Source organism: Bartonella sp. HY761 (assembly GCF_026743145.1).
In the GTDB taxonomy this organism is placed as follows: Bacteria; Pseudomonadota; Alphaproteobacteria; order Rhizobiales; family Rhizobiaceae; genus HY038.
Window position 1 is genome coordinate 57,672 of record NZ_CP104888.1, and the last position, 57,671, is coordinate 115,342.

Annotated in this window: 44 protein-coding genes and 1 pseudogene (1 of these 45 only partly in view); 23 read left to right on the forward strand and 22 right to left on the reverse strand. The window is 39.4% G+C overall.

Annotated features, from left to right (window positions below):
• From N6A79_RS14825 to N6A79_RS14845, 5 genes are all read right to left on the reverse strand, one after another.
• On the reverse strand, positions 1-1,008 hold the 5' portion of the coding sequence (locus tag N6A79_RS14825) for a cytochrome c biogenesis protein DipZ (protein WP_263499911.1). The gene continues 888 nt to the left of window position 1, outside the view; 1,008 of the gene's 1,896 nt are visible here — the first part of the coding sequence; the start codon lies at positions 1,006-1,008; the stop codon falls past the left edge of the window.
• Between the two features lie 103 nt (positions 1,009-1,111).
• Positions 1,112-1,609, reverse strand: a complete 498-nt coding sequence (msrB, locus tag N6A79_RS14830; RefSeq protein ID WP_263499912.1) for a peptide-methionine (R)-S-oxide reductase MsrB — start codon at positions 1,607-1,609, stop codon at positions 1,112-1,114.
• A 478-nt stretch (positions 1,610-2,087) separates the two neighbouring features.
• On the reverse strand, positions 2,088-3,473 hold the full coding sequence (locus tag N6A79_RS14835; RefSeq protein WP_263499913.1) for an amino acid permease: 1,386 nt from the start codon (positions 3,471-3,473) through the stop codon (positions 2,088-2,090).
• Between the two features lie 512 nt (positions 3,474-3,985).
• Positions 3,986-4,822, reverse strand: coding sequence for an anti-sigma factor family protein (locus N6A79_RS14840; RefSeq protein WP_263499914.1), 837 nt, complete (start codon positions 4,820-4,822; stop codon positions 3,986-3,988).
• The gene (locus N6A79_RS14845; protein WP_263499915.1) at positions 4,819-5,361 is read right to left on the reverse strand and encodes an RNA polymerase sigma factor; all 543 of its coding nucleotides are present in this window, start codon (positions 5,359-5,361) and stop codon (positions 4,819-4,821) included. Before N6A79_RS14845 ends, N6A79_RS14840 begins: the two co-directional genes overlap by 4 nt.
• A gap of 792 nt (positions 5,362-6,153) precedes the next feature.
• On the opposite strand from N6A79_RS14845, the gene N6A79_RS14850 reads away from it, so the two are divergent.
• Positions 6,154-6,357: a hypothetical protein gene (locus tag N6A79_RS14850; protein ID WP_268547675.1), complete on the forward strand. Its 204-nt coding sequence runs from the start codon at positions 6,154-6,156 to the stop codon at positions 6,355-6,357.
• A 283-nt stretch (positions 6,358-6,640) separates the two neighbouring features.
• Here N6A79_RS14850 and N6A79_RS14855 read toward each other — a convergent pair whose 3' ends face one another.
• The 4 genes from N6A79_RS14855 to N6A79_RS14870 are packed head-to-tail and all read right to left on the reverse strand — an operon-like array spanning position 6,641 to position 8,611.
• Positions 6,641-6,988 carry a barstar family protein gene (locus N6A79_RS14855; RefSeq protein ID WP_263499916.1) on the reverse strand — a complete coding sequence of 116 codons (348 nt, stop codon included), beginning with the start codon at positions 6,986-6,988 and terminating at the stop codon, positions 6,641-6,643.
• Positions 6,985-7,362: a hypothetical protein gene (locus N6A79_RS14860; protein ID WP_263499917.1), complete on the reverse strand. Its 378-nt coding sequence runs from the start codon at positions 7,360-7,362 to the stop codon at positions 6,985-6,987. The genes N6A79_RS14855 and N6A79_RS14860 overlap by 4 nt, the downstream gene beginning before the upstream one ends.
• A 51-nt stretch (positions 7,363-7,413) precedes the next feature.
• Positions 7,414-7,863 (reverse strand): DUF7919 family protein, encoded by a 450-nt coding sequence (locus N6A79_RS14865; RefSeq protein ID WP_263499918.1) that lies wholly within the window; start codon positions 7,861-7,863, stop codon positions 7,414-7,416.
• A 34-nt stretch (positions 7,864-7,897) separates the two neighbouring features.
• Positions 7,898-8,611, reverse strand: coding sequence for a hypothetical protein (locus N6A79_RS14870; protein ID WP_263499919.1), 714 nt, complete (start codon positions 8,609-8,611; stop codon positions 7,898-7,900).
• Between the two features lie 469 nt (positions 8,612-9,080).
• Here N6A79_RS14870 and N6A79_RS14875 point away from each other — a divergent pair, with 469 nt between their 5' ends.
• Positions 9,081-9,803 (forward strand): GntR family transcriptional regulator, encoded by a 723-nt coding sequence (locus tag N6A79_RS14875; protein ID WP_263499920.1) that lies wholly within the window; start codon positions 9,081-9,083, stop codon positions 9,801-9,803.
• A gap of 112 nt (positions 9,804-9,915) precedes the next feature.
• Here N6A79_RS14875 and N6A79_RS15930 read toward each other — a convergent pair.
• Positions 9,916-10,098, reverse strand: a pseudogene (locus tag N6A79_RS15930) (hypothetical protein); the annotation flags it as partial.
• Positions 10,099-10,264: 166 nt separating this feature from the next.
• The gene (locus tag N6A79_RS14880; RefSeq protein WP_263499921.1) at positions 10,265-10,762 is read right to left on the reverse strand and encodes a hypothetical protein; all 498 of its coding nucleotides are present in this window, start codon (positions 10,760-10,762) and stop codon (positions 10,265-10,267) included.
• A gap of 556 nt (positions 10,763-11,318) precedes the next feature.
• Here N6A79_RS14880 and N6A79_RS14885 point away from each other — a divergent pair.
• The 3 genes from N6A79_RS14885 to N6A79_RS14895 all read left to right on the forward strand — a co-directional run bounded on the left by N6A79_RS14885 (position 11,319) and on the right by N6A79_RS14895 (position 14,666).
• Complete coding sequence (locus N6A79_RS14885) at positions 11,319-12,629, forward strand: MFS transporter (RefSeq protein WP_182419939.1); 1,311 nt, start codon at positions 11,319-11,321, stop codon at positions 12,627-12,629.
• A 364-nt stretch (positions 12,630-12,993) separates the two neighbouring features.
• The gene (locus tag N6A79_RS14890; protein WP_182419940.1) at positions 12,994-13,875 is read left to right on the forward strand and encodes an ABC transporter permease; all 882 of its coding nucleotides are present in this window, start codon (positions 12,994-12,996) and stop codon (positions 13,873-13,875) included.
• Complete coding sequence (locus N6A79_RS14895; RefSeq protein ID WP_263499922.1) at positions 13,872-14,666, forward strand: ABC transporter ATP-binding protein; 795 nt, start codon at positions 13,872-13,874, stop codon at positions 14,664-14,666. Before N6A79_RS14890 ends, N6A79_RS14895 begins: the two co-directional genes overlap by 4 nt.
• 35 nt (positions 14,667-14,701) lie before the next feature.
• Here the strand turns inward: N6A79_RS14895 and N6A79_RS14900 are convergent, their stop codons facing one another.
• Positions 14,702-16,081 (reverse strand): MFS transporter, encoded by a 1,380-nt coding sequence (locus tag N6A79_RS14900; RefSeq protein ID WP_263499923.1) that lies wholly within the window; start codon positions 16,079-16,081, stop codon positions 14,702-14,704.
• A gap of 365 nt (positions 16,082-16,446) precedes the next feature.
• Complete coding sequence (locus N6A79_RS14905) at positions 16,447-16,863, reverse strand: hypothetical protein (RefSeq protein ID WP_268547676.1); 417 nt, start codon at positions 16,861-16,863, stop codon at positions 16,447-16,449.
• 145 nt (positions 16,864-17,008) lie between these two features.
• On the opposite strand from N6A79_RS14905, the gene N6A79_RS14910 reads away from it, so the two are divergent.
• Positions 17,009-18,379, forward strand: coding sequence for a HEPN domain-containing protein (locus tag N6A79_RS14910; RefSeq protein WP_263499925.1), 1,371 nt, complete (start codon positions 17,009-17,011; stop codon positions 18,377-18,379).
• A 54-nt stretch (positions 18,380-18,433) separates the two neighbouring features.
• Here N6A79_RS14910 and hutU read toward each other — a convergent pair whose 3' ends face one another.
• From hutU to hutI, 4 genes are all read right to left on the reverse strand, one after another.
• Positions 18,434-20,110 (reverse strand): urocanate hydratase, encoded by a 1,677-nt coding sequence (gene hutU / locus N6A79_RS14915; protein WP_263499926.1) that lies wholly within the window; start codon positions 20,108-20,110, stop codon positions 18,434-18,436.
• Between the two features lie 89 nt (positions 20,111-20,199).
• Complete coding sequence (gene hutG / locus N6A79_RS14920; RefSeq protein ID WP_263499927.1) at positions 20,200-20,982, reverse strand: N-formylglutamate deformylase; 783 nt, start codon at positions 20,980-20,982, stop codon at positions 20,200-20,202.
• 5 nt (positions 20,983-20,987) lie between these two features.
• Complete coding sequence (hutH, locus tag N6A79_RS14925) at positions 20,988-22,523, reverse strand: histidine ammonia-lyase (protein WP_263499928.1); 1,536 nt, start codon at positions 22,521-22,523, stop codon at positions 20,988-20,990.
• A 60-nt stretch (positions 22,524-22,583) separates the two neighbouring features.
• On the reverse strand, positions 22,584-23,786 hold the full coding sequence (gene hutI / locus N6A79_RS14930; protein WP_263499946.1) for an imidazolonepropionase: 1,203 nt from the start codon (positions 23,784-23,786) through the stop codon (positions 22,584-22,586).
• A gap of 315 nt (positions 23,787-24,101) precedes the next feature.
• Between hutI and N6A79_RS14935 the strand changes: the two genes are divergently transcribed.
• The 4 genes from N6A79_RS14935 (at position 24,102) to N6A79_RS14950 (ending at position 33,080) form a co-directional block, all read left to right on the forward strand.
• Positions 24,102-25,454: a formimidoylglutamate deiminase gene (locus N6A79_RS14935; protein WP_268547679.1), complete on the forward strand. Its 1,353-nt coding sequence runs from the start codon at positions 24,102-24,104 to the stop codon at positions 25,452-25,454.
• 147 nt (positions 25,455-25,601) lie between these two features.
• The gene (locus tag N6A79_RS14940; RefSeq protein WP_263499930.1) at positions 25,602-27,878 is read left to right on the forward strand and encodes an ATP-dependent endonuclease; all 2,277 of its coding nucleotides are present in this window, start codon (positions 25,602-25,604) and stop codon (positions 27,876-27,878) included.
• Positions 27,860-29,944: a UvrD-helicase domain-containing protein gene (locus tag N6A79_RS14945; RefSeq protein ID WP_263499931.1), complete on the forward strand. Its 2,085-nt coding sequence runs from the start codon at positions 27,860-27,862 to the stop codon at positions 29,942-29,944. The genes N6A79_RS14940 and N6A79_RS14945 overlap by 19 nt, the downstream gene beginning before the upstream one ends.
• A 238-nt stretch (positions 29,945-30,182) precedes the next feature.
• Positions 30,183-33,080, forward strand: coding sequence for an autotransporter family protein (locus tag N6A79_RS14950; RefSeq protein ID WP_263499932.1), 2,898 nt, complete (start codon positions 30,183-30,185; stop codon positions 33,078-33,080).
• Positions 33,081-33,468: 388 nt separating this feature from the next.
• Here the strand turns inward: N6A79_RS14950 and N6A79_RS14955 are convergent, their stop codons facing one another.
• A complete protein-coding gene (locus N6A79_RS14955) occupies positions 33,469-34,056 on the reverse strand; it encodes a biotin transporter BioY (RefSeq protein WP_263499933.1) in 588 nt (195 codons plus the stop codon).
• Positions 34,057-34,461: 405 nt separating this feature from the next.
• Between N6A79_RS14955 and N6A79_RS14960 the strand changes: the two genes are divergently transcribed.
• The 5 genes from N6A79_RS14960 to N6A79_RS14980 are packed head-to-tail and all read left to right on the forward strand — an operon-like array spanning position 34,462 to position 38,832.
• Positions 34,462-35,583: an acyl-CoA dehydrogenase family protein gene (locus N6A79_RS14960; protein ID WP_263499934.1), complete on the forward strand. Its 1,122-nt coding sequence runs from the start codon at positions 34,462-34,464 to the stop codon at positions 35,581-35,583.
• A gap of 29 nt (positions 35,584-35,612) precedes the next feature.
• Positions 35,613-36,461, forward strand: coding sequence for an ABC transporter ATP-binding protein (locus N6A79_RS14965; RefSeq protein ID WP_268547682.1), 849 nt, complete (start codon positions 35,613-35,615; stop codon positions 36,459-36,461).
• A gap of 47 nt (positions 36,462-36,508) precedes the next feature.
• Positions 36,509-37,705, forward strand: a complete 1,197-nt coding sequence (locus N6A79_RS14970; RefSeq protein ID WP_263499936.1) for an ABC transporter substrate-binding protein — start codon at positions 36,509-36,511, stop codon at positions 37,703-37,705.
• Positions 37,706-38,506 carry an ABC transporter permease gene (locus N6A79_RS14975; protein WP_263499937.1) on the forward strand — a complete coding sequence of 267 codons (801 nt, stop codon included), beginning with the start codon at positions 37,706-37,708 and terminating at the stop codon, positions 38,504-38,506.
• Positions 38,506-38,832, forward strand: coding sequence for a hypothetical protein (locus tag N6A79_RS14980; RefSeq protein WP_263499938.1), 327 nt, complete (start codon positions 38,506-38,508; stop codon positions 38,830-38,832). Before N6A79_RS14975 ends, N6A79_RS14980 begins: the two co-directional genes overlap by 1 nt.
• 79 nt (positions 38,833-38,911) lie before the next feature.
• On the opposite strand, the gene N6A79_RS14985 is transcribed toward N6A79_RS14980, so the two are convergent.
• Positions 38,912-39,319 (reverse strand): Imm7 family immunity protein, encoded by a 408-nt coding sequence (locus N6A79_RS14985; protein WP_268547683.1) that lies wholly within the window; start codon positions 39,317-39,319, stop codon positions 38,912-38,914.
• Positions 39,320-39,518: 199 nt separating this feature from the next.
• On the opposite strand from N6A79_RS14985, the gene N6A79_RS14990 reads away from it, so the two are divergent.
• Together N6A79_RS14990 and N6A79_RS14995 are read left to right on the forward strand one after the other, a co-directional pair.
• A complete protein-coding gene (locus N6A79_RS14990) occupies positions 39,519-39,722 on the forward strand; it encodes a DUF4926 domain-containing protein (RefSeq protein WP_263499940.1) in 204 nt (67 codons plus the stop codon).
• A 573-nt stretch (positions 39,723-40,295) separates the two neighbouring features.
• Positions 40,296-41,621 (forward strand): MFS transporter, encoded by a 1,326-nt coding sequence (locus N6A79_RS14995; protein ID WP_263499941.1) that lies wholly within the window; start codon positions 40,296-40,298, stop codon positions 41,619-41,621.
• A gap of 798 nt (positions 41,622-42,419) precedes the next feature.
• Here the strand turns inward: N6A79_RS14995 and N6A79_RS15000 are convergent.
• Complete coding sequence (locus N6A79_RS15000; protein WP_263499943.1) at positions 42,420-43,331, reverse strand: tetratricopeptide repeat protein; 912 nt, start codon at positions 43,329-43,331, stop codon at positions 42,420-42,422.
• 25 nt (positions 43,332-43,356) lie between these two features.
• The gene (locus N6A79_RS15005) at positions 43,357-43,695 is read right to left on the reverse strand and encodes a hypothetical protein (protein ID WP_268547630.1); all 339 of its coding nucleotides are present in this window, start codon (positions 43,693-43,695) and stop codon (positions 43,357-43,359) included.
• Between the two features lie 552 nt (positions 43,696-44,247).
• Between N6A79_RS15005 and N6A79_RS15010 the strand changes: the two genes are divergently transcribed.
• Together N6A79_RS15010 and N6A79_RS15015 are read left to right on the forward strand one after the other, a co-directional pair.
• Positions 44,248-44,673, forward strand: coding sequence for a hypothetical protein (locus N6A79_RS15010; RefSeq protein WP_263499794.1), 426 nt, complete (start codon positions 44,248-44,250; stop codon positions 44,671-44,673).
• Between the two features lie 9 nt (positions 44,674-44,682).
• Positions 44,683-45,201: a hypothetical protein gene (locus N6A79_RS15015; protein ID WP_263499795.1), complete on the forward strand. Its 519-nt coding sequence runs from the start codon at positions 44,683-44,685 to the stop codon at positions 45,199-45,201.
• A gap of 89 nt (positions 45,202-45,290) precedes the next feature.
• Here the strand turns inward: N6A79_RS15015 and N6A79_RS15020 are convergent, their stop codons facing one another.
• Positions 45,291-45,575 (reverse strand): hypothetical protein, encoded by a 285-nt coding sequence (locus N6A79_RS15020; protein WP_263499796.1) that lies wholly within the window; start codon positions 45,573-45,575, stop codon positions 45,291-45,293.
• 212 nt (positions 45,576-45,787) lie between these two features.
• On the opposite strand from N6A79_RS15020, the gene N6A79_RS15025 reads away from it, so the two are divergent.
• From N6A79_RS15025 to N6A79_RS15040, 4 genes are all read left to right on the forward strand, one after another.
• Positions 45,788-51,628, forward strand: a complete 5,841-nt coding sequence (locus N6A79_RS15025) for an alpha-2-macroglobulin (RefSeq protein ID WP_263499797.1) — start codon at positions 45,788-45,790, stop codon at positions 51,626-51,628.
• Between the two features lie 93 nt (positions 51,629-51,721).
• Entirely contained in the window at positions 51,722-54,055 is a 2,334-nt protein-coding gene (gene pbpC / locus N6A79_RS15030; RefSeq protein ID WP_263499798.1) for a penicillin-binding protein 1C, read from the forward strand.
• A 205-nt stretch (positions 54,056-54,260) separates the two neighbouring features.
• Positions 54,261-55,934, forward strand: coding sequence for an SEL1-like repeat protein (locus N6A79_RS15035; RefSeq protein WP_263499799.1), 1,674 nt, complete (start codon positions 54,261-54,263; stop codon positions 55,932-55,934).
• Positions 55,935-56,195: 261 nt separating this feature from the next.
• Complete coding sequence (locus N6A79_RS15040; RefSeq protein WP_263499800.1) at positions 56,196-57,404, forward strand: aldose 1-epimerase family protein; 1,209 nt, start codon at positions 56,196-56,198, stop codon at positions 57,402-57,404.
• Positions 57,405-57,671 lie beyond the last annotated feature (267 nt).

A 57,671-nucleotide genomic window follows, 5' to 3' on the forward strand; every position in this document is an offset into this window, starting at 1 on the left:
TTTAAGGCTAGCAAGGTCAAGCGGCGGTGAATTTAGCCACTCGGTAGCGCCGGTAAAATCGGGGGCTGCGCCTTCAATCGGTAATTGCGGCGTGGCACTTTGCTCACGATTGCCACTCATCATCATGGAATTATTGCCGGCCATCATTGCATTGCTGCCCGACATTGCATTGTTACCAGCATTATCTACTGCGCCATTTGCGCTCATCATTGCCGGATTTGCCGCCATCATGGCATTGCTAGCACCATCATTATTGGGCGCATTATTATCGGGGGTTTTATTATTGTTGGCAAAACGTGACATCAAATTTTGCTCAAGCGCATTGGTGCTAGCGGTTGACACTTGGGTTAAATAGCCAGTATCAAGGCCGCTAGCAATTGCTCCCACGGCCAATAATACCACAATGCCAAGGCCGCGCCGCGCCCAATCGGTAACGCCAAATGAACGTTTTAATAAGCTAACCAAACGGCCACCCACTAATAAAATAACTGCAAGCGATGTAATTGCCCCTAAAGCATAGGCAAGCAGCAAAATAGACGTATTGGCATTGGGGCCATTAATCGCCGCACCGGTAAGGATAAGCCCAAGTATAGGGCCCGCACAAGGCGCCCATAAAAGCCCAGTTGCCACACCCAAAAGCGCGGAGCCCCAAATATTACCTTTTTTTGCATTATTGTCTACATCATTGGAAAGGCGGTTGCCAAGCGCCACAAAGGGCGCGGCAAATTTAGTTGCAAGGCTTGGAAAAAGCAGCGTTATCGCAAAAAGGGCTAACAGGATGAGTGCAAATAAACGCCCATATTGATTGGCTGCAACTACCCAGCCACCCGCAACTGCCGCGAGTGATGCAACAATTGCAAAGCTTATTGCCATGCCAAGTAACATTGGCAAGCCAGAGCGCATGAAAGGCTGACCGGTGCGCGTAAATACGAAGGGCAAAACCGGCAATATGCATGGGCTGATGACGGTTAAAACGCCGCCAAGATAGGCAATTACAAATATCAGCATATTTATCTCAATTCTATAAGTTAAAACAGTTATGATTGCATCCCTGTTTATGTCGCGTGTAGGCTTTCAACAAAATTGCAAAACCAATCGCGTATTAATTAGATCATATTGCTTTAAAGGTCATAGCATCGCCATTCATGCAATAGCGCAAACCGGTCGGCTTTGGCCCATCATTAAAAACATGGCCTAAATGGCCACCACATTGCGCGCAATGTACTTCAACGCGCACCATGCCATAAGATGTGTCTTGTGTTTCACCAACCGCATTTTTAAGTGGCGCCCAAAAGCTTGGCCAACCAGTACCACTATCAAATTTGGTGCTTGACGCAAAAAGATCACTTGCACATCCTGCACAAGCAAAAGTGCCACGGCGGTGCTCGTCATTTAATGGGCTAGAATAAGGACGCTCAGTGCCGTGTTGCCGTAATATTTGATATTGGCGATCATTAAGACGTTTTTTCCACTCATCATCACTCAATGACACGGGGAAGGCGGCGGCACCTTGTGATGCCGCATTGGCCGAACGATTTACTTGCCATGCAAGACCAAGTGTCCCTGCACCAATAGCCCCGCTTAATAAAAAACCACGTCGGTTGATCATAGACTTTTCCTTTTAATAGGGCTTTTCCTAAATGTTTAGGATTGCCTATAATTAATTTGGCTGTTTCATATGATAGTAAGACTATTGACGCACGGTTTTATTCCCCATTAAAAAAATTTAATGGTCATTGGCGTTATTTTGGCAATTGATGGTATTTTAAAAATAAAAAGTGAGCTTTAATAAATATTTTGGATACAATTAGACCCGCAGAAACAATTTTTTAAAATTTGAAGCGGAGAATTTTAGATATTATTTGCTTATCGCTGAAGCGAGAAGCGAAGGGTGAGGGTAGCTTTTTGATAAAATTATCAGCATATTTTGTGATTGAGTTTAATTTTAAATACTGGTTTGAGGCCCACTTTATAGAAAGTGGTTAAATTATAAAGCGGCACGTTTTAAAGTGATACCTTAAAATTTTAAATAAAATCCCGATCTGACAATTTCAGATCGGGATTTTTTATTTTTTAAAAGCTATCCATTAATCTTCTTTTTTAAGGACAAAACGTCCATCCTTATCAAGATATTTAATTGCCAAATAGCAAATGGTAAGCCAAGCAAGCCAGATAAGACCGACCCAAAGCGCAGCCCTAGTACTTTCCACCACGCCTAATAAGACAATGATAAATACCATGAATAAGATGGCGACAACTGGACCAATTGGCCAGAAAGGAATTGGATATTTAAGCGCAGCAGCTTCTTCCTTGGTCATTTTCATACGCATGAAGAATTGTGATAAAAGGATCATTAACCAGACAAAAACCGTTGCAAAAGTTGCCATAGCCGCAATTAAAAAGAACAAATCATCATGGAAGAAATAATTAAGAACAACACCGGCAATTAACACAATAAACATCACGCCAATTGATAGTACTGGCACACCATTTGGTGCAACATGGCGCAAATGTTTTAGCGCGTGGCCTTCTTCGGCAAGGCCATGCATCATACGACCTGCTCCATAAAGATCGCTATTAATCGCTGAAATTGCAGCAGTTACCACAACAATATTCAATATATTAGCTGCATAGCTTACGCCTAGGCTTTCAAAAATTAATGTAAATGGACTGCCGCCTAAACCAATTTGATCCCAAGGATAAATTGACATTAATACGGCCAAAGTCATAACATAGAAAAGCAAAATGCGAAATGGAATAGCATTAATGGCTTTTGGAATATTCTTATCAGCATCTTGTGCTTCTGCTGCGGTAAGGCCAATAATTTCAATTCCACCAAAAGCAAAAACCACAACGCTAAATGCTGCTAAAAAGCCAAACCAACCATTTGGAAACCAACCGCCATGAGACCAAAGATTATGAATACCTGTTGGTTGTCCACTTGTGGTTGAAAAACCAAAAAGAATAATTGCAATACCACCAATAATCATTGCAACAATAGCTGCAACTTTAATAAATGAAAGCCAAAACTCTAGCTCACCAAATAATTTAACTGAGGTAAGATTTAAACCGCAAATAATCAAAGTGACGCCAAGTGTCCAAAGCCAAGGTGACACATCAGGGTACCAAAAAGCCATATAGGTAGCAAAAGCGGTAATATCAGCAAGGCATACAAGCGCCATTTCAAAAATATAAGTCCAACCGGTAACAAAGCCTGCCCAAGGGGAAATATAATTGGCTGCATAGCGGCCAAAAGAACCAGGTTGCGGTTTGCGCATAACCATTTCGCCAAGGGCGCGCATAACCATAAAAGCAATAAGACCTGAAATAATATAAGCAAATAAAACACTAGGGCCGGCAAGGTTAATGGCTTTTGCCGATCCGTAAAACAACCCCGTACCAATTGCCGAGCCTAGGGCAATGAAAAGTATGTGGCGCCGTGACAGGCCTTTTTTTAAACCATGATCGCTCATCTCGTCCTCCTCCTTGATAAATCAATAAACATGAATGGGAAATGAGCCGTGTGACTCAAGACTTCCGCATATCTTGCCGCCTTTGCCCTTAGCTTTTTAATCAAATTTATTTAAAACGCTAGTGCGCTTGTGTATTTATCCGTTGACGGTTTGACGCAGTCTTTAAACCCTAGTCATTATTGATACAAGATCAACAAAATAATGAAACAATCCCTCAATCAAGTTGAACATGTCTTATAACAAGGATTACAGTTTGTTACGCCTTATCAAGATATATATTCAGTCTCCCTTGCGTTTAATGTATATACATAATTAAAAAGGCGCAAGTTTTTTACGATTTCGTTTTAAAATAAATTTAAAAGCAATAATGCGCGCTTCAAAAATTGTGGCAAAAATGAGAATAATTTTTTAAAATCAATGACTAATCATAGCTTGCCTAATGTGGAAAACTTAAAAAGGGCGATAGCGTCTCGCTATAGGCCTATATAAATATTGCTAAGAATAAGGTTAAATTAAATATTTTGACGAATTTGTCGGCGCACCTCATTAGCCAAGGGGTGCAATATTTGCGGATTTAATTCACTAACCACGCTATAACCAAGCCCTGCATCAGCCCACATGAAGCCATGAATATTATCCATGCTAACTGCCTCCATATTGCCAACTTTTTCGCGCGGCATCGGCCGGGTTAAAATGGCTAAGCGATTACCATTTTTATTGCTATACATAAACAAAACCGCAGCACCTTGCACAGTTGGCACCATTTGCCCACCAATAAAATCATAACCAGTGCCAGTTAAATCGGGAATATTAAAAGGATGGCCGGTTGTATTGCTAACAAGGCTGATAAGCTCTTGCTTTTGTGCTGCATTTATGGTGCCAAAAGTGGTTTTTTCGGGGGCAAAAATATTATAGCTCACGGCGGCCATGCGGCTTAAATTTGGAAGATCACTTTTATTGGCCATCTCCATACCACGCATGGTCCAACCAGAAAGAGAGCCTATAGCAATAAAAAATGTTGCCGCCGCAATTTTAGACCAATATCCGCTCCAATCGGGTAATTTCCACCAAGTGGATTTTATTTTTTTTACGCCTTTATGATTATACTTTGCTCTTTCTTCAATAAGCGTGCGCAAATTAAGAGCGCATGGGATTGGCTCATCAATAATTGGGGCAAGGGCTTGGCGCAGCGCTGCCGCTTCTTGGCAAAAATGGGCAATATTATCAGCCATGTCGCTGTGTTTAGCCAAATAGTCAGTAACTTCGGCTTGCCGCACGCTATCAAGGCGGTTGTCAATAAAGGCTTGCAGATCATCTTCAGTGATTGGAGTTGTGGGGCGATCTGTCATTTTATTCTCCGCAAATGGCTGTTCGCATCATCTTTTATGCTGTTTTGAAGAGTGCTTTTGGGAGCGGTTAATATTTTATGCAATTGAATGCGCGCCCGTGATAAGCGCGACATTACCGTGCCAAGTGGAATTTGCTGCATTTGCGCCACTTCACTATAAGAAAAGCCTTCAACCGCCACTAATAATAAAAGTGTTTTATGTTCAGCGGTTAGTTGGTCAATCGCTGCCATAACATCCTTATAATAAAGATCATTTTCTTGGGCTGCCGCATAACTTGCACTATTTGCTTCATCTAATTCGATTAGATGGGGCTGGTTTTGCACGCGCTGTAACCGCGTGATGGCAAGATTATGCAAAATAGTAAATAACCAAGCGCGTGCACTTTTATCACTTTGGCGTTGGTGCCAGCGGTCTATTGCGCGTTCAAGACAATCTTGCACCAAATCATCTGCGCTTTCCTTATTACGCATTAAAGCGCGGGCATATCGGCGCATCGCGGGAATATGCGGTTCGATTATGCCTATCATGTCTTCATTCATTACTGCAGCCTTACTATAATGCCCCAACGATGATCATCATATCGAATGCATTGATTTAATTAGCCTCGTTAAAGGGTTAGACATTTTTTTGGTAATTTTATTCCCTAAGGCGGTATTTTTTGTAAATTATTGTTGTATTGAAAATGTGGAATGTATTTTTTAAAATAGCCTATATATAGTATTAAATATCCTAAATATTTGTATTGAATGATATATTTTTTAATAAAATTACCATGATCGATATTTTATTAAAAATCTAGCTATTGTTTGATGTTAAAACTAAAATTTAAGTGGTATTTTTTATAATGGAATAGGCATTACAGCGCGTAAAAATGAAGCTGTGAAATGTTATAAATTAGCCGCTGATTAGGGCTATATAGCTGCGCAAAATACTTCATAGTTTTCAAGGCGTGGATGCTTGATGGCATTGATTATTTAATTCTGCTTTGCATCTATGCGCTTTGTCTTTTGCCTTGTCGCGCTTTTGCCGGCGCGTATTGTCAATCGCTAATTCATTTTGCTAGCCCCTTGGTTTCGTTAATAAATAGGCGTAAAAAAATTGATTTGTCTTACATTTTTTATTTCACGTTAAGGCAAATTGGCAAATAAGGATATTATAAATGTATAAAAAAACCTGATAACCCTTGGCCAATATATTTAAGTGATGAGCGTTATTGCTATATTAATTCACCAGATGGTAAAACTAAACAATGGATTATTTTTTATGCTCGATCTTGTACTCATGATGATATTGAATGGAAGATTAGAAATGATATATTTGAACATTCGGATTTGCAACTTCAAATAGAAAAAATTGGTCGCCCATTACGAGATGACCTTTATTGGATATATACAGTGATGGCTTTTGTGGTGTGGAATAAAGACTATGATGACTATGACGTTATGATTGACGAAGCACCAGAAACAGAACCATTTTTCGTAAGAGACTATTTTGATGATTATCATGAAATGTTGGATTTCAAAAAAAACATATAAGCTTGAATTAGAGGATTTTGGTTTTCATGGTAATAAAAACTTTCCACGTGATGCACATTTTAGAGATTCATGCCATGTTAATTACATATAATAATATTGTATAATGAAAGTCGTTGTATTTAGGCTTGGTTAATTCTAACTTGAACGATTGAGGGAAATCTATCCGAGCCACAAAAAAGGTTCAAATTTGCAATCGACAAAAATTCTACGATTAAAAAAAGTTCCATAAGATATCTTATGTGATTGCCTTATTGTAAAGTGAAACGATTATTCAATCTCATAATTAAAGATTGCGAATAGGTAAAATTGGACGAAGGCAATAGCGCCCCTGAAGCCCAATATTTGTTAAACGCTGATTAATGCCAGTAATTAGGTCGAGCAGATGTAGGATAATATTTTTGTTTTCAGTATAGAAAACAAATTCCAAAATCGTTTCGCTATCGCAATTATTGGTTACTTGGCAAAGGCTTTGTTCACCATAATAAATAGATGACAGACAGTCTAACACTGCATTGCCGTTATTACCAAAGCCACTAAAAAAGCCAAAGGCGTTATTAAGTGCTGTATAAAGCTTTTGCGCTGTATCGACATCGCGTAAATCAAGCTCAATAACAAGGTTTTGCGCGCTCATTTCTTTAACTTTGCACTTTGTTTGATTGCACCATTCATCGCATAGACAATATCACCCATGTCCCGCTCTACCCTTGCCGGCGCACCAATAAGCCCTATTGCACCGCGCGAAAAATGTTGTATTTTTTCACGCATTTTCACAAAAAAGCGGTCGGTAATAATAAATAAATTATCATCAATCATTAAAAAATCACACTTAAAATCAACAAATATTAACACATCGCCAAGATCAAAGCAGTGCCATTTTTCTTCATCAATAGTTTCAATAAAATATTTTTCTAAGCAATAAAAATTATCCCAAGGTCGTCCGATGAAGCCAAATGGAAATATTGGCGTAACATGTTGACCAATAAGCTTAGTAAAATTGGTGGGCATTTACGCGGTCCTTGCAAATATTAGGGAATAATTGGTCAATCAATGACCGATTTATGCCCCATAAATTGATTCAGCATCGAAAGCTGTACTGCTATTTAGTTTTAATACAGCTTCAATAAAATCGGTTGGCGGTAAATAATCATGGCAATCAACCAAATGATGAATGGTACCATAGGTGAAATAAAAGCACCTATCATCTTTGGCTGATGGAATGATTAATTCCAAATGGTTAAGTAACATCTCGTTAAAATAGTAAAGCTCGATCCATGGTGGATCAACAAGGCGTGGACAACACGGGCAATAATAATACCCGCGTATCCTATTGCTAATAATATTAACATTGGCAATTTTTCCTTGTATAAGCATTGCCAATTTTTCTTTAAATTCTTGCGATGTTTTACCTTGAGTAAAAGGCACGGTTTTATCAAAACGTCCAATATTAAGTAATTTGAAATTTTCTTTTACCGGAATTTCATAAGGGGTTAAATCCGCATAGTTCATCAAAACCGCCCCATTTCATTTTGGTTTTTTAAATTTATTCGCTTTCATCAGTTACTCGATGTCCGTTTTGATCTTTTTGATCAATAAGTTTTTTTTGTAAAGTCAAAATCTGTTTAATAAATTGGTCATCCTCTTTGAAACCATTGCTAATTGATAATGCGTTCAAACGTTGTTTGGCAGCATCAAATTGACCCGTGCGGCGCTCAAGCTCAAGCGCAATTAAATTGGCATTAACCCATCGTGCATTTTCAAATAATTGAGCAGTGCTTTGGTTTTGTGCAAGCTCATCAATATATTTATTATACTCAGCAAGTGCTTCCTTCTGATACGGCACGGTTGGAGATTGCCAAGTAGCTTGCAGTAAAGTCGTTGCAATGTCGCCTGTTGGTTCTTTAAGCACTCTTTGCAATTGTGCAGCTCTATAATAGGTTGGTGTATTGATTATTTTTTTATATTCGGCACTTTCAACATAAGGCGTTAAAATTTTTAATTCTTCTTCAGTGAAATCGTCTTTAAAGATTACGAATTGATTATCGGGACAAACAGCGAGCGTCCAAGGCGCTGGAATTGGACCAATCGGCTTAAAATCTAGCATTTGCCCAAAAGATGTGCCACTGCCGTCCATTTGTGTGGAAAATTTTTGCCCTCCTATTGGGCAAACAAATTCTTGCATAAAGACTGTGCGGGCATGAACACCGGTTATACTCATTAATGAAATTAAAATTAGAGTTATTGCTCTCATCTTCATAGAAGTAATCCCTTTGTTTGTTCATTTTAATTAATCTAATTTAATCTTATATTTTATAGTCCTGATTTTACTGCCTTTTTAAATGAACCCATTGTGAAAATATTATATAATTGGCTCACTATGTTTATTTATAATTTAAATACGTCAAAATTATTGTATAAATATGTGTTTAAAACTAACAGCTTTGATAATTCAATGCGAATATTGATTATTCCATGGCAGATAAGTTTTGATATCGACATTTCATGCAGGTAATAAGTGAAATTGAGCTTTTGATATGCGGCTAACTTGGCAATATCATAGCAAAAGCGTTTCTATTTTACCCCTCCCCCAAATTTTGATTGATTATATTTCAAAAACTTGCACAAAATTAAAGCATTTTTTCCAAATATGACAAAAATATTGGCAAAAAGGGCACTGACACCCTATTATATAAGTTTGGGGAACTTTTAAAAGCGAATGAAGTGAGATGACAAAACACTCAAATGAAACCAGACATCAGCAGATCCTGAATGATATTAGCGACAAGATATTGACGGGAAAATGGAGCCCTGGCTTTCAACTACCTTTTGAGGTTGATATGGCTGAACATTATGGTGTTTCGCGTATGACTGTCAATAAGGTGATGATGCAGTTAGTGGCTGCAGGTATGATTGAACGGCGGCGCAAAAAGGGTAGCTTTGTCCGTATGCCACAAAGCCATGCTGCTGTTTTACCGATTAATGAGATTTCAATGGAGATTGAAAGCCTTAATCTTAGCTATAGCTTTAAAATCATCTCTGACACTATTCGCCAAGCTGATGCACATGATAGATTGCATCTTGATATCGGCAGTGAAAGCTTGGTGCGCGACATTAGCTGTTTGCATTTTGGTAATCATCACCCTTTTTGTTTGGAGCGGCGTTTAATCAACCTTACAAGCGTTCCTGAAGCCAAAGACGCCGATTTTTCAACCATAGCGCCAGGTAATTGGTTGGTGGACCAAGTGCCGTGGAGCAGCGCCCATAATGAAATTAAAGCGCGCAATATTAATGCTGCAACCGCTAAAATCCTCAATATTGGCGAACATAGCGCTTGTCTTTGCGTTGAGCGTTTTACCAAAAATAATATTGGTGTTGTCACCTTTGTGGAGTTAACCTATCCGGGTGATCGCCATAGTATTATTGCAGAATTTACACCCAATGCAAACTAGCAGCAAATATTAACATCTGCGAAAGGCGGCAATATTTTACAGGTTTTTATCAAGGCAGCAAACTACTTGACCTTTTCGCAATGTTTAAATTTGACGCATTTACGCCTTAAACGCCGTGTTTATCAATTGCTCGATAGAGATATTTCCCCAAATCTAACCCTTTAACCTTGATACCGCGCAAATAACAACTCCTCAATATCCCTATGGCTTAAACCATATTGAGATACTTGGCTGTCACCTGAATAATGATCCTTGCGTCAAAGTGCCTAACTCGTAAAATTGGCTTTAAAAGCATTCCTTGAGCAATTACTTTTTGATTTTAAAATAATTTATTTTTTAATCTTTTGAGCCACTATATATCCCTATAATAGGCAGGCCCAAGAGGTAGATAACTCTCAAGGTTTTATATTTTTAACATTAACGCACATTACGAAAAATATTTACGACAAGGCCTGAATATTTCAATCTGCTTTTGTTTCAAAAAAAGTTAGTTCTTCTAAGGTCCAATATTTTTCTTTATCAGGAATTAAATCATAAAATTCTTCATATAAACCTGTCCATGTTTCTGGGACATAGTTTTCAAAAGAAATCATATCACGATAATAAGAATATAAATATTTTTGATCAAAATCGATTAACAAAGAGGGTAAAAAAGAATAAAAATCATTTAAACTATTAATTTCTTTTTCTAATTTTTTTAATTTCAATTTTGTCTTATCATCAATTATATAACTTGAAGCATATTTTAAGAACACATTTAAATTATCTTCATTTAATATTTTAATTCCAAATCGAAACGAGAATTCAGTTATGATATGTTTATCATCTGCATTGCGGTTCCAAATGCTATAGTCCATATACCAAAAGTCTTTAGGCCCATGCATTAATATATATGAGTTTTTGTATTTTAGATAAACAAGAATTTCATCACCGCAATTTATATCATCCATAAAATTCATTCAAAATCTCCTATTTGCTTCTAATTTTAGCAAAGCCCTTTCGGGGGCTTTATTTTAAAAAACGTTGTTTGATGTTGAAAAATTCAATGTTTAATAAACACTGACAAGCTTTTTATGTGCGAGGGTGAAGAATTTCATAAATCAGATATATAAATAATATCATCAAAAGCGATGATTTAGTAAAATTTGATAAAAATGATTTTATTATTAGTTATGCGGCTAAATATTTTAAGCTTAATTTTGCAATATTTAGCTATCAAACCAATTGCTGGGTTAATTCTTTAGTGCTTGCTCATATTACCAATGAAAGAATTTGTAATATTCCGTGATTCTTTAAAAAACTAAATGTAGTCGCCACTCATCAATGGCATGAATTGATGTATAAAGAGAATTTATGACCCGTAAATTTAAAAAATTTTGGCAAAAGTAAGGCAAGCTGCCTTATTTCAGGATTTCTATCACTTTTTAGTCATATTTTATTCGAATTTTGCTTTGCAAGTTGGCAAAGTTCCTCTAGTTTGCCAAAAAATGATTAACGAAACAAATGGAACTTTAAATGACAGCACCCACGCGTTCAGAAGTGATGAACAAGCGCGTTCTTGCCGCAAGTCTTATCGGCAGCGCCATCGAATGGTTTGACTATTTCCTTTATGCCACTATGGCAGCTTTGGTTTTCAACAAACTCTTCTTTCCAGAGTTTGACCCGATTGTCGGGCAAATGCTCGCTTATCTTACCTTTTCGCTAACCTTCTTTGTCCGGCCGCTTGGCGGTTTCATCTTCTCCCATATTGGTGATAAGATTGGCCGTAAAAAAACCCTCGTTCTCACTCTATCGCTTATGGGTATTTCAACCTTTGGTATCGGTATCTTGCCAACCTATGACCAAATAGGCGTTTGGGCGGCTGTATTGCTCATTGTTTTACGTCTTATTCAAGGTCTAGGCATTTCAGGGGAATGGGGTGGCGCATTATTGCTTGCTTTTGAGTATGCTCCTTCAAATCGTAAAGGTCTTTTTGGTTCTGTGCCTCAGCTTGGCGTGCCGCTCGGTCTCGTGCTTGCAACGGGTGCTTTGTCTTTGGTTAGCCTTTTGCCACAAGAACAATTTATGAGCTGGGGCTGGCGTCTTCCTTTCATTGGTAGTATTTTGCTGGTTTTTGTTGGACTTTGGATCCGTAAGGGTGTTGATGAAACACCTGCTTTCCGTGAAACCCAAAAGGCTGGTAAAATTGCCTCTGTGCCGATTGTTGATACATTCCGTGACCATTGGCGCGAAGTGTTAATCGCGACTGGTGCAAAAGTAGTTGAGACCGCACCATTTTATCTTTTCACCACCTTTATTATCAGCTATGCAACCAACCAATTAGATATTGAAAAGTTTTACGCAATTAATTCGGTGACTGTTGCATCTATTGTAACAATCCTCTTTATCCCTCTTATGGGGCTGATGTCGGATATATTTGGCCGTAAAAAAGTATTTCTTTTTGGCTGTGTTCTTATGGCAGCCTTTGCATTCCCATATTTTATGATCCTTGATACACGCACAATTACCGGTGTTTTTGCCGCAACAATTATTGGTGCAGGTATCGTATGGGCGCCGCTTACTGCAACCCTTGGTACTTTAATGTCTGAAATATTCTCAGCACGGGTGCGCTATACAGGTATTACTCTTGGCTACCAAATTGGTGCCGCCTTTGCTGGTGGTACAGCACCCTTTATTGCAACCATGTTGCTTTATAAATTTAATGGTGCATGGTTTGCCGTTGCCTTCTATATCATTTTCTGTGCGATAATCTCATTTGTATCAGTGATGTTTGCTCGTCCAATTAAAGACCCCCATCACACTGAAATTAAAGAAATAATTAAATAGGAACTAATCAAAAAGCCCCTTTTATTTAACGTAAAAGGGGCTTTTTTTATATTGAGATTTTGGTTGATTAATGATTACAGCAGCCCCTACCCGTTTAAAGTATCAATTAAGGAAATAGTCCTCCCAATTTTATATTATGAATATTAGCAAGAGCTTGATTCCATATAGCTCTTAATGCATGATTTTCAAAAATGTGCTTGAAAACCAATCAAATTTTAGCCAATACCCTATAAAAATGCGCTTAAACATTGACATTTTTCGATAAATGTTGAAATCCGTTTGAATTGATATAAACAAGGACGCTATTGAGAATACAAGTAATGCTTAAAACAATATATATCGAGAAGAACAGAAAGGTTGGACCATGAGCATGTTTGCCTTTACGGGCGCCGTAGAGATGGGCTTCATACTAGCCTTTGTTGGTATTGGTGTTTACTTGTCTTTTAGGGTTCTAGATTTTCCAGATCTTACCGTAGATGGTAGCTTTGTGCTTGGTGGTGCGGTTTATGTTGCATTGGTTGTCGCTGGGTTTAACCCTTGGCTTGCTATGGTAGCGGCTTTTGCTGCCGGAAGTCTAGCAGGACTTGTAACAGCATTGCTTAATTTGCAATTTGATATTTTGAATCTTCTTGCTTCCATTTTGGTTATGACAGCCCTTTATTCGATAAATTTGCATGTTATGGGAGGCGGCAATTTACAAGTTGGTAACGCGCCTTCAATTTTTACGCCATTTGAAGGACTATTTGGCCTAAAACCATTTTATATGCGTATTATTGTCATTGGCATATTAGTTTTCATTACGGCTTTGATTTTTTGGCGGTTTCTTGCAAGTGAAACCGGGCTTGCTATTCGCGCAACCGGTATTAACAAAAAAATGGCAAGTGCACAGGGCATTAATACCTCGTTTCAGGTCTATCTCGGTCTTGCTTTATCAAATGGCTTAGTGGCAATTGGTGGCGCCCTTTTTGCGCAGGTTAATCACGGTATGGATATTACCGGCGGTATAGGAACCATTGTTTTTGGTCTTGCAGCGGTCATTATTGGAGAAGCATTATTTCAAACTCGCAATCTGCTTGTTATTTTAATATCCTGTATTATTGGTTCAGTGCTTTATCGTATTGCTGTCTTTTTAGCTTTGGGCGGTATTTTGGGCGTAGACCCATCAAAAGATATGCAATTGGTAACCGCAACTATTGTGGCTCTCTTTCTTATTGTGCCTAAATATTTGGGAGCAAAAAAAATATGATTAAGCTTTCTCATATTGATGTTGTCTTTAAGAAAAACACTCCACTTGAAAAACGCGCCCTCATTGATATTAATCTTGAAATAGAGCGCGGCAGTTTTGTCACTGTTATTGGCTCCAATGGTGCGGGTAAATCCACTATGCTTGGAGTTTTGGCAGGCGATATTTTGCCAACCAATGGCAAAGTAATGATTAATGATAGTGATGTTACAAAAAAGCCAACGGCAAAACGTGCTAACCAGATTGCTCGTGTTTTCCAAGATCCGCTAGCTGGTAGCTGTGGCTCGCTTACTATTGAAGAAAATTTAGCACTTGCGGCTAAACGTGGTGAAAAACGCGGGTTAAAATCGGCAATTGGTAAAGAACGTCATAAAGAATTTCGTGATCGCATTGCAGCCCTTGGTCTTGGACTTGAAGACCGTATTCATAACCGCATGGATATGCTTTCTGGTGGGCAACGCCAAGCAGTATCGTTGATTATGGCAACCTTGGCCAGAGCCGATATATTATTGCTTGATGAGCATACTGCCGCGCTTGACCCGGGCATGGCAGAATTTGTGATGAAACTTACCGACCGTATTGTGAGCGAAAATAAGTTGACCACCTTGATGGTGACCCACTCTATGCGCCAAGCACTTGATTATGGCAACCGTACTTTAATGTTGCATGGTGGTAAAATTATTCTTGACGTTGCCCATGAAGAACGCCAAGGCTTAGATGTACCCGATTTGCTAGATATGTTTGCCAAAGTGCGCGGTGAAGCACTTGACGATGATAAGTTGCTGATGGATTAAACAAAAGCCGCAATAAAATAGCGGCTTTTTTATTTTTATCGGCGCGAAATACTAATTAAGGCAGCAACTGCAGCAAAGCCAGCCGCGATAAACATAATATTTGCAATATTATCTACACCTGAAATTGCTAAAAACAATGCAACCGATGCAGCACCAAGCGATTGGCCAAGCAAACGCGCCGTACCAAGCATACCGCTTGCTGCTCCGCTTCGCGGCTTTGGTGCTGATGTAATGATGAGACGGTTATTAGGTGCTTGAAATAGGCCAAAACCAATGCCGCAAATAGCTAACCGCCAACAAATATCAATGATGCTTGGCTCGGTTGGTAAAAAACCTATCAGCAACAAACCAATGGCTAAAACAACAAGACCAATAAACCCTAAAATGGCAGGCGAATATTGATCCGATAATTTGCCAGAAATTGGCGCAATGATTGCAAGGGCAATAGGCCAAGGCATCATCAAAAAACCCACTTCAATCGGCTTATAGCCATAAACCACCTGCAATAAAAATGGCAGTGATAAAAGTGCCATCATCTGCGCCAAAAACGACATGATTGAGGTGCAAAGCGAAAGGCTAAACACTGGAATGGCCAATAAATCCAAAGGTAAAAGTGGGTCACTTTTTTGCAGCGACCTACGAATAAGCCAAATAGCTACAGTCATGATAATTATGACTTGCATCAATAAAAGCGGCACCGACATATGAGAACCAGCATTATCGATAGTGATAATTGTAAGACCAAAAACAATGGCGGTTAAAACAGCACTTAAATAGTCAAATTTTCGCGGCGATAGCGCATTAAACGGCAAAGTTTTTACACCCATGGCAATGGTTAAAATGCCAAGCGGTACATTGATGAAAAATAGCCAAGGCCAGCTTAAATATTGTAAAACTACGCCCGCAAGACTTGGACCAATAGTGGAAGAAAGCGCGACGACAAACGCGTTTAAACCAATGGCAGTACCAAATTTTGCTTGCGGCACACAAAATCTTAAAAGCGCAGTATTAACACTCATCAATCCAGCGGCTCCAAAGCCTTGAATAATGCGTGAAAGAGTAAGCATTTCAAGCGAACGCGAAAAAACACAAGCGATAGACGCAAGCGTAAACACGGCAACGCCTATAAGGTAAATACGTCGATAGCCGTAAATCTCGCCCAAGGCCGCAAACGGCAAAATGGTGATAACAATGGCAAGCTGATACCCATTAACAATCCAGATGGAGGCAGCAGGCCCAGCCGCAAAATCGCTGGCAATGGTTGGCAAAGCAACATTGGCAATAGTGCCATCAAGTACGGCAAGCATAAGGCCAATCATCAGCGTCGCCCATGCCCAATAAATTTGCGGTGTGGGTAAGCCATCTTGCGGCTGGCAATGCGATTTATCAAGGGTAGAAATTTGCGGCTTGGCCATAGGGTTCTCCCACAATATCAAGGCATTTTGGTAAAGGGTGGATTTGCTTTTATTTGCACTTAGCTTTTCACCTTATAAAGATGGAAAGCCAGTTTAAAGTCAAGCGATTGCCAAAACACAAAGATTTTATAGGTAAAACAGCAGGCTATATTTAAAAATCCCCACTCAGGATCTTTTAAAGCTTTTTTGAAAAGTGTGACGCGGTTTTCGGACAAAAACGCGGTGTAAACAATGGATTAGAGCGCTAATCTGATCCAATCAAATCGAAATGCGCTCTAGTATTTTAAAACGCATTTGGTATGTTTGAAAACTCATTATGAAAAAATATATCACCTATCTGCTGCAAATAAGACTATACGTAAATGCTAATCGCCTATTTGTATTTTCTCAGGACTTTTAATATTAATTTTCCATGTCTTACCATTATTTGTGTGGCATAAAACAAAATCGCCGACTAACATTGCGTCTTCAAATGGATTGGAAGTATTACAAAATAAAAACCATTTTAAAACATCATCTTCGCAAAGGACAATAAATCCGCTTGATCCGTGCCCATCACCCTGCCCCAGATAAACCCTATATTGTTCTGCTTCAATAATTTTTAATGGCGTGACAGACGCGAAAAGACAATCACTTAAAAATATTGGATTATATTTCTTGGTTATCGCTATCTTATCATCAACCAAGTCAAATTCGATCACGCTATTATCGTGTTGGTAAATACAATCATAGTCAAGCAATTGATTGGTTGAAATAAAAAAATCAAGATTTATAATATTCATCAATAAGCGAACCATTGTTTACAATGACTTTAGCATAATCAATTGGATTAACAATACAAGCCATTTGCTTTAACCTTTACAAACACTTAAATTTATGAGAACATAGAGTGAACGCTATCTGACTAGCAAATGTGAGGGGGAATATATGCGGCTAGATCAACCAATTGATGTGATGGGCAAATTTTGGTTGCCAGAACACAGCGAAGAAGATGGTGTCATCGGTCGCCTTATTATTGAAGATGGTGGAAATATTCGGCTTGAACTTTATCACAATATAGATGCAGATAGCCTTTTCGCAGATCTGTTTCCTAGGGACTTAGAGTATATACATGGTCAGTTGGAGAATAGCCGATTTGTAACGCTGCGAAATTGCATGTATGTAAGTACCGTAAACGATAATGAAAACAATTGTGAAACTAAGTTCCTCCCCCTATTTGCATTTCTAGGCAGTCTTTTTGGTAAAGAAAGTCCAATTTCGTTTGATAAATATGTTTTTCAAATGATTGGACTTAACGATTGGTTGTATAAGTACAATTTGATAGACAATAAACGCGAATATGGAAAACAATATACTATTCAACTCGGCAGTCATAATGGTGCAGATATTGAAATAATCACCTATTTTGAATTAAATGACAACGCCAAAACTTCGAAACCCACTCAACACAGCTTTATTACGATCAAAACCAAACAGCCGCAAGACTGGCAATTTTTTCGTCGTTTTACTTACAATTTAGGCCTCTTTTTTTCAGTGGTGTGTAATAGAAAAGCAAGTGCGTATAATATAGTTGGAAAAAATAAAAACCATTTAAATGCACTTAATATTTATTATGTAACACCGTCTACATCCAATGATAAAGTTACATATCCTCGCCAAAAATTATTATTTGTATATAGCAATGTAGAAAAGACTATAGTTACGCGCCTACAAAAGTGGTTTAAAATTTGCGATGATATAGGTTATGCTATAGATTTATTCATATCAAACAAAGAAACTAAATATGATAAATTGGCTAGTAAATTTTTGAAATTAATGCAAGCTTTTGAAGTCCTCGCAAACTATACCCTTAAAACAGATAAAGCCTTGCAGAAAGAAAAAGATGCCCAAAAGAGTGAGCTGGATGCCTTAAAAAAACGTCTTTTACCTTTCCTTAATGCAAAAGAACAGGATTTATTATCCTCCAAATTAGGCAATGTCATGGGCTTGCCGCCCAAATATATTTTAACCAAATTATTGTATGGAACAACACGCGAATGGCAAAATGAAGAAGCGCTTGAGACCTTTTTAAGGGTGATCTTTAGGATAAGGAATATTTATACCCATGGTCATACTATAAGCAAATTAAAAAATAGTTCAGACTTCGTTAATTTGATGATTAAATTAGAATGTTGCTTTAGGTTAGTAATTTTCAACAAAATTGGCTTTGAAAAAGAAGAATTGTATGGGTTAGTAGAACGTAGTGGTTGGTTTAAACAAAAATTAGATTTTAATTTTGATATAAAAAAACTAAAATAACGAAAAGCCCCAAGGTTTGCGCCTTGGGGCTTTTCTCCTTGGGAGGATTTTACTCTAGTTATCCAAAATTGATGGCAAGCGAAGGTTGTGTTCGCCGGCGCATTCAATTGCAATGTCATAACCAGCATCGGCATGGCGCATAACGCCTGTTGCAGGGTCATTCCATAAAACGCGCTCAATACGGCGTTTTGCGTCATCCGTGCCGTCCGCACAAATAACCATGCCCGAATGTTGGCTAAAGCCCATGCCAACGCCGCCGCCATGATGCAAGGATACCCATGTTGCACCTGATGCCGTGTTAAGCAATGCGTTTAGCAATGGCCAATCGGATACCGCATCTGATCCGTCTTTCATACTTTCGGTTTCGCGGTTAGGTGATGCGACTGAGCCTGAATCCAAATGGTCACGGCCAATAACGATTGGGGCTGACAATTCGCCATTTTTAACCATTTCATTAAAGGCAAGACCAAGGCGATGACGGTCACCAAGACCCACCCAGCAAATACGGGCAGGCAAGCCTTGGAAGGAGATGCGCTCGCGTGCCATATCAAGCCAGTTATGCAGCTCTTTATGGTCTGGCAATAATTCCTTGACCTTTTGATCGGTTTTGTAAATATCTTCTGGATCGCCTGAGAGCGCAGCCCAACGGAATGGCCCAATGCCACGGCAGAATAATGGGCGGATATAGGCAGGCACGAAGCCGGGAAAATCAAAAGCGTTTTCAAGCCCTTCATCCTTGGCAACTTGGCGGATATTATTGCCATAGTCAAAAGTTGGGATACCGGCATGGTAGAAATCCAGCATGGCTGCAACATGCACTTTCATGGAAGCGCGGGCGGCTTTTTCGACTTCCTGTGGTGCGCTTTCGCGCTTTTCTTTCCACTGCGCCATTGTCCAACCAATGGGCAAATAGCCATTAATTGGGTCATGGGCGGAGGTTTGGTCGGTTACCATATCGGGACGGATGCCGCGCTTGACCATTTCTGGCAAAATTTCAGCCGCATTGCCAAGCAGCGCCACGGATTTTGCTTCGCCTGCCTTTGTCCATTTATCAATCATGGCCATGGCTTCATCAAGGGTTTCAGCCTTTGCATCGACATAGCGGGTGCGAAGACGGAAATCAATGCTATCTGGATTACATTCAATAGCAAGGCATGAAGCCCCTGCCATAACCGCTGCCAAGGGCTGCGCGCCGCCCATGCCACCAAGACCGCCCGTTAGCACCCATTTGCCTTTTAAGTCGCCATTATAATGTTGGCGGCCAGCTTCAACAAAGGTTTCATAAGTGCCCTGCACAATACCTTGCGAGCCGATATAGATCCATGAGCCTGCCGTCATCTGGCCATACATCATCAGGCCCTTGCGGTCTAGCTCGTTAAAATGCTGCCAATTAGCCCAATGGGGCACAAGGTTAGAATTGGCGATTAAAACGCGCGGCGCGTCCTTATGGGTGCGGAAAACACCAACTGGCTTACCTGATTGCACTAGCAAAGTTTCATCATCATTTAAGCTGCGCAAAGTTTCAACAATCTTGTCATAATCTGCCCATGTGCGAGCAGCACGACCAATACCGCCATAAACCACTAATTCATTGGGGTTTTCAGCAACATCAGGATCAAGATTATTCATCAACATGCGTAATGGCGCTTCAGTTAGCCAGCTTTTTGCGCTGATTTCACTACCATGTGGGGCGCGGATTTCGCGGATATTATGACGTGGATTGCTGGTCATTTTTACTCCTCCAAAAGTATAAGATAATGGGTTTAATTTACAAACTTAAATTCAAATGCTTCCGCCTGATGTACTTTAAGCGCAACAAATTAGGCACAACTGGCAATCACCGCTTCTAGCACTGCTTTTAGCGGCGTACGTAATGCTTTTGCCTTGGTTTCATCATAGGCAAAGGGCAATGTTTCCTGTTGCAAATGGGTGCTTTGGGCAAGCTCCATTTGAATGGCAAACACCTTGTCTTGCGGCTTGCCATAATGGCGCGTGGTCCAGCCGCCTTTAAAGCGCCCGTTTAACACATGGCTATAGTTGCTTGCAGTTTTAAGCACATCCATCACCGCTTGTTCCATTTTAGCTGTAGTGGTTTGCCCCTCATTGGTGCCGACATTGAAATCTGGCAAAATGCCATCAAACAAGAATGGAATATGCGAGCGGATGGAATGGCAATCATATAGGATTGCATAGCCATGAATGGCTTTTACCCGTGCAATCTCATCAGCTAAGGCATTATGATAAGGCGTATGGAACAATTGCTTGCGCCTTTCCACTTCTTCCATATCGGGGGCATTTGTCCAAATATCTTTGCCATCAAAATCGGTTAATGGCACAAGACTTGTGGTATTTTGCCCAGGGTAAAGGCTAACGCCCAAAGGATCACGATTTGCATCTATGCAATAGCGATGAAATAACGCACGAACAGTGGTGGCATTATCCACCAACCCATCATATAAATGATGAATGTGCCAGTCGGTATCGGTAAGCAAGCGGCCGGTATCGTTTAAATTGGCGGCAATATCATCGGGCACAAAAGTACCTGTATGAGGAAAGGCCAAAATAAGCGGTGATGTGCCTTGTTTGACTTCAAAGACATCCATTGCACTTAGTCCTTTAAAATGGGGAATATTGTTTGGTCAAATAGGCCAACCACTTCACCCGATGCAACAATGCGGCGGCATTCTTCAAGGTCTGGTGCCATATAATGGTCAACCTCAAGCGAAGTCACACTTTGGCGCAAATGCGCAATTGCTTTTTGCAATTGTGGGCTAGTGGTTAAGGGGCCACGAAACTCAACACCGCGCGCTGCCATTAATAATTCAATACCAAGGATTGAAAACAGATTTTCAGTCATGGTAAGCAAACGGCGTGCGCCATGGCAAGCCATCGACACATGGTCTTCTTGGTTGGCTGATGTTGGGGTTGAGTCAACACAAGCAGGATGGGCCATTTGTTTATTTTCAGACATTAATGCCGCTGATGTTACTTCGGCAATCATCAAACCAGAATTTAAACCCGGCTTTGCCGCCAAAAAGGCGGGTAAGCCAAAGGAAAGCGCAGGGTCAACCATTAAGGCAATGCGCCGCTGTGAAATGGCACCAATTTCGCAAACTGCCAATGCAATTTGGTCGGCAGCAAAAGCCACTGGTTCGGCGTGGAAATTACCACCTGAAACAACGCTATTATCGCTCAACACCAATGGATTATCGGTAACCGCATTGGCTTCAATAACCAAAGTATTAGCGCAGTGGCGCAATACATCAACTGCCGCACCATTAACCTGTGGCTGACAGCGAATGCAATAAGGATCTTGCACGCGCTCATCATTTTCCAAGTGGCTAACACGAATTTGCGAACCAATAAGCAATTCACGCACAGTACGTGCCGTGGCAATCTGGCCATAATGGCCGCGAAGTGTATGAATATCGGGATGGAATGGCGCAGATGAACCCATAGCAGCATCAGTTGATAAAGCACCAGTCACTAGCGCGGTGCAAGATGCGCGGTAAGCACGCAGCAGGCCAGCGATAGCAAGTGCGGTTGATGTTTGCGTACCGTTAATCAGTGCCAAGCCTTCTTTCGCTTGCAAAATAACTGGTCTTAAACCAGCAAGTGCCAAGGCTTTGGCGCCGCTCATGCGTTCGCCCTTAAAGAAAGCTTCGCCCTCGCCCATCATCACCGCTGCCATATGGGCAAGTGGCGCTAGATCACCCGATGCGCCGACTGAGCCTTTTTCAGGAATAAGCGGCGTTACATCTTTTTCCAGCATGTCTTCAATGAGGCGGACAAGCTCAAGACGCACACCAGAAGCACCACGGCCAAGCGACACCAATTTTAATGCCATGATGAGGCGAACAATGTCACGACTTAACGGCGCACCCATGCCGCAGCAATGGGAAAGAATAAGATTGCGCTGCAAGGTTGCAACATCGCTTGCATCAATACGGATGGAGGCAAGCTTGCCAAAGCCGGTATTAATGCCATAAACTGGCTCATTACCTTGGGCAATTTCTGCAATGCGTGCGGCGCCTTTTTCAATTGCTGCATCAAAACTACGATCAAGTTTAACGCTGGTACCATTCCAATAAATATCGCTAATTTGTTCAAGGGTAACTTCACCCGGTTTTAAAGTAATTGTCATTTTTACCTCCCGTCCAATTTGGACATTTTCCTAAAAATTTTGTTTTCTAAAAAACTTTGCTTATTGTGCTGAAATATAACGCGCATAAAGCGGATTTGCGCCAATGCGGTAAACAAGCTCGGCTGGTTCAGCAATATTCCAAATGGCAAGATCGGCGCGTTTGCCCACTTCTAAAGTGCCACGGCTTTCCAATAATCCAAGGGCGCGGGCAGCTTCACGGGTGGCACCTGCTAAACATTCATCAACACGAATATCAAACAAGGTTGCCGCCATATTCATGGTGAGCAATAGCGATGTTAAGGGCGATGTGCCGGGGTTACAATCAGTTGCCACCGCCATTGGCACATTGTATTGGCGCAAAAGTGCAATAGGTGGCTTTTTTGTTTCATGAATGGTGTAATAAGCCCCCGGCAATATAACCGCTACCGTGCCGGATTTTGCAATGGCCGCAACACCTTCTTCGTCCAAATGCTCAATATGGTCAACCGAAAGCGCCCCATAGGAAGCGGCAAATTTTGCGCCGCCAAGATTGCTCAATTGTTCAGCGTGGAGCTTTACGGGCAAGCCCAAGGCTACTGCCTTGTCAAAAACTGGCTTTAACTCTTGTGGTGAAAAGGCGATATTTTCACAAAATGCATCAACCGCATCAATCAAACCTTCACGTGCGCCTTGTTCAAGTACGGGTAACACCACCTCGTCAATATAAGCAGCGTTGCGCCCCTTATATTCAACCGGTGTTGCATGGGCGGTTAAACAAGTGGTGCGCACTTTTATCGGGCGTAAAGTTTCTAGCTTGCGGGCAGCGCGCAACATATCAAGCTCGCTTTTAATATCAAGCCCATAGCCAGACTTTACTTCAATTGTGGTGATACCTTCATTAATCAATTGGTCAAGACGTGGTAGTGATGTTGCTGCCATTTTATCGACCGTTAACGCTCGTGTCGACCCCACGGTCGACACGATGCCCCCACCGCTGCGGGCAATTTCTTCATAGCTTGCACCAGCGAGGCGCATTTCAAATTCTTTGGCGCGATTGCCGCCGTAAATAATATGGGTGTGGCAATCAATCAATGCTGGACTCATCCAACGGCCACCAAGATCAATAATATCATGATCGCTTTTTATTGCCGGCAAGTCATTTTCAGAACCAACAAAGGCTATCAAACCATCTTTTACAAAGATTGCGCCATTTTTAATAATGCCTAAATGGGAATCTTGCGCGTTATCTTGGTGCGCAGATGCCCCAGATGAAGGGGCGACCATTGTCATTAATGATACATTTTTGAAAAGAATATCATTGCCGGCAAATACATGATGTTGCGGCACAGAAGTGGTAAATGGAATGATTTTTCCCATTGAAGCCTCCCTATTTTTGTTATAATGTATATACATATTAAAAATCTGGCAAGTAGAAAGTTTTTAAATTCAAATCAAATTTATTTTAAAACCCTGCCAAAGTTTTAAAAAGTGAATATTTTAGCCATTATTGGCGTTAAAAATAACGCTGATACAAAAGGTTAAAAGACTACGCTGACAAAAATATGAATGATACAAAATTGTGAACAAGTGGAGGATAGGATGCAAAAAATATTCGCAGATAGCGCATTAACCGCTAAGGGCTGGCAAAAAAATGTCGCGATCAGCTTTGAAAATGGCTCAATTACCGCGATAGATGAAAATGCCTATGATGGTAATCCGCAGCAGACAGGCGCCCATTATAAAGTGCTGGTAAGCGGCATGCCCAATTTGCATTCCCATGCTTTTCAACGTGCCATGGCAGGCTATACCGAGCGGCGCGGCGCAACGCCTGACAGTTTTTGGAGCTGGCGCGTTGAAATGTACCGCCTTGCCCTTGCCATGAATCCTGACGAGGTGGAAGCCGTTGCATCACAGCTTTATATCGAAATGTTGGAAGCTGGTTTTACCCGTGTTGGCGAATTTCACTATTTGCATCATGATATTGATGGCAAGCCCTATAATGATATTGGTGAAATGGCAGGCCGCATTTGCAATGCTGCGCAAAAAAGCGGTATCCATCTAACCCTATTGCCGGTCTTTTATGCTCATGCGGGTTTTGGTGGCCAAACACCGGTTGATGGGCAAAAGCGTTTTATTAATGACACTGCGAGCTTTGCAAAACTGGTTCAATCATGCCGGAGCCACGCAAAAAATCTTGAAAAAAGTATTGTTGGCATCGCGCCCCATAGCTTACGCGCCGCCACAGAAGATGAGTTAAAGGAAATTTTGCCACTTGCTGATGGTAATCCAATCCATATCCATATTGCCGAGCAATTAAAAGAAGTTGATGATTGCGTTGCATGGAGTGATGAGCGCCCAGTTGAATGGCTGTTAAACCGCTTTAAGGTTAATGAAAATTGGTGCTTGATCCATGCCACCCATTTAACAGAAGATGAAACCGTCAATATAGCAAAATCTGGCGCAATTGCTGGGCTTTGTCCGCTAACCGAAGGCAATCTTGGTGATGGAATTTTCAACGCCCTGCCCTTTATGGAACATGGTGGCCGTTTTGGCATTGGCAGCGACTCCAATGTTAATATTAGCGTTGCTGATGAATTAAGCCAATTTGAATATTCCGTGCGCTTAAAAACCCATATGCGTAATGCAATCGCCAAACCTTTAGGCTCTAATGGCCGCCATTTATTTGATGAAGCAATAAAAGGCGGCGATCAAGCGCTAAAAAGCCAAAGCGCAATTAAATGCGGCAATAGCGCCGATTTTGTTGCCCTTGATTTAAAAGGTCAAGATTGGATTAAGGAAGACGCTATTTTAGACAATTGGATTTTTGCCCGAACGGTGGACGTTAAAAGCACGTGGGTTAATGGCGTTGAAGTTGTGCGCGATGGCAAACACATTGCCCGCGATGAAATATTTAAAACTTATAGCAAAACCATGAACAAGCTTTTTGGCTAATTTTACAAATATTGTTTGAATACAAATCAACCGCTTGGCAGCACTTGCCAAGCGGTTTTTTGTTTTCTTTTTTAAGTTTCTATGTATAGTAAATACATTCATCAATATTTTATGATTTACTAATGTATTGAATAGGCGGAGATTAATATGAAAATAACAAAAATTGAGGTTAAAAATTTTCGTCTACTTAAAGATTTTAATATTGATCTTGAAGATGACTTATCTGTAGTCATTGGCAAAAACAATTGCGGAAAAACATCATTATTGCTCATCCTTGACCGATTTTTAAACAAGTCTTCCAAGAGTACATTTAGCCTAGATGATTTTAGCATTGACTGCGGCAAAAATTTTAAACAACAAATTTTACACGATTTAAATGCAACAGCAAACCCTATTGTAGAAGATGAAAATTTACCTAAAATATCGTTACGTTTATTTATTGAATATGGCGATGACGATGATTTAACGCGCATTGGCAATAAACTCATCATGGATCTTGATGACAAAAATACTACAGTAGTTTTATCATTTGAATATTATTTAAGCGCCGAAAAATATGCTAACCTCATTTCAGATTTAAAAGAATATTGCAAAAAACTTGATGCTATTATCGAAAACAAACCAACAGTTAAAGATAAAGCTGAACAAGAAAAAACTGAACAAGAAAAAACTGAACAAGAAAAAGCTGAACAGGAAAAAGCTGAACAGGAAAAAGCTGAACAGGAAAAAAGAAATAAACAAATTTTTAAATTTGTGAAAGATTATTTACATACATATTTCACTATTTCTAAAAAAAGCTTATATTACGGCTTCCCCAAAGATGAAAATGGTAATGATGATGAAACTCAGCAACGTTTCGTTTACGAAGATGTTTTTATTGATTTAAATAAAGAAAAAATTGAACTGTCGGATATCATTTCATTTAAATATATTAGTGCCAAAAGAAATGTTGACAATAAAGACAGTGATCGCACTTTATCAATTTTGTCTTCCAATATTTATAATGCTTTAGCAAATCAAGATAACCACAATGAACAGGTTATACAATTACGATCGCAATTAAGTGCAACGGATGGTATTCTAGATAAGACTTACGGCACGGTTTTTGAAACAATCATTAGAAATATAAAGGATTTTGGTGGCACGCGTAAAGGTGATAGCATCATTAAAATTGTCTCGTCCCTTAATGATAGAGACCTTTTAAGCAATAATACTATTGTTACCTATGATGTTGATGGCGAAAATTATTCACTTCCCGAGCATTATAATGGTTTAGGTTATATGAACCTCATTAGTATGATTTTGGAGGTAGCGTTTAATTTACAGGACTTTAAAACCGCCAATAAAAGCAAGCCGGCAGATTTAAATCTTTTTTTCATTGAAGAACCGGAAGCCCATACCCACCCACAAATGCAAGCTATTTTCATCAAAAATATCCGCAAGCTTTTAAAAGATGAAGTTGACGGCGAATATAATTTGCAAACTATTTTAACCACCCATTCTCCACATATTGTGGCAGAAAGCCAGTTTGACGATATAAAATATTTAAAACGTGATAGGCATTCAATTACATGTAAAAATCTAAAAGATCTTCAAAAATACTATAAAAAGGATGCAGAAAGCTATCGCTTTTTAAAGCAATATCTCACCATACACCGTGCAGATTTATTTTTTGCTGATAAAGCAATATTTATTGAAGGCGATACAGAACGCATTTTATTACCTGCCATGATGAAAAAACTAGATACAGATGAAACAAAGGCTACTGAAGATAAATTATCTCTTTTATCGCAGAATATTTCGATAATAGATATTGGTGGTAGACATTTTCATTTATTTGATCATTTCATCAGCTTTATCGGAATAAAGACCTTAATTATCACTGATCTTGATACAGTTGAAAAGACTAGTGATAGCAGCAAAGGTAAGGCGTGCCGGGTATCTGCTTCTAATGCAGTAATTGGAAATAAGACGGTTTTAAGCTTATGCGACGACGACTGGCTCGTGCAACTAAAAACTAAATATCCTGATATTGTGCCAACTGAAACAGAGCCAGAAAAATTATGGCAAAGTAAAAAACCAAATTTATTGCGTTGCGCTCATCAAACTGAACAAGAAGAATATTTAGCACGCAGTTTTGAAGATGGGTTTATTCATATCAATCGTGAGTTTTTTAAAGGATTTATAAATAAACAACCATATACGCAAAATCTAGGCAAAGGAAGGCTAACCAACTTTATTGAAGGTAAGCCCGACAAAAACGGCAATTTGGTTGATGCTTTCGATGTTGCAGCTTCTATCGTCAGTAAAAGCACATTCGCCATTGATATTTTACTCCATAGCGCTTCGCAGTGCGACGATAATCGTGACTGGAAAACACCATCTTATATTGAAGAGGGGTTAAAATGGCTACAGATAGATTAAATATCATTAGTGATGAAGATAAAATTTTAGCGATTATTAATGATGGTAAAAATTTTTTATTAAGCGGTGGCGCGGGAAGTGGCAAAACCTACTCTCTCGTGCAAATTATTAAAACTATAATTACTGATAAACCGCAAGAAAGAATTGCCGTCATTACCTACACCAATGCAGCAACAGCTGAAATTAAAAGCCGTATTGACAGCCCTAATCTTTTTATTAGTACTATACATGAGTTTTTATGGAATAATATTAAGTCATATCAAATCCAGATTAAAGAGGCGTTGGCTGCATTAGCTAAAAAAGAAGCAATCGCAAATGCGACGGCTGAAGAGGGAAAAGAAAAAAAACAATTTGCTGGTTTTGATGCACATGGACTTATTGAAAAAAGCATTCAATATAAAGAATATAAAAGCCTAAAAGATGGTATTATTTCTCATGACGAAGTGCTTGCCATTGCCAATTATCTCTTTGAGAATTATAAAAAATTACGTCTTATTGTCAAAGACAAATATCAATATATTTTCCTTGATGAATATCAGGATACAAGCCCATTAGTGGTTGAAATTTTGCTAACTTTTTTACAACAAGACAACAGCAAAAAAAATACTATCATCGGGCTTTTTGGCGATGCGATGCAATCTATTTATGATGGCGGTGTTGGCACTCTTGATGATAGCCATAATAATAGCATTAAAACTTACATTGATAACAATAGAATACAAAAAGTTGATAAGGTCCAAAACCGACGCAATCCCAGTTTAATTTACGAACTTGCTAATAAATTGCGTTTAGACGGGTTAAAGCAGACCCAGTCAAATGATAAAAATGCACCAAATATGGTTGATGAAAAAGTAAAAAAAGGCACGATACGCTTTTATTTTTACGTAGAGCCTAAAAATTCAACCGAATGTAAAGACGATGAAACGCGTGAAGACCCCAAAAGCACCAACATAGCCACCCAAGCTTTGCAAAAAGTAAAAAGTCAATTGGGGTGGGATTTTACCGATGCTAAAAATACAAAAGAGCTTAACCTTACGCATAAGCTAATTGCTTCGCAGGTGGGTTTCGAGCTTTTATTGGAAATATATGATAAGAATAAAATATTAGACTATAGAGATAGAATTAAAGAATTTATTAAAGATAATCCTGCGCTGAATTTGGATGAATTAGGCGATACATTTGGTGCGGTAATTGAATATTTAGAAAAATCATATCCCGAGGATGCAAATTTGCAACCCAAACAAGGCGTTGAAAAAACATATATTGAAAACCATCAATATATATTTGAATTTGCTAAAAAGCAACCTATCAAAACATTTTTTAAAACTTATGTATCCAAAGATAACTTAATCAGCGACCTAGGTGATAATGAAGATGGTACTCATAACGCCCAATCGCAACGCGATCCACTTATCAATCAATTATTTAAAATTCAAAACCTCATCACCCTTAATGATGCAAGTAACTTTAGTCAATTTATTTTAAAAACTGATTATGAAATTATAAAACGTAAAGATAAAAAAGACTTAGCTAAATTCATAACGAACCTGAGTAGTGAAAGCGGCACCCAAACAATTGGTGAAGTAATAGACGAAGCCGATAAAAATTTACTCTGCCGTAAAGGTGATAGCTTTAACAATTTTGTTGAAAAAAATCCCTATATTTACGGACTTGTTCGCGATGTGCCTTATAATCAATTTAGAAACCTTTACAATTATATCACCGGTAAAACACCGTTTTCCACCCAACATAAAACAAAAGGTTCCGAGTTTAATAATGTCTTAGTAGTTTTGGATAATGGCAATTGGCCGAAATATAATTTTAATACTCTTTTTGATAAAGAAAAGGGAAAAGGCCTTGCATCTGCAAAAAAAACTAAAACAGCAATTATTGCGTTAGAACGTTATCACCGAGTAAGTAATAAAACAGCGCGGATTTTTTACGTTTGCTGTACGAGAGCAAAAGAAAATCTTGCCTGTTTTTATTATAATCCTTCAGAGCAAGTTTTAAAGACTGCAAAAGAATGGTTTGGTGAAGAAAATGTAATTGATGTATTAACACTCTAAATATTAAGCCAATGGCTTTTAAAAAAAGCGATAATCGTTTTATTAAATAACTACACTACCCTGTGGAAAAATAAACCGCTCATAATAGCGTGGTATAAAATTAACGCGTTAATTGTCGGCCTATTCGAAAGATATATAATTTTAGCAATTGCTAATAAAAATTTTTAATTTTTAAATTGTTGCATTATCATTTTATTATATTAATAGGTAAAACTATATAAATATTAGGAATGAGTGCATGAATATCGCAAATACTTTTAAACAAAAGGCTAAAACAAATTTTCTTAAATTGTTTTATGGGGTATCCCTACTTGTTTTAAGTAAGAGCTTTGCATTTGGTGCTTATATTGGTGCTACTGATACAATAACAGTTTCCCCTACAGGAAATACATCAACACCTTGGGTGGTTAATGAAAATTTAGATATAGATGGGACGTTGAAGGTTGGAACAAGCTCAATAGATACTGGTATTGTTAACCTCAATGCAACTTTCATATCTGGGATTAATTCACCCGCTTCTATCACTGTAACGGGTATAGGCTCGCAAATTAATATTAGCGACGCTCTTTATTTAGGTTGGGCAGCTGCTGGCAATAATACCACAATGTCTATTTTAGATGGTGGTTATGTACAAGCAAAATATGGCCAAATTGGCGTATTAACTGGCTCTTCTGGACATCTTACAATTTCTGACGCTGGATCAAAACTTGAAATAAGCGGTAGCAATAATGATTTTTGGATTGGTAGCCAAGGTAATGGCCGCCTTGATATTCTTAATGGTGGCGAGCTGCAATTTAGCAATACGGATCAAAATATTATTGTTGGTCGCTCAGCCGGTATTACCGGTACAGTTAATATTGATGGCGAAGGATCTATACTAAACGTTAATAATGCAAATATTTTGGTTGCTCAAAGTGGCACTGGTATATTCAATGTCAATAATAATGGTGCGGTTTTTGTGCAAAATTTCTACACCGCACAAGAGGTTGGTGCCAATGCACAAATCAATTTAGATAATGGCGCACAGTTTAATGCGACTGGCGGGGCAGCTATTTCAATTGCTGGGCAGACTACTTTTACTGTTAATAATGCAAGTGTTTTTTCAACCGCTCATGATTTAATCTTTGCGGTAAATGATGGCAGTTCTGCAGATGCCGATATTGCTGGCGATGGTTCTGTTGTATCTTCTGCAACCAATATTTATATCGCAAAAGCTGGTACGGCAAGCGTAACCCTTCACGATAATGCAACGCTAAAAGCACAAGATACTATTTATATGGCAGCAGAAGGTGCGTCTTCTGCAAGTTTAAATATTGGTGCAAAAGCCGGTGATGCAGCAATTGCTCCTGGAATTGTTGACGCGCCAAACATTAGTCTTGGCAATGCAACACTTAATTTTAATCATAATGCTACAGATTATATTTTTAATAGCCAATTAACTTCAGCTGCAACGAGCATTGCTAAGGGAACAATAAATCAGTTTTCTGGTCGCACTAAGCTTACAGCAGATAGTAGCAATTTTATTGGTGAAACAAATATCACCGGTGGATCGCTTGTGGTAAATGGTCAATTAGGTGGCACAATTGACATTACTGCAGACGGCACGCTTGAAGGTTTGGGCATTGTTGGCAGCACTGTCAATAATGGCACAATTAAGCCAGGCGACAATAATATCGGCTTGCTGACAATTAATGGCGATTATACAAGCACAAGCGGCAAAATAATTTTTGATACGGTTCTTGGCAATGATGATTCAGCCACTGACTTTTTGCATATTACCGGTAATGCAAGTGGTGCAACAGATGTTTATGTTGTTAATCGTGATGGATTAGGCGCATTAACCACAGGTAACGGTATTCAACTTATCCAAGTTGACGGCACATCCCAAACAAGCAACTTTACACTGGCTGGAGATTATAGTTTTGAAGGAAGAGTGGCTGTTGCGGCAGGCGCTTATGCTTATTCACTTTATGCAGGAAATGTAGCAGGTAATTTTACTGGTGATTGGTATTTACGCTCGCTTTATACCACGCCAGAGCCAGAACCAAAGCCTGAACCCAAGCCAGAGCCAAAACCTGAGCCAGAACCAAAACCCGAGCCTCAACCAGAGCCAAAACCAGTGCCCGAACCAAGGCCTATACCTAGTCCTGTTTATTCACCAACAGTGCCAATATATGAAATTTATCCGCAAATTCTGCAGCGTTTAAATAATTTAGGTACGCTTGAACAACGCGTTGGCAATCGCAAATGGCCTTTGACCGATGGCAATCAAAGCTTTGCGGCAAAAACCGAAGAGCGTGGCTTTTGGATGAGGGCCGAGGGATTAACCGGCCATGTCAATTCGCATGTAAGCGAAACAGCGTCTAATTATGATATTGACTTGCTAAAAATGCAGTTTGGCTTAGATTTTTATAGTCAAAGCTTTACTAGCGGCCAACTTATTGGCGGCGTTTATATTCAATATGGCAACGCAAAAGCCGATATTTCTTCGCGGTTTGGCACAGGTGATATCAAAACCACCGCATATGGTTTTGGTGGCACATTGACATGGTATGGCAATAATGACGTTTATATCGACAGTGTTGCTCAACTTATGTGGTTTGATAGCGATCTGCGCTCTAAATGGTTACAAAATCAAAAATTAGCAAATGGCAACCACGGCAATGGCTATAGTTTAAGCATTGAAACTGGTAAGAAAATCGCTCTAAGCAATGAATGGACAATAACTCCGCAAGCCCAACTATCCTATAATAGCGTTGATTTCAATAGCTTTTCTGATAAGTATCAAGGCTATATACAAAGCCGCGATGGTGATGCTCTAACCGGGCGACTTGGCATATCTTTTGATCATGCACGGGTTTGGAAAGCGTCAAATGGTGACATTCGCCGTTTTAAAACCTATGCTATTGGCAATCTTTATTATGAATTTTTAAATGGCACTGAAATTAGTGTGACCAAGGTTTACTTCCGCAATAACCCAGACCGGTTTTGGGGTGGCTTGGGCACAGGGTTCAGCTATAATTGGAAAGATGATAGCTATTCCATTTATGGGGAAGTTGATGGCCGCACCAGCTTTAGCGATTTTGGCGATAGTTATACATTAAACGCCACTATAGGCTTTAGATCAAAATTCTAATTAGAGCGCATTTCGATCTGATTGGATCAGATCAGCGCTCTAATCCATTGTTTACACCGCGTTTTTTACCCGAAAACCGCTTCATACTTTTCTAAAAAACGCTCTAATGTGAAATTTAATTGATCATATCAGTTTTATTGCTCCGTCATTGTTTGGAAAGACAAAAGCGGGGCAATGTAATTTGGGCTAATAATTGCTTTGCCATTAACATTTTATTATTGAAGATAAATCAAAATAACCTATTCAGTGATAATACAAATCATTATTCGCAAATAAAACCTTTTGGCTCAATTTTGCAAGTTATTGAAAACATGTGATGCAAAGAGCGATTTTATAGCTTAATAATATGCATCTTTCACATTTGCTTATTTTAAATATTTCTTAGCTTTTAATTAGTCCCATAGGTTTTACCCCTAAGATATATGTCAATGATTTTAAGGCAAAGGGCTGCGGCGCAAGACTTGATAATCGCACCAAGTAAAAATGGCATAAAACCATAAAAAAAAGCAATTTGTCCGCCTTTTTGGCTCGCAAGCCATAAAGCGCCGAGCGACAGGCAAAGCAAATTGCCAAGTAACATATTAAGAATGCATAATTTCAAATTACTGCCATTCCAACCCTTTTTGGCAAGCTGACCCGTTAAAAATGCAGAAAAAGGAAAGGCATAAAGATAGCCCGCAGTTACGCCATAAAAAGGTGCAAGGCCAGACTTTCCATCGGCAAGAAGTGGTAAACCAATGGCCGCACAAAAAAGCCATAAAATAACGGTGATGAAACCAAGGCGCGGTCCAAAAAATGTTCCTATAAATGTAACAATAAAAGTTTGTAAGGTGATTGGTACAGGTCCAATGGGTATTTGGACATAGGAGGCTAAATAGAGCGAAGTGACACCAAGAAAAATTGCAATCACTTGCGCAGCATAGCGCATATTTTCTAACTGATAGCATTGCGCATTAACCTGTTGCGTTTTATCCATGCAATATGCCTTTATGCTTTTTCGGTGTGCATTTTTGCACCCGCACTTCTTAATAATCTGTTGTTTAACCATCGTCTTTACGGAAAATAGCCAAAATTTGTAAAAAAGCAATTATTGAAATATTTTCCCTTATGTAAAACCTCATAAATGCAATTGAATATAGGTTCATTACAGAAAACAAAACTAAAATTTTAGTAATATTTGATAAATTATACTGGTATTTTTTGGATGATTACCTAATAGTTTAGCAGATACTATTAAAAAGGTGACGAAATGACACGTAAAAAAAAATTGGAAATAGAGCAATAATCTTGGCCAACCGCCAATTAATGAGCAATTATTGTCTTATGAATGAAAAATCAATAAAGCGATAAAGCATTAATAAAAGAAAAGGCAAATTTGCAAATGATAAAAATGCAACAACAGCAAAATGAGGGCAAGGCTTTGTCTTTTCAATCTAATGAAATTCGCCATGGGTTAACTGGCCTTGATTATTTTAGTCAAAACGCCGATAGTCTTGATGAGCAAAGCGACAAAGCCGATGAAATTTTACCGCAATTGTTAAAAACTGGCGCAATTGGCATTGGCGTTGCTAAGGATTTTGGCGGTGATGGTGGTACAATTTGCGATAGTGTTGAGGCAATTGCTGCCCTTTCCTACCATTCTTTAACGGCTGCCTTTGTGCTTTGGGGGCAAAAAACTTATGCTCATTTTTTAATTGAAAGCGACAATGAACAGCTACGAATAGAGCAATTGCCGCAAATTATCAATGGCAGTTTAGCCGGTGCATCTGCACTTTCCAATGCTATGAAATTTATGGCCGGTTTGGAAACATTGCAAATTAAGGTAAGTGCTGAAACAAATGGTAAAACTATTGTTGATGGTATCATGCCTTGGGTTACCAATTTGCGGCTTGGCAATTTTGTTATCGCTGCCGCGATTGAGCGCGCTGACAAAACCGCCTTTGTTGCAAGCTTTGCCGCTGATGATCTTGGTCTTACCCGCTCTAATGATTTGGACTTAACGGCTCTTCGTGCCAGTCATACCGCATCCATATCGCTTAAAAATGTGCAAATTGATCAAAAGCATATTATCTTCCATAATCTTGCCGCATCAATTGCACCCGTTCGGCCGGGCTTTATTGGTATGCAATGCGCTATGTCCTTGGGGCTTGCACGGCGCATTTTAAATGCGGCACAGCATAATCAGGGTGCGGGCCGCAATATTTTGAACGCAGAAATTGACACATTAACAAGTGACCTTGCAAGCCTTACCAATGAACTACAGCAAGGGTTGATTGAACAGCAATTCATTAGCGATATTGCAGCCTTATTTCGCATTCGTATTCGCCTTGCTGATTTGGTTACTAAAGCCATTTGGCTTGAATTGCAAACATTAGGGGGCAAAGCCTATTTGCAAAAAACTGGTAGCGATTTTGCACGCCGCTTGCGTGAAGCAGCTTTTATCCCTATTATCACGCCAAGCATCACACAATTAAAGGCAGTGTTACAAGCGCAAAACCAATAAAACAACAAAATTAGATGAATGGAAATAATGTGGTCGGTCGATCCTTTACTCAATGCGCATTTCAAGATGAAGTGCCTCTCGCAGCTATGCCTATGGATAATATCCTTGATGCAAGGGAAGCTCCTCAACAAGGCGATATTGTGCTTGCAGGGGAAAATATTTCAATCAGCCATGATGGTAAAACCACCATTTTAACTGATTTTAGCTTGACGCTTCGACAAGGTGAGATTGTTTCCATTTTAGGACCAAGCGGCGTTGGCAAATCCAGCCTATTGCGGATTTTGGGTGGCCTTGAACGCGCACAAAATGGTGTGGTCAAAATTCATGGTGAGGAAATATCCAAAGTACATCCGCGCCTTAGCATGGCTTTTCAAAACCCTTGCTTGTTGCCTTGGCTTAATGTCTATAAAAATGTTGCCTTTGGCCTTAACTTTAAACATCAGCCCACATTAAAGCACCAAGTGCGCCATCAGCGTATAGAACGTGCCCTGCGTGAAGTTAATCTTGAAGATGCAGGCGCATTAATGCCGGCGCAATTGTCTGGCGGCATGGCAAGCCGCGTTGCCCTTGCTCGCTGTCTTGCCCGCCAGCCAGATGTTTTATTACTCGATGAGCCGTTTGGCGCGCTTGATGCAATTACCCGAGGGCAAATGCAACAGCTTTTAATCAAAATTATTAGCGATTATCAAAGTGCCGCTTTGCTTATTACTCATGATATTGATGAAGCTTTAAGAGTGAGCGATAGGGTCTTGCTGATTGGCGGTACTCCGGGTCAATTGCTTGGCGAGTGGGATCTCACACACTTACGCCAAAGCGGTAATGATAGTTTAGCGGCGTTAGCCATCCAAAACGAGATAATGCAAAAACTAGCCCATTAAAATTGAATGGCTGATTTAATTTTTTACCCAAAGCGCGAGGACATATTATGAATGATGAGTTTTTTTCACGCCGCGATATTATGCGCCTTGCCGCGCTTTTAACCGCAGGAGGGGCGGCTTCCATATTAAACACGCGTTTTGCCAATGCCCAAAGTCGCGCAAAACAAGATGAACCATTAAAAATCGGCTATTTGCCAATTACTGATGCCACCCCTTTGCTTGTTGCCCATGGCCAAGGCTTTTTTGAAAAACATGGGGTTAAGGCAGAAAAGCCGGTGATGTTTCGTTCTTGGGCACAATTGGTTGAAGCGTTTTTTGCAGGACAAGTCAATGCGGTGCATGTTTTGTCACCAATTGCCGTTTGGGCGCGTTATAATAGCAAAGCACCGGTAAAAGTCGTCGCTTGGAACCATATGTCAGGCTCGGCACTATCGGCTGCTGAAAATATCAATTCGATTGATGATCTTGCCGGCAAAACCGTTGCCATTCCCTTTTGGTACTCAATTCATAATGTTGTTTTACAAATTTTGCTCAAAAAAGCCGGACTTACCCCTGTTTCAAAGAAAAGCGGCACCATTGGCGAGCGCGAGGTTAATCTTGTCATTCTTGCGCCATCTGACATGGTGCCGGCCCTTGCCAATGGCGAAATTGCTGGCTACATTGTTGCAGAGCCATTTAACGCCCTTGGTGAACTTGCTGGCATTGGCAAAATTTTGCGCTTTACTGGCGATGTCTGGAAAGACCATGCTTGCTGCCTAGTTTTAATGAATGAAAGCGATTTGATGGAGCGTCCGCAATGGTCGCAAAATGTGGTTAATGCTCTTGTTGACGCGCAATTATGGACAATTGCCAACCGCCAAAAAACTGCAGAACTTTTATCTAAGGATAATACCAATCGCTATACTCCCCATTCGGTTGCTGCACTCACAAAAGTACTGGTGGAAAATGCCAGTGATGATAGCGCCTATCTTAAAAGCGGTGCGATTAAACACCCAGAATGGCGCGAAAAGCGCATCGGTTTCCAGCCCTACCCTTTCCCGTCTTATACGGTATCATTGATCGAGCATTTAAAAACCACATTAATGCACGGCGATAATGCTTTTCTTGCCAATTTAGACCCAGAATTTGCCGCGAAAGACCTTGTCGACGATCGCTTTATCAAAGCAGCACTTCTCCAATTTGGCGGCTTACCGGCCTTTGGGCTTGAGCAAAATTTTGAACGCGTTGAGGTGATTGAAGCATAAATGAGCGTACATTTAACCCAAACAAAATTACCGTCGAAAGCCTCTACAGCAAAATTGAAAGCCTTTTATCTTGGCATTTTAGGGCTGGCTATCCTTGTTTTTCTATGGTGGTTTGCTATTGATGTATGGGCAAAGGGCAATGGCTTTGCCGCGCGTTTTTCGCCAAGCCTTGCCTTTCCTGCCTTTTGGCATTTGTTACAAAGCCCAGATCTTATCTTGCATGTTGGTGCAAGTTTAAAGCGCATATTGTTTGGGCTGTTATTTGCACTTATCCTTGGTATCCCGTTAGGGCTTATGGTTGGCTGTTCAACAATAGCTGCTAAAACAACATCGCCGGCATTTCAATTCTTGCGCATGATTTCACCCCTTTCTTGGATGCCGATAGCGGTCATGGTGTTTGGCGTTGGTGATAAGCCGATTTATTTTTTAATTGCCTTTGCTGCCATTTGGCCAATCTTGTTAAACACCGCAGCAGGGGTAAACCAGCTTGACCGCCATTGGTTGCAACTTGCCAAAAGCCTTGCGGCAACCAAGGCTGAAACCTTATTTTTTGTTATTCTTCCCGGTATTGTTGGACAAATATTTGTTGGCCTTCGCCTTGCTATTGGTATTGCATGGATTGTTATCGTGCCGGCAGAAATGCTGGGCGTTAATGCAGGGCTTGGCTATTTTATCCTTGATGCGCGTGATCGCTTGGATTATCCTGAATTAATGGCAATTATTCTGCTGATTGGTATCATTGGCTATAGTCTTGATAGTTTGGCGCGCCTTGCCTTAAAATATTTTGGTGCTAGCAAATAATGATTGATAAAGAAAACCTCGCCTTTATAAAAAAACATATTGGCATGTTTTTTATTGATGAAAATAGCCAAGTCGAAATAACCAATTTCTTCTATGGCTATCTTTACGCCTATTCAAGGTGTTTGGCGGATAGTGAGCAAAGCCGAAAAAACTACAATGATGAATTGAGCGAATTTTTAAAAATGAAATATCAATATCAGTCGGCTAGACATTGGACTGCACTCATTGACACGCTTTATGAACAACATAAGCAAAGTGACGAAAAATTTTATCAATTTTTGATTGATAATTTAATAGACTTCCAAACATTAAAGCAATTTGGCTAACAAATGCAGATGGATTATCAACCAATGCAGCGAAATAAACAGCCATTCATAAATAACTTACTTCCAACAATTGTGATTGCTACTCCATCGAACAAAATGATGATAATAGCGGATCAAAATCATGAATGCATTCGCCTTTGATAAATTTATAAATATGATATTTATATTCACCACTTGGTTCATCATCATAAAAACTAAAGATTCCATATGAACCGATTGCAACCGATTGGGTAAAAGTAAAAAAATCAAATAGATTTTGAAAAATATTGGTCTTTCTATTATTGCATCCTATAGCCGTAATTCGTAATAAGCCATTAAAGTAATCTAACTTTATAAAGCAATTATTTTCATGATAGACATTTTCATGTGCAAATTTATTTTTAAATTCAGCTTTAATCGATTTTAATGCGGCTTGATAATCAAAGTCCTCTTCACATTCTTCTAACCAATGTCCACTTACAGTCATCCAGCCTTGATACTCAATCATTTTATAAACCCTCATTGTAAAAATTAGTTCTCTACTCTGCCTCTACCATATTCAATAAATTTACCCTTAGTAAAACTTTAAACTTGACTTAATACTATATCAAACTCGCGACGCGTTCATTTAAACTAGCCAAGTTTACACATTAGGATCTAGTATAGCTGCTTGACCCCATCTTTTGGTCGAATAAGAAAGACATTTTATGAAATATAAATTATTTGATATTGTCGTAGTTTCGGAAGATTTAGAAACTGAAAATTTACAAAAGGGCGAACGTGGAACTATAATAGAAATATTTTCAAATCCGTGCATAGCCTACGAGGTAGAATTTATCGACGACCGTGGCGTAACCTTTAAACAAATACCTCTTTTACCAACGCAAATTTCGCCATGGTCATCCGATTAATTTTAACATTAAATTATTGCGAATAATTCGACATCGAACGATCCATATTTGTGAATTTAGAACATCGCTTTGTAATAAAACTCTTGTGTTTAATAAAACTCTAAGGCTTTATAAAGTTTTGGGCTTTATAAAAGATTGAAATAAAGCATCAGATCATAATGCATGATAATTAAGTGTATCGATACAATTTTTAATGTAAAGTTTTTCAATTGCATAAAAACACCGTGCTCAATAAAATTCTCGATGATGAATAACACGCAAGAAATGACATTCCATATATAAATGCGTAATCTTTGTAATTTTTAACTTGGCAGTTATTAAAAGCATATTCAGCAAGAGTTGATCAAGTTTTGCGTTTGGGCAATGCGCCAAAACTAAGAGTTTTGTGCATGTGTTGCCTTTCAGAAAAGCGAACATGCTCTTCAGCATAAAAGTGATTGATCGTCTTTTCATTTAAGTATAGAAAACTATTCTTTATTTTCAAGTTTATAGTCTATGGGCTTTTAGGGGAAAGCATGGGTAAACAAGATTTATTGACTTGAACCACATTATTTTACGGGAAGAGGGAGATTCATGGTTGAAATTTCAGATGTAACGGCAAAAAAATCGTTGGCAAGCATTGAGCAAAGCGCCATACGCAAAGTATCGCTGCGCTTAGTGCCTTTTTTGATTATTGCCTATTTTATGGCCTATCTTGACCGGGTCAATGTTGGTTTTGCCGCATTGGAGATGAATGCAGATTTAAGCTTTACACCAACAATTTATAGTATTGGTGCAGGTATATTTTTTGTGGGCTATTTCCTTTTTGAAGTGCCTAGCAATTATTTTATGGAAAAATTAGGCGCGCGGCTGTGGATTGCCCGCATATTAATCACTTGGGGGCTGATCTCCTGTTTCATGGCGCTCATTGTAGGCCAATGGAGTTTTTATGGCTTGCGCTTGCTGCTTGGTCTTGCGGAAGCTGGGTTTTTTCCCGGCATTTTGCTTTATTTAACCTATTGGTATCCAAGCCGTTACCGCGCCCGTATTTTAGCAGGGTTTGTGATTGCAGTGCCCATATCAACCCTGATTGGCGCTCCAATTTCAGGCATTTTGCTTGAAATGCACGGATTTTGGGGCTTGCGCGGTTGGCAATGGCTTTTCATCATAGAGGGTGTGCCAACAGTCATTCTTGGCATTATTGCTTGGTTTTATCTAACCGATAGACCAAGCAAAGCCAAATGGCTGACAAATGACGAAAAAAATTGGCTTGAAAATGAAATTGCCATGGAAGCTGAAAAAGGGCGCAAAGTTGGTAGCGATCATTCGTTTATGGCAGGGCTTACCTCGCCGCGCGTATTAATTTTGTGCTTTGTTTATTTTAGCTTTGTTGCAGCACTTTATGCCATGAGTTTTTGGTTACCACAAATTATCAAGGCTTTTGGTTTAAGCAATGTGGAAACGGGTTTTGTTACTGCTATTCCTTATTTCTTTGCCGCTATTGCTATGGTGCTTTGGGGCATTCATTCCGATCGCACAGGTGAGCGTATCTGGCATGTGATCTTGCCATTTTTATTAGCCTCTATCGCCCTTATTACCGCAAGCTTTTTGCAAGAACCGATTATCCTTATGGTTGCACTAACCTTTGCAGCTATTGGTATTTTTTGTTGTTTTTCACTATTTTGGACACTGCCAACCGCGTTTTTAACTGGTAGTGCTGCCGCAGCAGGTATTGCGCTGATTAATTCGGTGGGCAATCTTGCTGGCTTTGGTGGTCCTTATCTCATGGGTTGGATTAAGGAAACCACCAGTAGCGCATCATTGGGCTTGTTAATCCTTGGCATTTTACCACTATTTGGCGCAGCGCTTGTCTATTACCTTGGCAAAACCAATCGCCATATGTTGGATGCCCATAAATAAAATCCCAAATTTTTTAAAACAAAGCACGCTTTGGTAGATCAAAATCATAGCGTGCTTTTAAAAGCAGCAAACTTTGCAAATGTTAAATATCATTGGTGTTGACCCTAATCACCTATTTCTAGCATAACTTTAAAAATTACCTTTCAACTTTTATGTTCAATATATTTGTGTAATAATCATGCGATATATTAATATTACAAAAACTCTATCAAACTATATTCCAGATTCCTAAATATAGTTTTGTAAAAATAGTGATATGCATTGTCCAATATATATTATAAATCAATTATATTGCCTCAAGAAATATATAAAGGAGGCAATTTTCATTTGGATAGTATAGCCGATTTTTGGCAAGGTGATTACAGCGCTTTATATCAAAAATTGATTACTTATCTTAAACTTCTTAACTATCATGGTCGATATTTAAGCGATAAAGCTCTTCCGTTTCATAAACAGGACCATTCTATCATTTTTGAAGAATATTATGGCGATGTGATTTTTAAATTGCATATAAGAATGATTGATCTTATTGATTTAAGACATATATTTGAATTTTTGATAACCAATAATTGCATATTAATAAACTATTATAATGACAAATATTTGGGTAATGACATAAATAATTACATTAATAATGTTCTCTATTTTTCAATTAATAAAAATATATCCTAAAATCACATCAATGCAAAAAGCTATGAAGTTAAGCTGGGCGAATACTCCATTAGACGCTTATGTGAGATAAAATGCATAATTTCCATTTACCTCACATAAAATCGTTTTTTTAATATTAGCGTTCAATTATTCGCCTAATGCATTTAACATTTTACGTGCTCTACCATCGCCTTGTTCTGCAGCAAGTTTAAGCCATTTGATTGCTTCTAGTCTATTCTTTTTTACACCCTCACCATGATAATAATTATATCCAAGGTTAAACTGTGCTTTGGCGTGTCCCTGCTCTGCAGCCAGCCTATACCATTTGGTAGCTTCTACCTTATCCTTAATAACACCTTCGCCGTCATCATAAGCAACACCAAGGTTAAACTGCGCGCTAACGTTACCTTGTTCAGCGGCAAGCCTATACCATTTTGCAGATTCAGCCTTATCCTCAATAACACCTTCACCAAGATCATAAGCAACGGCAAGGTTAAATTGGGCTTTAGCGAGACCTTGATCAGCGGCGAGCCTATACCATTTTGCAGCTTCCTCCTTATCTTCTGTAACGCCTTGGCCTTTATCATAAGCAACGCCGAGATTAAACTGAGCTTTAGCGTAACCTTGTTCAGCGGCAAGCCTATACCATTTTGCAGATTCAGCGTTATCCTCTGCAACACCTTCACCAAGATCATAAGCAACGGCAAGGTTAAATTGCGCTTTAGGGTTATCTTGATCAGCGGCGAGTCTAAACCATTTTGCTGCCTCGACCTTATCCTCTGCAACACCTTCACCAATGTCGTAACTAATGCCCAAATTATATTGTGCTTTGTCATGACCTTGCTCTGCAGCGCGCCTATACCATTTTACAGCCTCTGCCTTATCCTCTGCAACTTCATCGCCATAATCATAATGGAGACCTAGATCATACTGTGCATTGGCGTCACCTTTTTCTGCTTTTTCTAGTAGTTGAGCAATTGTTTCAGCGCCATGGCTAAAATTTACAAGAAAAATACTAGTGATTAAGATGAAAAATAACCGGATAATATAATGCTTCAATGTAAGCTCCTATTGATTTCTTAGACTATAATTCTTCCACATATGCTAAAAAGGCATCTTGTAAATCTTCATTAATGGTTTCACCCTTATAAATGAGCTTTACATCAGCAATATTGCCATCCTCTTCAATTAGATTAAAAATGCTGGAAAGTGTATCGATCATGACTTGCTTCATAATCATTAACAACGTTTCCTTTTTATCTGTATCTAAATTTTTTATAAGGTTAACTACATTCTTGCCGTAATTATCAAAAGAGGGATCAGCTTTTATATCAAGATAACTATCACGATATAATTCAATATTTTCATCAATAATAGACTTATATATTATTTCAACAAAATTATGCTTATTATCTATAGACATTTTCCCTCCTATTTTTTGCAGTATAAATGTAAATTCTATATCCATATTGGCTATATTTCAAAACATTTAAAACTATTTAATTATAATTCGAAATATCTACTAAAATGGGGATCATTTGGATAATTTAGTTAAAGAGTTATCATTAACAACATAATCGCTACCTTTAATGCTCGGACAATATATTCATACCAATTATGATTTTGCGACATTAATCGATGACAAAAAGTCCTTGGCGGCAAGATGCTAGCCTGCTAGTTTTTATCGCATTGCAGTTTATATAAATAAAACGTGGCGGTTTTCGTGTTTCCACCTGCTAAAACAGCAGCAGAAAAAGCTATTGGCACCAATAGCCTTTTTTAACTATCGATGCGAACCCCTCTTATTGTTGCCATAAAACTTTAGCACAGTTTATTTTTGATATTTTTTTTGCACATTAGAGCGCATTTCGCTCTGATTGGATCAGATCGGCGCTCTAATCCATTGTTTACATCGCGTTTTTTGTCCGAAAAACGCTTTAAATATAACCAAACTAACATTTAAGGTTCATAAATAATGGATTTAGTTGGCTATCTAGCACCCAATTTTATTGAAAATTCGCAGATAGAAGGCTCTTTTGCTTTTGTAAAAGATGCTGATCATTATACACTATATACCCATAAGAATCCGCGACATTTCGCTATAATTTATTATCCAAGCCATCCGGAATTTAAGAAAATTAAAGATATTTATCCTCAAGATTATATGTTTAATGAAATAAAATGTGCCTTTGAAAATAGTGAATTTAAAGGTGAAATTATAAATCCTCCCTATATAATTCATCGACAAAGTTTTAAAAGTATTTATTATAGTAAAGATAAAGGTGGCTATAGAGTTATATATGAAAAATCATGCTTAGAAAAATTAAGAACATACGTATTTTACGAATTACGGTTAGGTTTTACTATCAAAATGATATTTGAGCATCGGAAAACACAGTGAGTACTATTTTTGAAAGCAAATAAAATAGAACAGCAAATACAATATATTGGCAACGCTTTTGCGGCAGGAAATTTCAAGCCACCAATTTGTGTGGCAGAAGCCCTTGCTTTTGCTGAATGTATTTTTGAATATTTTCCAGTTAAATTACAAAACACAACAATGGCTATAAAAAGCCAGCTTGCCAAAACTGAGCTTGATGGATCAAAGATATTTGCAGATTATTGCGATAGGTTAAACATTTATAGCAATTTAAGTTACCATGATGCATTGGACATATTGATGATTTATCATGACCGGTTAGCCCTTGAAATTTATAAGGACTATTATCCGCTAGGCGACTTTTCTGGTGTTTTATCTATGGATGATACGTTTTTCGAGTTGATAAGCGATCACAAACTTGCAGCCCAAGAATGCATTCATCGCTATAAAAAACGTGAGATAATAAAAATTGGTAATAAGCAATTTCGCCCGATACAACATCAGCGACTTAATGATAAATGCGCGATGATCATTGGAGTTAAGCTCTAAGCCTTCTTGGTGATGGGTAACCTTGGCTGAAACAACATTATATTTAATAAAAAATGAGCTGCTTTGTTGTTTTTAGTTCGTAATAAAAACTATTCAAATTTTAAGTACCAATTTTCAGTTTGACATTGTTGGCTTTCAAGATTTACCTCATCTTTGGTCGCAAAACTAAAATATTTAGGTGGATTTAATGTACGGTATGAAAAAAACACTTTTCCAGAAGATGTAATATAAGAGCCGATTTCTTCCTCATCCTTAACAACATAGGCATTATTATGGTTTTTGATATTAGCACTTTGATCAAGAGTTAATTCTTCGCATAATATATGTGTAATATGACGTAATCCAAATATATCAACTATCTTGAGTTTTACCATTATTATAGCATCCCTCAACCCAATCTCATTTTATTTAGAAATATTCAAAATCATATATAGTGAATAATCTTAATTCAAAACGAATTTTTCGAAAAATCTCTTAATAAAAATATATACTATATTGTGAAGTTTTTTGAAAAATGTAATATTCTTATCCAAATTGTGACTTTAGTATTTTTAATTGAAGACATTAACAAATTTATGGGCGAGTTATGGCATTTTTTAAAGCAATTTATTCTTTTTTGGCAAAAATATTTAGCCTTATTTTTGGTAATGTTTCATGGGTGCCACCTTTTTGGTTAAGGCCTATTTGCAAATTATTTTCTCTTATTGGTTGTTTTTTTAAAAGATATACTAAAAGCGCTATCGCAAGTGTATTAGTTCTGATTGTCGCCATTGGTGCAGGAATCGGAGGCTGGATATGGTACCAGAACCAACCCCTGCCCTATATGGTAAGCTATGATTATTCTAATCCACCTTTATCCGATTATGATAAAAAGGGTGTCAAAACCTATCCTTTAACTATCGAATTTTCAGATTCTGTCGCCCCCATTGATAAAGTCAATACAACAATTGAGGAAGGCGTAAGCCTATCACCACAAATCAAGGGTACATGGCATTGGTCTAATGACAAGGTCTTAACTTTTAAGCCGCAACAAGATTGGCCAATTGACCAAAAATATACTGTAAGCCTTGCGCAAAAAGGCTTGTTTACCGACGGCATATTGCTAAAAGATTATAGTTTTGATGTAACCACTAGTCCATTTGCTATTTCGGTCAATAATTCAAAGCTTTATGAAGATCCGCAAGATCCTAATCAAAAGAAGATGGTAGCGGAAATTAAAGCAAGCCACCCAATTGATCAAAAGACTTTTGCAAAACATATATCATTTGAGTTATCGCGCGGTCTTACCTATCAAAACAAGACTAATAATAATCCGCAAATTTTCTTTTCTGAAGATGGTTTAACCGCGTCGGTTCAATCAGCAATTTTAAGCATGCCGCTTGAAACCTCTACCGTTAAATTGAAGGTGTCAAAAGGCGTGACGTCAAATCTTGGCGGTAATGCTAGCACTGAGGAATTTAGTGCAAGCATTGATGTACCGGGACGTTATCAGTTAAGTTTTGGTGACGCAAAAATAGATTTTGTGCGCAATAATAATGGTGAACCAGAGCCGATTTTCATGTTTGAAAGCTCAAAACCGGTAAGCGACGCTAATATTGATGGACAAGTGACCGCTTGGGCTTTACCACAGCGTAAAAATGAATCTGGCGATCGCATTAATTGGCGCGACAATGAAATTACCGATAATTTGCTTACTCGCTCGCGCAAAATTCCACTTATTCAAATTCCTAGTGATAGCGCTCAAAATAGCCTTCATTCATTTAAGCTTAATGCTGAGCCCGGTGTGCAACTTTATGTGCGCATTAATGGCAAAATCCAATCTCAAGGCGGTTATTTATCGCGTGATGCGCAAACACTTTACACATCAAATATGCCCAATTATCCCAAGACTTTGCAATTCATGTCAGAAGGCGCTTTGCTTGGTCTTCGTGGTGAACGCACCCTTGGCGTTATGGCGCAAGGTGTAAGTGGCGCACAAGTTGAAATAGCCCGCGTTCTGCCAAAGCAGCTTCACCATTTAGTTAATCAATTGGATGGTAATTTTGTTCGCCCTGATATGAGCGAAAGCGAATTTGATACTTTAGTCGAGCGCGAAAATATCGACTTTGATCTTCCTGATATTGCCGTCAATAAAATGCAATATAGCTATGTGGATCTTGCTCCTTACCTATCAAGTGAAGATGGACGGCATGGTATTTTTGTTGTCCGCATGAGTGAAAAAGGTAGCTATGATCGCCAAACCCTTGGTGAGGTTACATCAGCGCGTGACATACGCTTTATTGTCGTCACCGATATTGGCATTATTGCTAAGCGGGACAGCAATCGCGGCCATGATATTTTTGTGCAATCCATCGAAACGGGCTTACCAATCGATAATGCCTTAGTGGAAGTTTACGGCGTTAATGGTTTGCCGGTTGCGCAAAGCTATAGCGATGAAACAGGCCATGCTTATTTTGGTGATTTAAGCGAATTATCTCGTGAAAAACGCCCGCTCATGTATGTGGTCACCAATGGTGAGGATCAATCTTTCTTGCCGATTAATAATGAAGGCCGCCAGCTTGACCTATCGCGCTTTGCTATTGGCGGTTTAATGGCAGATGGCAAAACAGATACATTACGCGCTTTCATGTTTAGCGAGCGCGGCCTTTATCGCCCCGGCGAAACCGTGCATCTTGGCATGATTGTTCGCCGTGATGATTGGCATGGCAATTTGCAAGGCTTGCCGGTTGAGCTTACCATTTATGATCCTGCCCGCCGCGAAGTAAAGACCGAGAAAATGCAACTATCGGCAGAAGGCTTTGAAAGCTATGATTTTGCGTCCGATCCTGCAATGCCTGCTGGTACCTATACGGCAGAGCTTGAGCTTGCCAACAAAAGTGGTGGCAATTATTCGCTTGGTAGCGTTTCATTTTCTATTCGTGATTTTGAACCAGACCGCATGAAAGTAACAGCTAGTCTTTCGCCAACGCCGATTAAGGGTTGGTTAAAGCCAGAAGAAGTTAAGGCAAGTGTCAAAGCAATGCATCTTTTTGGTGCGCCAGCAAGTGATCGGCGTACAAGCATGACCATGCGCATGGAACCCGCTTTTGTTGGTTTTGATAGCTATCGCGATTATCGTTTCTATCTTGAAAACACCTTGGACGAAAGCCATGTTGAAGACTTGGCAGACCAAAAAACCGACGAAAATGGCATTGCCAATTTTAATCTTGATTTAAACCGCTTTACTGCAAGCGGTTATAAGCTGCAAGTTTTGGCACGGGTTTTTGAAGCTGATGGCGGCAGGAATGTTGCAGCAGATGCAAGCGCCCTTGTTTCCCCAGCTGATTATATGGTGGGTGTCAAGAGTGATGATAATCTTGATTATGTCAATAAGGGTACACAACGGCGCGTCAACTGGCTTGCGGTTAATGCTAATTTGAAACCAATTGGTATTAATGGTCTTAGACGCGAAGTGGTGGAAGTGCGCTATGTATCGGTATTGGTAAAGCAATATGATGATACCTATCGCTATGCTTCGCGCAAAAAAGAAGTTGTGCTTGAAAATAAACCATTTTCTATTACTGAAAATGGCACAATTGATACACTCGACACCAGCAATCCGGGTGAATTTATTGTTAAAATTAAAAATGGCGACACGGTTTTAAACCAGCTTAATTATAGTGTTGCGGGTGATGCGAACCTATCACGCTCGTTAGATCGTAACAGCGAACTTACCCTTAAACTTAATAAAACCTCTTATAAGCCTGGCGAATTCATTGAAATTAATATTCGTGCGCCTTATGTCGGAGCAGGCCTCATCACCATCGAGCGTGATAAGGTCTATGCCCATTCTTGGTTTAAAACCGATACAACATCAAGCGTTCAATATATTGAATTGCCTGAGGGGCTAGAGGGCAATGCTTATATTAATGTGCAATTTGTCCGCTCGCCGCAATCGGATGAAATTTTCATGTCGCCACTTTCCTATGGTGTTGCGCCTTTTGCCATTAGTTTAGATAATCGCACGACTAATATTGCGCTTACAACACCAAAGACGGTGGAGCCGGGTGATGATATTGCGATTAAGGTCAACCTTAACCGCCCATCACAAGTGATGGTTTGGGGCGTTGATGAAGGCATTTTGCAAGTGGCACGCTATAGCCAGCCACGGCCATTGGATTTCTTTTTCAAAAAGCGCGCTTTGGAAGTTGAAACCACTCAAATTCTTGATTTGATCTTGCCCGAATTTTCAAAATTATTTTTGGCAGCTTCAGGCGGTGATGATGAAGGGGCGTTGTCCAATCATTTAAATCCATTTAAGCGCAAAAATAAGCCACCTGTTGTCTATTGGAGTGGCATTCAAGATATGCCGAAGGGTGAAAGTGAGCTTAATTGGCAAGTGCCTGATTATTTCAACGGTAAAGTGCATTTCTTTGCGGTGGCAGTTGATCAAAACCATATTGGTATTGCCCAAAGCTATACGGAAAGTAAGGCACCTATAGTACTCACCCCAAATGTGCCGCCTTTTGTCGCTCCTGGCGATGTGGTCAATGTGTCAATGGGCGCATTTAGCAATCTAGCTTCGCAAGATGTGGTAAGTTTGACCATTGAGCCAAGTTTGGCTTTCGAGATTGTGGGTGACAAGACCCAGCAATTCACCGTTGATCCACTTAAAGAAGCAACCGCTAATTGGCAGTTAAAAGCTTCCAATGATAATGATGGCAACAAACTAGGTGCCCATGATATAAAATTTGTTGCAAAATTGGCTGATGGTCGCAGCTTTACTATGGTTGAAAATGTTTCTGTCCGTCCACTATCTGAACGGCGGGTGCAGCTAAGCGCTAAAATCACCAATGATAAGGTTATAACATTTGAACCAACACGCAAGCTTTATTCGCAATTAAGCAAGGTAGAGGCATCTTTTGGCTATTCACCGCTTAATTGGGCAACCGGCCTTAATCAATATCTTGATAATTATGGCTATGTTTGCACCGAGCAAACCATTTCTAAAACCATGCCATCAATTATTTTTGGCAAAGCAGAAGACAGTGATGCAGCAAAAAATGTTGCCAATACATTGACAATATTAGGCCAACGTATGAATAGTTCTGGTGGTTTAGGGCAATGGAATGCAACACCCGATAGCGATATTTTCGCAACGCTTTATGCGGTTGATTTTATGCTTGATGCGCGCGAACGCGGTTTTTCTGTAGCGAGCCAAAATTTTGAACGCACAAGAGCTTTCTTGAAAGATATCGCAGAAGAACCACCTTTTGAAGGAATGACCGGCTTTCGTTTACAAGCCTATGCAATTTATTTGTTAAACCGCCAAGCACAAAGCCTTGGCATTAGTCCTAGTTTCAACGAGCTTGCTAATCTTCGCGAGCGACTTGACACTTATTATGAAAAAAAGGAATGGCAAAAAGATACGACTGCTATTTATATGGCGGCCAGTTATTTAATGTTTAAGCAAAATAAAGAAGCCAATGCATTGGTAAATTCCATTGATTGGCAATTGCTTAAAAATAATGAAGACAGTCAATATTACTTTGATGATGCTTTAACCCATGATAGCGAAACGATCACCATACTTGGTCGCTATTTCCCTAACCAATTATCAAAAATTCCAAACGAAGTTTGGCAAAAAATTGCCGATAATTTACAAAGCCAACGCTATAATAGTCTTTCATCGGCATTGCTTATTCGTGCAGCATCAATTTATGAAAATGCGGTGCAAAATGGTGGTGGCTCAATCGAAGCTGTTGTCAAACAAAATAATGATCAAACATCTGGTGTGACTTTAGAGGGTAGCCCATCAAAAGCCATTTTACCTTTTGATTTTAAATCCTTGACATTAACAAAAAGCAGATCCGACTTACCAGGTTTTGTGCTGTTAAGTGAAGCTGGTTATGATATTAACAAAAGCCAAGAACCACGTAATAATGGCATTGATATCTTCCATGATTATACCGACCTAAAAGGCAACAAGATTGATAAGGTCAATGTTGGCGATGAATTCTTGGTGCGGGTAAGAATGCGCAGTACAGGGCAAGATTATGTTGGTGATGTCGCTATTGTTGATCTTCTACCAGGTGGTGTTGAACTTGTTTATCGCCAACCCAATCATTCGCAATCTTCTGATGACGATGAAAGTGGTGATGAGGGTGATGATGGCAATGAATATGATAGTGAAGGCAATGAAGAACAGGCATTGCCGGCCGTTGGCGAGCCAGACCAAAGCGATTGGCAGCCTCACTTTATTGATCCACGTGACGACCGCGTTGTGCTTTACGGCAGCTTAGATAAAGAAGTTGGCACATTTACCTATAAGGTACGCGCTATCAATGCAGGGCAATTTACCATTCCGGCCGCTTTTGCTGAAAGCATGTATAATCCGCAAATTAATGGTGAAGGTGCCATTGGTAAGCTGATTATTGAGGTAAAATAGTAAACCGCATAAATAGCGATAAACCGTGACAAAATACGCCATGATGATATCATGGCGTATTTCATATGAAGACTTAAAACTGGTATGGCTTAAATGCGGCGGCGTTTTTTTACAAAATCAAGATTGCGGCGATATTTACGCATTTTTCTTTATAGCTTTGCTTTTTTAAGCTTGGTACTTATCGCGCTGCGCCTTTGGCCCCACACACCGCTTAAACAACAATTTTCCTATTCAAGGCTTGTTAGCGACCAAAATGGGCAAATTTTGCGTTTAACCTTGAGCAAAGACGATCATTATCGACTTTTTGTGCCGCTTCAAGAAATGTCACCGGTAATGATTGAAGCAATTATGCTAAAAGAGGATCGCTATTTTTATTCCCATTTTGGCGTTAATCCCTTTGCGCTGTTTCGCGCTAGCCTTGCGACTTATATTGGCGGCAATCGCCAAGGCGCGTCCACCCTTACCATGCAACTAGCGCGCAAAATTTACAATATTAATTCGCGTTCAATCTCAGGTAAAACGCAACAAATATTAGCAGCCCTTTGGTTAGAAGCGCGCTACAGCAAAGCGGAGATTTTAGAAGCCTATCTTAACCTTGCGCCAATGGGTGGCAATATTGAAGGCGTGGAAGCGGCTGCGCAAATTTATTTTCATAAATCTGCGCAGAAATTATCCTTAAATGAAGCCCTTGCCTTAGCTGTTATTCCGCAAAGCCCAACTAAACGCGCGAATTTTGGACTTGAGACCCAAAAAGCACGGCTATTATTAATGACTGATTGGCGCGACGCCAATAAAAATGATCCGCGCAGTGCGGCATTAAATGATTTACCAATAACCGCTTATACAAGGCGTGATTTGCCATTTTTAGCCCCCCATTATAGTAATTATCTGCTTGCCAATTACCGTGAAGACCAGTTGCAGGGCACCCTCGACTTAAAATTGCAAAAGGCGATAGAGGCAATTAATACTGGCTATATTAAAGATCGCAGCCGCTTAGGTATCCGCAATAGCGCCATTTTAATCATTGATAGCCGCGATATGGGCATAAAGACCATGATTGGCTCAGCAGATTTTTTTAATGAGAAAATCCATGGCCAAGTTAATGGCACGATAGCCGCGCGCTCGCCGGGGTCAACAGTAAAGCCGTTTTTATATGCTTTGGCGATTGATCAGGGCATTATCCACCCAATGACCATGCTTAAAGATGCGCCAACGATGTTTGGATCGTTTCAGCCCGAAAATTTTGATGGCCGTTTTGTTGGGCCGCTATCGGCGCAAGAAGCGCTTATCCGTTCGCGCAATGTGCCTGCCGTCTGGCTGGCCAGTAAAACCCGTAAACCAAGCCTTTATCAGTTTTTAAAAAATGCTGGCATTACGGGTCTGCGGCCAGAAGAAAGCTATGGACTATCCATTGCCCTTGGTGGCGGCGAGATGAAAATGTTGGAACTTGCCAGTCTTTATGCCAGCCTTGCCAAAGACGGCAAAAGACAGTTTCCGCGCTTTTTAAAAACCGAGCTTTATCATGAGGGCGAGGCACTAATATCACCAGAAGCGAGTTTTATCACCCGCCAAATGCTTTATCAAAACCCGCGCCCCGATGGTTTGCCAAAAGATCGCCGTGGAAAAGATTGGCCTGTTGCATGGAAAACCGGCACATCATGGAGTTACCACGATGCTTGGACAAGTGGCATGATTGGCCCCTATATTGTGGTGGTATGGATTGGCAATTTTGACAATAGCGGCCCGACTGCCTTTATTGGTGTGCGTTCTGCAGCGCCGTTATTTTTTAAGATTGCTGATGCTTTGCCAATTTTAAAGCCCAATGAAAAGCAATTAGTACAATTGCCGCCTAAAAATGTTGTGCGTGTTGATGTTTGTGCCGCCTCTGGCGATCTACCTAATGAATATTGTCCAAAACGAAAGCAAACTTGGTTTATTGCCGGCGTTTCGCCAATTAAAATTTCCAACCTACATCGACCACTAATGATTGATACACGCAGCGGCGAAATTGCCTGCCCACCTTATGATAAGCCCTATATTAAACAAGAAATTTTTGAGTTTTGGCCAAGTGATTTAAATGCATTATTTGACACGGCAGGCTTGCCACGGCGTAAACCACCCACGCAAAAAACATGTGGTATTACAGTTAAATCTGACAATATGTCCCCACCGCAAATTCGTTATCCGTTGGTGAATGTCACCTATGTTTTAAAGCGCGATGATGAAAATGATCATATACGCTTAGAGGCGGATGCGCCGGCCGGCGTAAAACGGCTTTATTGGTTTGAAAAAGACCGCTTTCTTGGCGTTGTAACTCCAGGAACAAGCCTTGATTGGCGGCCAAAACAGGCAGGGCGCATGCAATTGCGAGTAAGTGATGAAAATGGCAATACGGCCTTGCGTACAATTAATGTAAGTTTTAATTAAATTTGTTAAAAATTAAAATATTTAATTTGCCATTGATACAAAATACTAAATTTTAAGAGCGTTTAACAATAAAGAGACGTGCTCTAGATGTATAAAAGCAAGCAAGTGCTATTTACATTTTTATCTTTTGGCATTTACATTAAATCTGATGCATATGAGCCTGTGTAAAACAGCTTTGTTATTGGTTAAATAATAGGGATTAAAAATGAGCCGCATTTTACAAATTGTAATGAGTATTTTTTTCATTGCCATTATCGGCACAATTGCTTTTGTTTTTATCCATTATCCCGATCATCACGTCACGCGTCTAAAAGCCGATCTTGGCGACAGTCATACCCAAGTTAAACTTGGTATGCTATATTATACAGGTGATACTGTCAGCCAAGATTATGACATAGCAAGGCACTGGTTTACGCTTGCGGCAGAGCATAATAATGCTCAGGCTCAATTTAATTTGGGTGTTATGTATAAGCAAGGGCAAAGCTTTGCCCAAGATGACGCCAAAGCTCGCGAATGGTATGAGCGTGCGGCTAAACAAAACGACCCAAACGCCCAAAACAATTTAGCTTTTCTCTATATGAATGGTCAAGGTGGCGCAAAAGATACAAAAAAAGCAATTGAATTATTTAAAAGCGCCGCTAATCAAGGTCAAGTTAACGCGCAATTGCAGCTTGGCAGATTATATTATGCCGGAAGCGGTGTTGAAAAGAATTATAGCGAAGCGTTTAAGTGGTTTGAATTAGCAGCAAAACAAGATTATGCACCGGCGCAATTTATTATGGGTGTTATCTATGCTGAAGGCGATGGCGTTGCGCAAGATTATGCCAAGGCGCGCGCGTGGTATGAGCGTGCGGCTAACCAAAATGACCCAAAGGCCCAAAACAATTTAGCTTTGCTCTATGTGAATGGCAAAGGCGGCGCAAAAGACACCGAAAAGGCGATTGAATTGTTTAAAAGCGCCGCCAATCAAGGTCAAGTTAACGCGCAATTTCAGCTTGGCAGATTCTATTATACTGGAAGCGGTGTTGAAAAGAATTATAGCGAAGCGTTTAAGTGGTTTGAATTAGCAGCAAAACAAGATTATGCACCGGCGCAATTTATTATGGGTGTTATCTATGCTGAAGGCGATGGCGTTGCCCAAGATTATGCCAAGGCGCGCACGTGGTATGAGCGTGCGGCTAGCCAAAATGACCCAGACGCCCAAAACAATTTAGCTGTGCTCTATGTGAATGGTCGAGGTGGTGCAAAAGACACAGAAAAGGCGATTGAATTGTTTAAAAGCGCCGCCAATCAAGGTCATGTTGACGCGCAATTGAGCTTGGCGCAATTAAATTATGACGGCAAAGGGGGCCGCCAAAATTACAGTGAAGCTTTTAAGTGGTTTGAACTTGCAGCACGCCAAGGCAATTCTAAAGCACAATTTTATTTAGGCTATATGTATGAAGAGGGCGATGGCGTTGCACAAGATTATACTAAGGCGCGTGAATGGTATGAGCGTGCAGTTAGCCAAGATGACAGGAATGCAAAAAATGCTTTGGCATTGCTTTATATTAATGGCAATGGCGTACCGAAAAACCTAGAAAAAGCGATTGAATTATTTGAAAAATCAGCCAATCAAGGTAGCCTTTCGGCACAAATAAATTTAGCGCGATTATATTATGAAGGCCAGATGGTTCCGCAAAACTATGATACGGCAAAAAAATGGCTTTCTATGGCGGCAAACAAAGGCCATGCCGCATCGCAATTAAATCTTGGTAATTTATATTATGAAGGTAAAGGTGGAAAGATTGACAAGGCGGAAGCGATAAAATGGATAAAGCGAGCGGCAGATCAAGATTTTGGACCAGCCATTCAAAAATTAAAACAAATTGAGCCTTAATTTTACAAGATTTTTCCGGTAATCGTGTCGATATTGACCTCAATCTAGTAAATATTACCTAATTGCCAATCTGCTATTTGGAATAGGCAATTGATAATAAAGTAGATAAAATACAAATAATATTTAAATATTTATACTCTAACGTCATCACTAATAAAGTCTATGCTAATGTATTGATTTTTCGGGTATTTTTATTTTTGATGAAGCTATATCCAATTCTTGTGCTAAATTTGAATCATCTTCGTTTCATGGAGTGATAAAATGAAAAGAACATTAGCACTAACTGCAATTGCAATGATAATTTCTAGTCCACTATCTGCCAAGACATGGGTTCTTACCAGTACTGAGAACAATATTGAAACTGGTAATTGGCAAATGACCAGTCAAGACTTGGCTATCAAGGATAAAGAATTTACTGTTGAGCAAAAACTTCTCCATGGTGGCAAACAAGAAGGCAGCAAGATTATAACCATCACGAGTAAAGATGGGCTTACAATAACGCTTATTCCGACACGAGGCATGAATTTATTGCGTGTTGAAGGTTTTAATACGCGCATGGGATGGGATTCACCGGTTAAGGAAGTGGTTAATCCAGCTTTTATAAATCTTGAAAGTAGAAATGGCGTTGGCTGGCTTGAAGGTTTTAACGAAATGATGGTTCGTTGTGGCTTTGAATGGACGGGCCACCCAGTAACTACAGATGGCCAAATTTACACATTACACGGTAAAGCTGGCAATACACCAGCTTCACAGGTTGAAGTTGAAATTGATGAAAAAGCCCCTTATGAAATCCGTATTCGTGGCCTGGTCAAAGAAAGCACATTTAAAAAAGCAGATTTACAAACTATGACAGAGTTGCGCTATATACCGGGCAGCAATAGTTTTACCCTTCATGATGTTTTAACCAACCATGCTGATTATCCTCATGATTATCAAATCATCTATCACAGCAATTTTGGTACACCTTTGCTCGAAGAAGGGGCGCGTTTTATCGCACCAATGACAAAAATTAGCCCATTCAATGATTATGCAAAGGCAGGTTTGAAAACATGGCAAGATTTTGCCGGCCCAACAAAAGACTTTGACGAAATGGTGTTTAATATTGAACCACTTGCCGATAAAGACCATAAAACCATTGCAGCGGTGATTAATAAAGCCGGCGATAAGGGCGCGGCTATTCAATTTGATATTCGTGAATTGCCTGTTTTAACCCTTTGGAAAAATACAGATACGCAAAAACAAGGCTATGTAACAGGGATTGAACCTGGAACAAGCTATGCTTATCCAGTAACGATTGAAAGGGAGCAAAAGCGCGTCAAGCAATTACAAGCCGGTGAAAGTACTATTTTTGACTTAACTTATACAGTGCTTCATAATAGTGAGCAGGTGAAAGACACTGAAGAAAAAATTAAAAATATTCAAGGCGATGTTCAAATTATTGAAAGCGATACGCCAATCGCCAAAGAATAACATAAGTAAAATAATATTAAAGCTTTTTGCCACTAATTGAACAACGCAATTAGAGCATGCTGACAAGAGTTTATTATAATTGAGCGTGCTCTAATTATTGATTTTATGTATTTGTGAAAGCAAGTAATGGCATATTTTTCAAAAACATTCGGCGCAAAAGCTGTTAATGCAAACGAAATGCTATGGAGAAATTACCATCAGTAAAACTTGTCTATTTGAAATTTTAAGATAGGTTTAAAATTTAAAATAGCCAAATTTGGTCGTTTG

Excerpts from the sequence above, each read along its gene's own strand:
- msrB (WP_263499912.1), bottom strand. The coding sequence starts at position 1,609 with ATGATCAACCGACGTGGTTTTTTATTAAGCGGGGCTATTGGTGCAGGG.
- N6A79_RS14835 (WP_263499913.1), bottom strand. The coding sequence starts at position 3,473 with ATGAGCGATCATGGTTTAAAAAAAGGCCTGTCACGGCGCCACATACTT.
- N6A79_RS14840 (WP_263499914.1), bottom strand. The coding sequence starts at position 4,822 with ATGACAGATCGCCCCACAACTCCAATCACTGAAGATGATCTGCAAGCC.
- N6A79_RS14845 (WP_263499915.1), bottom strand. The coding sequence starts at position 5,361 with ATGAATGAAGACATGATAGGCATAATCGAACCGCATATTCCCGCGATG.
- N6A79_RS14855 (WP_263499916.1), bottom strand. The coding sequence starts at position 6,988 with ATGAGCGCGCAAAACCTTGTTATTGAGCTTGATTTACGCGATGTCGAT.
- N6A79_RS14860 (WP_263499917.1), bottom strand. The coding sequence starts at position 7,362 with ATGCCCACCAATTTTACTAAGCTTATTGGTCAACATGTTACGCCAATA.
- N6A79_RS14865 (WP_263499918.1), bottom strand. The coding sequence starts at position 7,863 with ATGAACTATGCGGATTTAACCCCTTATGAAATTCCGGTAAAAGAAAAT.
- N6A79_RS14870 (WP_263499919.1), bottom strand. The coding sequence starts at position 8,611 with ATGAAGATGAGAGCAATAACTCTAATTTTAATTTCATTAATGAGTATA.
- N6A79_RS14875 (WP_263499920.1), top strand. The coding sequence starts at position 9,081 with ATGACAAAACACTCAAATGAAACCAGACATCAGCAGATCCTGAATGAT.
- N6A79_RS14880 (WP_263499921.1), bottom strand. The coding sequence starts at position 10,762 with ATGAATTTTATGGATGATATAAATTGCGGTGATGAAATTCTTGTTTAT.
- N6A79_RS14885 (WP_182419939.1), top strand. The coding sequence starts at position 11,319 with ATGACAGCACCCACGCGTTCAGAAGTGATGAACAAGCGCGTTCTTGCC.
- N6A79_RS14890 (WP_182419940.1), top strand. The coding sequence starts at position 12,994 with ATGAGCATGTTTGCCTTTACGGGCGCCGTAGAGATGGGCTTCATACTA.
- N6A79_RS14895 (WP_263499922.1), top strand. The coding sequence starts at position 13,872 with ATGATTAAGCTTTCTCATATTGATGTTGTCTTTAAGAAAAACACTCCA.
- N6A79_RS14900 (WP_263499923.1), bottom strand. The coding sequence starts at position 16,081 with ATGGCCAAGCCGCAAATTTCTACCCTTGATAAATCGCATTGCCAGCCG.
- N6A79_RS14905 (WP_268547676.1), bottom strand. The coding sequence starts at position 16,863 with ATGAATATTATAAATCTTGATTTTTTTATTTCAACCAATCAATTGCTT.
- N6A79_RS14910 (WP_263499925.1), top strand. The coding sequence starts at position 17,009 with ATGCGGCTAGATCAACCAATTGATGTGATGGGCAAATTTTGGTTGCCA.
- hutU (WP_263499926.1), bottom strand. The coding sequence starts at position 20,110 with ATGACCAGCAATCCACGTCATAATATCCGCGAAATCCGCGCCCCACAT.
- hutG (WP_263499927.1), bottom strand. The coding sequence starts at position 20,982 with ATGGATGTCTTTGAAGTCAAACAAGGCACATCACCGCTTATTTTGGCC.
- hutH (WP_263499928.1), bottom strand. The coding sequence starts at position 22,523 with ATGACAATTACTTTAAAACCGGGTGAAGTTACCCTTGAACAAATTAGC.
- hutI (WP_263499946.1), bottom strand. The coding sequence starts at position 23,786 with ATGGTCGCCCCTTCATCTGGGGCATCTGCGCACCAAGATAACGCGCAA.
- N6A79_RS14935 (WP_268547679.1), top strand. The coding sequence starts at position 24,102 with ATGCAAAAAATATTCGCAGATAGCGCATTAACCGCTAAGGGCTGGCAA.
- N6A79_RS14940 (WP_263499930.1), top strand. The coding sequence starts at position 25,602 with ATGAAAATAACAAAAATTGAGGTTAAAAATTTTCGTCTACTTAAAGAT.
- N6A79_RS14945 (WP_263499931.1), top strand. The coding sequence starts at position 27,860 with ATGGCTACAGATAGATTAAATATCATTAGTGATGAAGATAAAATTTTA.
- N6A79_RS14950 (WP_263499932.1), top strand. The coding sequence starts at position 30,183 with ATGAATATCGCAAATACTTTTAAACAAAAGGCTAAAACAAATTTTCTT.
- N6A79_RS14955 (WP_263499933.1), bottom strand. The coding sequence starts at position 34,056 with ATGGATAAAACGCAACAGGTTAATGCGCAATGCTATCAGTTAGAAAAT.
- N6A79_RS14960 (WP_263499934.1), top strand. The coding sequence starts at position 34,462 with ATGATAAAAATGCAACAACAGCAAAATGAGGGCAAGGCTTTGTCTTTT.
- N6A79_RS14970 (WP_263499936.1), top strand. The coding sequence starts at position 36,509 with ATGAATGATGAGTTTTTTTCACGCCGCGATATTATGCGCCTTGCCGCG.
- N6A79_RS14975 (WP_263499937.1), top strand. The coding sequence starts at position 37,706 with ATGAGCGTACATTTAACCCAAACAAAATTACCGTCGAAAGCCTCTACA.
- N6A79_RS14980 (WP_263499938.1), top strand. The coding sequence starts at position 38,506 with ATGATTGATAAAGAAAACCTCGCCTTTATAAAAAAACATATTGGCATG.
- N6A79_RS14985 (WP_268547683.1), bottom strand. The coding sequence starts at position 39,319 with ATGATTGAGTATCAAGGCTGGATGACTGTAAGTGGACATTGGTTAGAA.
- N6A79_RS14990 (WP_263499940.1), top strand. The coding sequence starts at position 39,519 with ATGAAATATAAATTATTTGATATTGTCGTAGTTTCGGAAGATTTAGAA.
- N6A79_RS14995 (WP_263499941.1), top strand. The coding sequence starts at position 40,296 with ATGGTTGAAATTTCAGATGTAACGGCAAAAAAATCGTTGGCAAGCATT.
- N6A79_RS15005 (WP_268547630.1), bottom strand. The coding sequence starts at position 43,695 with ATGTCTATAGATAATAAGCATAATTTTGTTGAAATAATATATAAGTCT.
- N6A79_RS15010 (WP_263499794.1), top strand. The coding sequence starts at position 44,248 with ATGGATTTAGTTGGCTATCTAGCACCCAATTTTATTGAAAATTCGCAG.
- N6A79_RS15020 (WP_263499796.1), bottom strand. The coding sequence starts at position 45,575 with ATGGTAAAACTCAAGATAGTTGATATATTTGGATTACGTCATATTACA.
- N6A79_RS15025 (WP_263499797.1), top strand. The coding sequence starts at position 45,788 with ATGGCATTTTTTAAAGCAATTTATTCTTTTTTGGCAAAAATATTTAGC.
- pbpC (WP_263499798.1), top strand. The coding sequence starts at position 51,722 with ATGCGGCGGCGTTTTTTTACAAAATCAAGATTGCGGCGATATTTACGC.
- N6A79_RS15035 (WP_263499799.1), top strand. The coding sequence starts at position 54,261 with ATGAGCCGCATTTTACAAATTGTAATGAGTATTTTTTTCATTGCCATT.
- N6A79_RS15040 (WP_263499800.1), top strand. The coding sequence starts at position 56,196 with ATGAAAAGAACATTAGCACTAACTGCAATTGCAATGATAATTTCTAGT.